Annotated in this window: 56 protein-coding genes (2 of these 56 only partly in view); 21 read left to right on the forward strand and 35 right to left on the reverse strand. The window is 73.4% G+C overall.

Annotated features, from left to right (window positions below; all coding sequences use genetic code 11):
- The 3 genes from smc to ndk form a co-directional block, all read right to left on the reverse strand.
- Nucleotides 1–1,061, reverse strand: the 5' end (the start) of a protein-coding gene (gene smc, locus QQX10_RS04370; RefSeq protein WP_301118462.1) for a chromosome segregation protein SMC. It extends 2,488 nt beyond the left edge of the window; the window shows 1,061 of its 3,549 coding nt (coding positions 1–1,061); it begins with the start codon at nt 1,059–1,061; the stop codon falls past the left edge of the window.
- A gap of 75 nt (nt 1,062–1,136) precedes the next feature.
- Complete coding sequence (locus QQX10_RS04375; RefSeq protein WP_301118463.1) at nt 1,137–1,730, reverse strand: TIGR00645 family protein; 594 nt, start codon at nt 1,728–1,730, stop codon at nt 1,137–1,139.
- 110 nt (nt 1,731–1,840) lie between these two features.
- Nucleotides 1,841–2,260: a nucleoside-diphosphate kinase gene (gene ndk, locus QQX10_RS04380; protein ID WP_301118464.1), complete on the reverse strand. Its 420-nt coding sequence runs from the start codon at nt 2,258–2,260 to the stop codon at nt 1,841–1,843.
- Between the two features lie 140 nt (nt 2,261–2,400).
- On the opposite strand from ndk, the gene QQX10_RS04385 reads away from it, so the two are divergent.
- A complete protein-coding gene (locus QQX10_RS04385; RefSeq protein WP_301118465.1) occupies nt 2,401–2,910 on the forward strand; it encodes an adenine phosphoribosyltransferase in 510 nt (169 codons plus the stop codon).
- Here the strand turns inward: QQX10_RS04385 and QQX10_RS04390 are convergent.
- The 4 genes from QQX10_RS04390 to QQX10_RS04405 are packed head-to-tail and all read right to left on the reverse strand — an operon-like array spanning nt 2,907 to nt 6,673.
- Complete coding sequence (locus tag QQX10_RS04390) at nt 2,907–3,353, reverse strand: hypothetical protein (RefSeq protein ID WP_301118466.1); 447 nt, start codon at nt 3,351–3,353, stop codon at nt 2,907–2,909. The genes QQX10_RS04385 and QQX10_RS04390 overlap by 4 nt on opposite strands.
- Nucleotides 3,350–3,784, reverse strand: a complete 435-nt coding sequence (locus tag QQX10_RS04395; protein WP_301118467.1) for a DUF4233 domain-containing protein — start codon at nt 3,782–3,784, stop codon at nt 3,350–3,352. The genes QQX10_RS04390 and QQX10_RS04395 overlap by 4 nt, the downstream gene beginning before the upstream one ends.
- The gene (locus QQX10_RS04400) at nt 3,781–5,178 is read right to left on the reverse strand and encodes a bifunctional folylpolyglutamate synthase/dihydrofolate synthase (protein WP_301118468.1); all 1,398 of its coding nucleotides are present in this window, start codon (nt 5,176–5,178) and stop codon (nt 3,781–3,783) included. The genes QQX10_RS04395 and QQX10_RS04400 overlap by 4 nt, the downstream gene beginning before the upstream one ends.
- 13 nt (nt 5,179–5,191) lie before the next feature.
- A complete protein-coding gene (locus QQX10_RS04405; protein ID WP_301118623.1) occupies nt 5,192–6,673 on the reverse strand; it encodes a bifunctional folylpolyglutamate synthase/dihydrofolate synthase in 1,482 nt (493 codons plus the stop codon).
- Between the two features lie 251 nt (nt 6,674–6,924).
- Between QQX10_RS04405 and QQX10_RS04410 the strand changes: the two genes are divergently transcribed.
- Complete coding sequence (locus tag QQX10_RS04410; protein WP_301118469.1) at nt 6,925–7,824, forward strand: aminotransferase class IV; 900 nt, start codon at nt 6,925–6,927, stop codon at nt 7,822–7,824.
- A gap of 19 nt (nt 7,825–7,843) precedes the next feature.
- Here QQX10_RS04410 and QQX10_RS04415 read toward each other — a convergent pair whose 3' ends face one another.
- Nucleotides 7,844–8,674 (reverse strand): sulfurtransferase, encoded by an 831-nt coding sequence (locus QQX10_RS04415; RefSeq protein ID WP_301118470.1) that lies wholly within the window; start codon nt 8,672–8,674, stop codon nt 7,844–7,846.
- A gap of 128 nt (nt 8,675–8,802) precedes the next feature.
- On the opposite strand from QQX10_RS04415, the gene QQX10_RS04420 reads away from it, so the two are divergent.
- Nucleotides 8,803–8,985, forward strand: a complete 183-nt coding sequence (locus tag QQX10_RS04420; protein WP_301118471.1) for a DUF2510 domain-containing protein — start codon at nt 8,803–8,805, stop codon at nt 8,983–8,985.
- A gap of 171 nt (nt 8,986–9,156) precedes the next feature.
- Here QQX10_RS04420 and ileS read toward each other — a convergent pair whose 3' ends face one another.
- The 10 genes from ileS to QQX10_RS04470 all read right to left on the reverse strand — a co-directional run bounded on the left by ileS (nt 9,157) and on the right by QQX10_RS04470 (nt 19,414).
- Nucleotides 9,157–12,393, reverse strand: a complete 3,237-nt coding sequence (ileS, locus tag QQX10_RS04425; RefSeq protein ID WP_301118472.1) for an isoleucine--tRNA ligase — start codon at nt 12,391–12,393, stop codon at nt 9,157–9,159.
- A 246-nt stretch (nt 12,394–12,639) separates the two neighbouring features.
- A complete protein-coding gene (locus tag QQX10_RS04430; protein WP_301118473.1) occupies nt 12,640–13,410 on the reverse strand; it encodes a hypothetical protein in 771 nt (256 codons plus the stop codon).
- The gene (locus QQX10_RS04435; RefSeq protein WP_301118474.1) at nt 13,407–13,955 is read right to left on the reverse strand and encodes a sigma-70 family RNA polymerase sigma factor; all 549 of its coding nucleotides are present in this window, start codon (nt 13,953–13,955) and stop codon (nt 13,407–13,409) included. The genes QQX10_RS04430 and QQX10_RS04435 overlap by 4 nt, the downstream gene beginning before the upstream one ends.
- A 34-nt stretch (nt 13,956–13,989) precedes the next feature.
- The gene (locus QQX10_RS04440; RefSeq protein ID WP_301118475.1) at nt 13,990–14,832 is read right to left on the reverse strand and encodes a hypothetical protein; all 843 of its coding nucleotides are present in this window, start codon (nt 14,830–14,832) and stop codon (nt 13,990–13,992) included.
- 89 nt (nt 14,833–14,921) lie between these two features.
- Nucleotides 14,922–15,737 (reverse strand): hypothetical protein, encoded by an 816-nt coding sequence (locus QQX10_RS04445; protein WP_301118476.1) that lies wholly within the window; start codon nt 15,735–15,737, stop codon nt 14,922–14,924.
- Complete coding sequence (locus tag QQX10_RS04450) at nt 15,724–16,518, reverse strand: hypothetical protein (RefSeq protein WP_301118477.1); 795 nt, start codon at nt 16,516–16,518, stop codon at nt 15,724–15,726. Before QQX10_RS04450 ends, QQX10_RS04445 begins: the two co-directional genes overlap by 14 nt.
- Entirely contained in the window at nt 16,515–17,063 is a 549-nt protein-coding gene (locus QQX10_RS04455) for a sigma-70 family RNA polymerase sigma factor (RefSeq protein WP_301118478.1), read from the reverse strand. The genes QQX10_RS04450 and QQX10_RS04455 overlap by 4 nt, the downstream gene beginning before the upstream one ends.
- 89 nt (nt 17,064–17,152) lie before the next feature.
- Entirely contained in the window at nt 17,153–18,010 is an 858-nt protein-coding gene (locus tag QQX10_RS04460) for a hypothetical protein (RefSeq protein ID WP_301118479.1), read from the reverse strand.
- 79 nt (nt 18,011–18,089) lie between these two features.
- A complete protein-coding gene (locus QQX10_RS04465; protein WP_301118480.1) occupies nt 18,090–18,899 on the reverse strand; it encodes a hypothetical protein in 810 nt (269 codons plus the stop codon).
- Complete coding sequence (locus QQX10_RS04470) at nt 18,896–19,414, reverse strand: sigma factor-like helix-turn-helix DNA-binding protein (RefSeq protein WP_301118481.1); 519 nt, start codon at nt 19,412–19,414, stop codon at nt 18,896–18,898. Before QQX10_RS04470 ends, QQX10_RS04465 begins: the two co-directional genes overlap by 4 nt.
- A 217-nt stretch (nt 19,415–19,631) precedes the next feature.
- Between QQX10_RS04470 and QQX10_RS04475 the strand changes: the two genes are divergently transcribed.
- The 5 genes from QQX10_RS04475 to QQX10_RS04495 all read left to right on the forward strand — a co-directional run bounded on the left by QQX10_RS04475 (nt 19,632) and on the right by QQX10_RS04495 (nt 25,196).
- A complete protein-coding gene (locus QQX10_RS04475) occupies nt 19,632–21,248 on the forward strand; it encodes an MFS transporter (RefSeq protein WP_301118482.1) in 1,617 nt (538 codons plus the stop codon).
- Nucleotides 21,249–21,423: 175 nt separating this feature from the next.
- The gene (locus QQX10_RS04480; protein ID WP_301118483.1) at nt 21,424–21,828 is read left to right on the forward strand and encodes a VOC family protein; all 405 of its coding nucleotides are present in this window, start codon (nt 21,424–21,426) and stop codon (nt 21,826–21,828) included.
- Nucleotides 21,829–21,844: 16 nt separating this feature from the next.
- Nucleotides 21,845–22,219 (forward strand): VOC family protein, encoded by a 375-nt coding sequence (locus QQX10_RS04485; RefSeq protein ID WP_301118484.1) that lies wholly within the window; start codon nt 21,845–21,847, stop codon nt 22,217–22,219.
- A gap of 18 nt (nt 22,220–22,237) precedes the next feature.
- The gene (locus QQX10_RS04490; protein ID WP_301118485.1) at nt 22,238–23,875 is read left to right on the forward strand and encodes a DUF885 domain-containing protein; all 1,638 of its coding nucleotides are present in this window, start codon (nt 22,238–22,240) and stop codon (nt 23,873–23,875) included.
- A 112-nt stretch (nt 23,876–23,987) separates the two neighbouring features.
- Nucleotides 23,988–25,196: a PQQ-dependent sugar dehydrogenase gene (locus QQX10_RS04495; RefSeq protein ID WP_301118486.1), complete on the forward strand. Its 1,209-nt coding sequence runs from the start codon at nt 23,988–23,990 to the stop codon at nt 25,194–25,196.
- A gap of 23 nt (nt 25,197–25,219) precedes the next feature.
- Here QQX10_RS04495 and QQX10_RS04500 read toward each other — a convergent pair whose 3' ends face one another.
- The 5 genes from QQX10_RS04500 to QQX10_RS04520 all read right to left on the reverse strand — a co-directional run bounded on the left by QQX10_RS04500 (nt 25,220) and on the right by QQX10_RS04520 (nt 29,347).
- Nucleotides 25,220–25,741 carry a hypothetical protein gene (locus tag QQX10_RS04500; protein ID WP_301118487.1) on the reverse strand — a complete coding sequence of 174 codons (522 nt, stop codon included), beginning with the start codon at nt 25,739–25,741 and terminating at the stop codon, nt 25,220–25,222.
- A 323-nt stretch (nt 25,742–26,064) separates the two neighbouring features.
- Nucleotides 26,065–26,682, reverse strand: a complete 618-nt coding sequence (locus QQX10_RS04505) for a DUF6318 family protein (protein ID WP_301118488.1) — start codon at nt 26,680–26,682, stop codon at nt 26,065–26,067.
- Between the two features lie 278 nt (nt 26,683–26,960).
- Nucleotides 26,961–27,434: a methyltransferase family protein gene (locus tag QQX10_RS04510; protein WP_301118489.1), complete on the reverse strand. Its 474-nt coding sequence runs from the start codon at nt 27,432–27,434 to the stop codon at nt 26,961–26,963.
- 9 nt (nt 27,435–27,443) lie between these two features.
- A complete protein-coding gene (locus QQX10_RS04515) occupies nt 27,444–28,520 on the reverse strand; it encodes a 1-acyl-sn-glycerol-3-phosphate acyltransferase (RefSeq protein WP_301118490.1) in 1,077 nt (358 codons plus the stop codon).
- Entirely contained in the window at nt 28,520–29,347 is an 828-nt protein-coding gene (locus QQX10_RS04520) for a patatin-like phospholipase family protein (RefSeq protein ID WP_301118491.1), read from the reverse strand. Before QQX10_RS04520 ends, QQX10_RS04515 begins: the two co-directional genes overlap by 1 nt.
- Nucleotides 29,348–29,418: 71 nt before the next feature.
- Between QQX10_RS04520 and QQX10_RS04525 the strand changes: the two genes are divergently transcribed.
- Nucleotides 29,419–31,125 carry a cytochrome c biogenesis protein DipZ gene (locus tag QQX10_RS04525; RefSeq protein ID WP_301118492.1) on the forward strand — a complete coding sequence of 569 codons (1,707 nt, stop codon included), beginning with the start codon at nt 29,419–29,421 and terminating at the stop codon, nt 31,123–31,125.
- Nucleotides 31,126–31,161: 36 nt separating this feature from the next.
- Here the strand turns inward: QQX10_RS04525 and QQX10_RS04530 are convergent, their stop codons facing one another.
- Complete coding sequence (locus tag QQX10_RS04530; RefSeq protein WP_301118493.1) at nt 31,162–31,848, reverse strand: hypothetical protein; 687 nt, start codon at nt 31,846–31,848, stop codon at nt 31,162–31,164.
- 131 nt (nt 31,849–31,979) lie between these two features.
- Here QQX10_RS04530 and QQX10_RS04535 point away from each other — a divergent pair, with 131 nt between their 5' ends.
- Genes QQX10_RS04535 through QQX10_RS04545 form a run of 3 tightly spaced genes read left to right on the forward strand, consistent with a single transcriptional unit; the run spans nt 31,980 to nt 33,644 of the window.
- On the forward strand, nt 31,980–32,273 hold the full coding sequence (locus tag QQX10_RS04535) for a hypothetical protein (RefSeq protein ID WP_301118494.1): 294 nt from the start codon (nt 31,980–31,982) through the stop codon (nt 32,271–32,273).
- Between the two features lies 1 nt (nt 32,274).
- Nucleotides 32,275–32,898 carry a sigma-70 family RNA polymerase sigma factor gene (locus QQX10_RS04540; protein ID WP_301118495.1) on the forward strand — a complete coding sequence of 208 codons (624 nt, stop codon included), beginning with the start codon at nt 32,275–32,277 and terminating at the stop codon, nt 32,896–32,898.
- Nucleotides 32,895–33,644, forward strand: a complete 750-nt coding sequence (locus QQX10_RS04545) for an anti-sigma factor (protein ID WP_301118496.1) — start codon at nt 32,895–32,897, stop codon at nt 33,642–33,644. Before QQX10_RS04540 ends, QQX10_RS04545 begins: the two co-directional genes overlap by 4 nt.
- Nucleotide 33,645: 1 nt before the next feature.
- Here QQX10_RS04545 and QQX10_RS04550 read toward each other — a convergent pair whose 3' ends face one another.
- Entirely contained in the window at nt 33,646–35,340 is a 1,695-nt protein-coding gene (locus QQX10_RS04550) for a cation:proton antiporter (protein ID WP_301118497.1), read from the reverse strand.
- A gap of 125 nt (nt 35,341–35,465) precedes the next feature.
- On the opposite strand from QQX10_RS04550, the gene QQX10_RS04555 reads away from it, so the two are divergent.
- Complete coding sequence (locus tag QQX10_RS04555) at nt 35,466–36,059, forward strand: dienelactone hydrolase family protein (protein WP_301118498.1); 594 nt, start codon at nt 35,466–35,468, stop codon at nt 36,057–36,059.
- 179 nt (nt 36,060–36,238) lie between these two features.
- Here the strand turns inward: QQX10_RS04555 and QQX10_RS04560 are convergent, their stop codons facing one another.
- Genes QQX10_RS04560 through QQX10_RS04570 form a run of 3 tightly spaced genes read right to left on the reverse strand, consistent with a single transcriptional unit; the run spans nt 36,239 to nt 38,048 of the window.
- Nucleotides 36,239–37,024, reverse strand: coding sequence for a DUF6226 family protein (locus QQX10_RS04560; protein ID WP_301118499.1), 786 nt, complete (start codon nt 37,022–37,024; stop codon nt 36,239–36,241).
- Nucleotides 37,025–37,043: 19 nt separating this feature from the next.
- On the reverse strand, nt 37,044–37,556 hold the full coding sequence (locus QQX10_RS04565; protein WP_301118500.1) for an aminoacyl-tRNA deacylase: 513 nt from the start codon (nt 37,554–37,556) through the stop codon (nt 37,044–37,046).
- 27 nt (nt 37,557–37,583) lie between these two features.
- A complete protein-coding gene (locus QQX10_RS04570) occupies nt 37,584–38,048 on the reverse strand; it encodes a hypothetical protein (protein ID WP_301118501.1) in 465 nt (154 codons plus the stop codon).
- A 162-nt stretch (nt 38,049–38,210) separates the two neighbouring features.
- Here QQX10_RS04570 and QQX10_RS04575 point away from each other — a divergent pair, with 162 nt between their 5' ends.
- On the forward strand, nt 38,211–39,587 hold the full coding sequence (locus QQX10_RS04575) for an MFS transporter (RefSeq protein ID WP_301118502.1): 1,377 nt from the start codon (nt 38,211–38,213) through the stop codon (nt 39,585–39,587).
- On the opposite strand, the gene QQX10_RS04580 is transcribed toward QQX10_RS04575, so the two are convergent.
- From QQX10_RS04580 to QQX10_RS04595, 4 genes are all read right to left on the reverse strand, one after another.
- The gene (locus QQX10_RS04580; protein WP_301118503.1) at nt 39,556–39,846 is read right to left on the reverse strand and encodes a hypothetical protein; all 291 of its coding nucleotides are present in this window, start codon (nt 39,844–39,846) and stop codon (nt 39,556–39,558) included. The two genes, QQX10_RS04575 and QQX10_RS04580, sit on opposite strands and share 32 nt — an antisense overlap.
- 213 nt (nt 39,847–40,059) lie before the next feature.
- On the reverse strand, nt 40,060–41,574 hold the full coding sequence (gene glpK, locus QQX10_RS04585; protein ID WP_301118504.1) for a glycerol kinase GlpK: 1,515 nt from the start codon (nt 41,572–41,574) through the stop codon (nt 40,060–40,062).
- Nucleotides 41,575–41,647: 73 nt separating this feature from the next.
- The gene (locus tag QQX10_RS04590) at nt 41,648–43,444 is read right to left on the reverse strand and encodes a glycerol-3-phosphate dehydrogenase/oxidase (RefSeq protein WP_301118505.1); all 1,797 of its coding nucleotides are present in this window, start codon (nt 43,442–43,444) and stop codon (nt 41,648–41,650) included.
- A 27-nt stretch (nt 43,445–43,471) separates the two neighbouring features.
- Nucleotides 43,472–43,699 carry a hypothetical protein gene (locus QQX10_RS04595; RefSeq protein ID WP_301118506.1) on the reverse strand — a complete coding sequence of 76 codons (228 nt, stop codon included), beginning with the start codon at nt 43,697–43,699 and terminating at the stop codon, nt 43,472–43,474.
- Between the two features lie 114 nt (nt 43,700–43,813).
- Between QQX10_RS04595 and QQX10_RS04600 the strand changes: the two genes are divergently transcribed.
- The 6 genes from QQX10_RS04600 to QQX10_RS04625 all read left to right on the forward strand — a co-directional run bounded on the left by QQX10_RS04600 (nt 43,814) and on the right by QQX10_RS04625 (nt 50,985).
- Complete coding sequence (locus tag QQX10_RS04600) at nt 43,814–44,122, forward strand: hypothetical protein (protein ID WP_301118507.1); 309 nt, start codon at nt 43,814–43,816, stop codon at nt 44,120–44,122.
- Nucleotides 44,123–44,197: 75 nt separating this feature from the next.
- Nucleotides 44,198–44,674, forward strand: a complete 477-nt coding sequence (locus tag QQX10_RS04605) for a CoA-binding protein (RefSeq protein WP_301118508.1) — start codon at nt 44,198–44,200, stop codon at nt 44,672–44,674.
- 39 nt (nt 44,675–44,713) lie between these two features.
- Nucleotides 44,714–45,916 carry an exonuclease SbcCD subunit D gene (locus QQX10_RS04610; protein WP_301118509.1) on the forward strand — a complete coding sequence of 401 codons (1,203 nt, stop codon included), beginning with the start codon at nt 44,714–44,716 and terminating at the stop codon, nt 45,914–45,916.
- Nucleotides 45,913–48,924: an AAA family ATPase gene (locus tag QQX10_RS04615; protein WP_301118510.1), complete on the forward strand. Its 3,012-nt coding sequence runs from the start codon at nt 45,913–45,915 to the stop codon at nt 48,922–48,924. Before QQX10_RS04610 ends, QQX10_RS04615 begins: the two co-directional genes overlap by 4 nt.
- Nucleotides 48,925–49,098: 174 nt before the next feature.
- Nucleotides 49,099–49,719 carry a hypothetical protein gene (locus tag QQX10_RS04620; RefSeq protein WP_301118511.1) on the forward strand — a complete coding sequence of 207 codons (621 nt, stop codon included), beginning with the start codon at nt 49,099–49,101 and terminating at the stop codon, nt 49,717–49,719.
- A gap of 159 nt (nt 49,720–49,878) precedes the next feature.
- Nucleotides 49,879–50,985: a class I SAM-dependent methyltransferase gene (locus QQX10_RS04625; protein WP_301118512.1), complete on the forward strand. Its 1,107-nt coding sequence runs from the start codon at nt 49,879–49,881 to the stop codon at nt 50,983–50,985.
- A 100-nt stretch (nt 50,986–51,085) separates the two neighbouring features.
- Here QQX10_RS04625 and QQX10_RS04630 read toward each other — a convergent pair whose 3' ends face one another.
- Complete coding sequence (locus QQX10_RS04630; RefSeq protein WP_301118513.1) at nt 51,086–52,777, reverse strand: HNH endonuclease signature motif containing protein; 1,692 nt, start codon at nt 52,775–52,777, stop codon at nt 51,086–51,088.
- 227 nt (nt 52,778–53,004) lie between these two features.
- Here QQX10_RS04630 and QQX10_RS04635 point away from each other — a divergent pair, with 227 nt between their 5' ends.
- Complete coding sequence (locus QQX10_RS04635; protein ID WP_301118514.1) at nt 53,005–53,469, forward strand: hypothetical protein; 465 nt, start codon at nt 53,005–53,007, stop codon at nt 53,467–53,469.
- A 30-nt stretch (nt 53,470–53,499) separates the two neighbouring features.
- Here QQX10_RS04635 and QQX10_RS04640 read toward each other — a convergent pair whose 3' ends face one another.
- Both QQX10_RS04640 and QQX10_RS04645 read right to left on the reverse strand, forming a co-directional pair.
- Complete coding sequence (locus QQX10_RS04640; RefSeq protein ID WP_301118515.1) at nt 53,500–54,213, reverse strand: energy-coupling factor ABC transporter permease; 714 nt, start codon at nt 54,211–54,213, stop codon at nt 53,500–53,502.
- 41 nt (nt 54,214–54,254) lie between these two features.
- A protein-coding gene (locus tag QQX10_RS04645; RefSeq protein WP_301118516.1) for a DUF6390 family protein crosses the window boundary here: on the reverse strand, nt 54,255–54,400 show its 3' end. It continues 703 nt past the right edge of the window; 146 of the gene's 849 nt are visible here — the last part of the coding sequence; its start codon lies off the right edge, out of view; it ends in the stop codon at nt 54,255–54,257.

Below are 54,400 nucleotides of genomic sequence, written 5' to 3' on the forward strand. Positions count from 1 at the left end.
AGCTCCTGCGCCGCGAGCGCGACCTCAGCGTCGAGCTCGGCGCGCGCCGCGCGGGCCCGCTCGAGCTGCTCGTCGAGGTCCACCAGGTCCGTCGGCGGCGCGGCGTCGACCTGCGTGCCGAGCATGCGGACACGCTCCTCCGCGAGCGTCGCGAGGTTGCGCAGCCGCTCGCGCTGGGCGCTGAGGCGGTAGTAGATGTCGTTGGCGCGGGTCAGCGCGGGCGCGGCCTCCGCGGAGGCCCGCTCGAGGTCCGCGAGCCTGCCGCGGGCCTCCGTCAGCGCCTTCTCCACGGCGGCGCGGCGCTCGAGCAGGGCCGACTCGTCGGCCTGGTCCTTCGCCATCGACCCCTGCAGGGTCGCGAGGTCGTCCGCGAGGAGGCGGCTGCGGGCGTCGCGCACGTCGATCTGGATGCGCTGCGCCTGCCGCGCGACCTCCGCCTGCTTCCCGAGCGGCCCCAGCTGTCGCCGGATCTCGCCCGTGAGGTCCTGCACGCGGGTGAGGTTCGCCTGCATCGAGTCGAGCTTGCGCAGCGCCTTCTCCTTGCGGCGGCGATGCTTGAGGATGCCGGCGGCCTCCTCGATGAAGTGGCGGCGGTCCTCGGGGGTCGCCCGCAGGACGGCGTCGAGCTGGCCCTGCCCGACGATCACGTGCATCTCGCGTCCCAGGCCCGAGTCCGAGAGCAGGTCCTGGATGTCGAGCAGTCGGCACGGCGAGCCGTTAATCGCATACTCGGAGCCGCCCGAGCGGAACAGGGTGCGGCTGATGGTGACCTCGGTGTAGTCGATCGGCAGCGCGCCGTCGGCGTTGTCGATCGTGAGCGAGACCTCGGCGCGGCCCAGCGGCGCACGGCCCGACGTGCCGGCGAAGATGACGTCCGCCATCTGGCCGCCGCGCAGCGTCTTCGCCCCCTGCTCGCCCATCACCCAGGCGAGCGCGTCCACCACGTTCGACTTGCCCGACCCGTTCGGGCCGACCACGCAGGTGACCCCCGGCTCGAACTCGAGGGTGGTCGCCGACGCGAAGGACTTGAAGCCTCGCAGCGTCAGCGTCTTGAGATGCATGGCGCCGAGTCTAGGGGAACCCTTGACCCGCTCAGGTGAGGCGCGTGGGACACGGCAGGAACCGCATCGTCCCTCCTACGGCGTGATGCGATCGAGCTCGGCGTCCTCGACGTCCGGGTGCGCGTCGTGAGCGGTCGCGAGCAGCACCTGGCGCTTCGCGCCCCAGTAGTCCATCACCGCGAACAGCAGGCCCGACAGCACGAATGTGAAGTGCAGGCCGATGCGCCACGCGATCGACGTGTAGTCGGCCTCACCGCCCTTGCTGTCGAGCGCGACGAAGTCCTTCAGCAGCAGGATCACGGAGATCGCGACCAGCGAGCCGATCAGCTTCATCTTGAGGCCCGAGAAGTCGACGTGGCCCATCCAGGACGGCCGGTCGGTGTTGCCCTCGGCGGCCTCCATCTTGGAGACGAAGTTCTCGTAGCCCGCGAAGATCACGATCACGATGAGGTTGCCCAGCAGCGCGATGTCGATCAGCGACAGGATCGCGACGGTGATCTCGTCCGCCTCGGACTCGAGGCTGAACTCGGCGATGAGGTGCCATAGCTCCATGAAGAACTTCACGAGCACCACGCCGAGCCCGGCCACGAGGCCGACGTACATCGGGGCGAGGAGCCAGCGGGTGGCGAAGAGGCCCTTCTCCAGGGCGTGCTCGAGCGGGTTGCTCATCGGGGGGACCTTCCGGGGAGGCGGCGCGCGGGCGCGCGGGGATGATGCAGATGCACCGGCTCGACGCGCGAAGGCGGCCGGTGGTGCCAGGGGTCGTGCGGCGGGGCGGGCTACAGCGCGGGGAACCAGATCCCGATCTCGCGGTCCGCGGACTCGGGCGAGTCCGAGCCGTGCACGATGTTCTGGATCACCGGCAGGTCCCACGTGCGTGCGAGGTCGCCGCGGATGGTGCCGGGGGCCGCCGTGGTCGGGTCCGTGGTGCCCGCGAGCGAGCGGAAACCCTCGATCACGCGCTCGCCCTCCGCGACCACCGCGAGCACGGGGCCCGACAGCATGAAGTCGACCAGGGGCGCGTAGAAGGGCTTGCCCACGTGCTCCGCGTAGTGCTCGGCGAGCAGCTCGGGGGTGGCGTGCTTGAGCTCGACGGCGACGAGCGTGTAGCCCTTCGCCTCGATGCGCCGCAGGACCTCCCCCGACAGCGCGCGCTTCACTCCGTCGGGCTTGACCAGGATCAGGGTGCGTTCCGTCATGGCGCGAGCCTACCGAAGGCCTGCCCCGCCACCGGTCGCTCCCCCACCGCCGCGCCCGTGAAGCGATTCGTGTCGTCTCCCGGCGCCGAGCCGGCCCCGGTGAAGGGATCCGTGCCACCGCGCCGTGACAGGATGGGCGCGTGATCACTCTCGAGGACTTCGACACGTATCCCGACTTCCCCGTCGAGGGGATCCTCTTCTACGACATCGCGCCCATCCTCGCGAGCCCCGAACGCTTCCGCGAGGCCTGCATCCAGCTGATGCCGCCGCGCGACGCACAGGTGGACATCGTCGCGGGCGTCGACGCGCGCGGGTTCATCTTCGCCCCTGTGGTCGCGCAGACGCTCGACGTGGGCATGGCGATGGTGCGCAAGGCCGGGAAGATGCCGGGCGTCGACCTGCTCGAGTCCTCGACGGAGATCGAGTACGGCTCGCGCGACCTCGCGGTCAGCGCCGGCTCGATCGAGGGTCGCCACGTGCTGGTGATCGACGACGTGCTCGCGACCGGCGGCACCGCCCGCGCGGTCGCGCAGATGCTGGAGCGCGGCGGGGCCGCCTCGGTGCGGTTCAGCTTCCTCATCGAGATCGGCGACCTGCCGGGGCGCGACGCCCTGGAGGGGTACGCGGTCACCTCGGTGGTCGTCGTCTAGCCTCGCCGCCGGGTCGCGAGCCGCGTCACCAGCAGCACGGCGGGCACGAGCGCGAGCGCGGCGAACGCGACCTCGTAGGCGATGAATCCCTGGCCGATCTCCGTCGGCACGGGGTCCTGCGCGCGCAGGTAGCTCGCGTGGATGGCGATGCCCGCCACCAGCACGGCGCCGAACAGGAGCGCCAGTCCGCCGAGGAGCCACGCCGGCAGCTGCCGGGTGTCGGGGTGCTCACGCACGTATCCGATCCATCGCGTCAGCGTGGACATCACCGCCCACCCGAGCAGCAGCAGCCCCGCGAACAGCAGCCCGTACACCGCGATCGACGGCCGGCCGAGGTCGCCGAGCGCGTTCAGCGACGCGTGCTCGAGCTGCCAGAAGATCAGCGTGAGCCCGAGCACCCCGGCGGCGAGGGCGCCGCCCACGCGCCACAGGAACCCGCTCACGCGATCTCCGCGCCGCTCTCCCCCGCGCCGGGCGAAGCAGCCGCGTCGCGCTCGGCGCGCTCGCGGTCGATCCTGCCGCCGAGCCGCAGGGCCATGATCCACAGCCCGAGGAAGATCACGCCGATGAGCGCGATGGCGGGCTCGACCAGCCCGGCCGCCAGCATCGGCGCCTGGAGCGCCCAGCCGAGCCACCGGCCCCAGCTCTTGCGCTGCTGCCCGGCCGCGTACCCGAGCGCGAGCACGAACGGGAGGCCGCAGCCCCACACGAGCCACGCGGGCGCGGCGACCTCTCCGGCGCGTCCGAGGCCCCAGAGGAGCAGGATCGCGAAGATCGCGGCGAAGGCCTGCAGCCCGAGGATCGCCTGCGTGAAGGTCAGCGTCGCCGGCCGCTGCGGACGCGGCATCGGGACGTTCTCCTGCGCCGCCGTCATCGGGCCCTCCCCACGCCCTTGCGGCGGTCGGCGCCGGTGAGGATCCGCGCGTCCGCCACCAGGGTGATGGACCCGACGACGAGGACGCCCGCGCCCAGGTCGTCGTCGCGCTCGGCGCGCTGGACGGCGGCATCGATCGCGTCCGGCAGCGACGAGGCCTCGGTCACGCGGTCCTCGCCGAAGACGTCGCGCGCGATGGCCGCGAGCTCGTCGACCGGGATCGCACGGGGGGAGGACGATGCGGTGATCACCACGTGGTCGAGGGCGGGCTCGAGCGCCCCGAGGACGCCCTCGGCGTCCTTGTCCCGCAGGATCCCGACCACGCCGACGAGCGTGGTGAAGGCGAAGGACTCCTCGACGGCGCCGACGAGCGCCTCCGCGCCGTGCGGGTTGTGGGCGGCGTCGACCAGGATCAGCGGGGAGGTCCGGACCGCCTCGAGACGGCCGGGCGACGTCACCGAGGCGAAGCCCGCCTCGACCGTCTCCCCCGCGAGAGAGGCCGGCTCGCCGCCGTCGGCGAGCAGCAGCTCGGTCGCCGCGAGGGCGAGGAGCGCGTTGTGCGCCTGGTACTCGCCGTAGAGGGGCACGAACAGCTCGGCGTACACGGCCGCCGGCGTGCGCAGCGTCACGAGCTGGCCGCCGACGCCCGGCTGACGGTCGACGACCTCGAGGGCCTCGCCCTCCCAGTAGCCGCGCGCGGCGTGCTCCTCGACGGCGTGGGCGAGGACCGGCGCGACGGACTCGGCCTGGGCCGCGATCACCGCCGCGGCGCCGTCCTTGATGATCCCGGACTTCTCCGCGGCGATGTCGACCAGCGAGTCGCCGAGCCACTCCTGGTGGTCGAGCCCCACCGGGGTCACCACCGCGACGTCGCCGTCGGCGACGTTGGTGGCGTCCCACACGCCGCCCATCCCGACCTCGACCACGGCGACGTCCACCGGCGCGTCCGCGAACGCGGCGAACGCGAGCACCACGAGCACCTCGAAGAAGCTCATGCGCGGCCCCCCGGCCTCGGCCGACCGGGCGTCGACCAGCGCGAGGATCGGCGCGATCTCCTGCCACAGGCGCACGAAGTCCTCGCGCGGGATCGGCTCGCCGTCGATCATGATCCGCTCGCGGACGGTCGTGAGGTGCGGCGACGTGAACAGGCCCGTGCGCAGGCCGTGCTCGCGCACCAGCGCCTCGGTCATGCGCGCGGTCGAGGTCTTGCCGTTCGTGCCGGTCAGGTGCACGACCTTGTAGGCGTGCTGCGGCGAACCGAGCAGGTCGCAGGCGTCGCGGACGCGGTCGAGGGTGGGCTCGAAGTCGTGCTCGGGATTGCGGGAGACGATGTGCGCGTAGATCTCGCGCTCGGCCTCCTCGAGGCTCAGGCCACCGAGGTCAAGGTCGGTCATGGGCTCCAGTGTGTCACGCAGCGACGTTGCCGGGCTCCCCCGCGTCCCCGGCGCCCACCGCATCGTCCGCACCACCGGCGGCGTCCGCGTGCTCCCCCGCGGCGGCCACCATCGCGGCGTCGACCGTGCGCGGGAGATGCGTCTCCTGCAGGTGCCGTCGCGCCTCGGCAACCAGGGTGATCGAGCCCGCGACCAGCACGCCGGCCTCGCCATCGGCATCCTCGGCGAGGCGGGTGGCGAGCTGGATCGCGTCGGGGACCGTGGCGGCGACGCGCACGCGGTGCTCGCCGAACACGACGCGCGCCCGCGCGGCGAGCACCTCGGCGTCCGCCGCGCGGTGGGAGCGGGTCTGCGTGATCACCACCTCGTCGATGATCCCGGACAGGCCCGTGAGGATGCCCTCCGCGTCCTTGTCGGCGAGCACCGCGACCACGCCGTAGGTCCGGTCGAAGGCGAAGGACTCGCGCAGGGTGTCGGCGAGGGCGGCGATGCCGTGCGGGTTGTGGGCGGCGTCCACGATCACGGTGGGCTCGGCGGACACCACCTCGAGGCGTCCCGGCGACGTGGCGCCGGCGAAGCCGCGGGCGACGGCGGGCGGGTGCAGCCCACGCGGCACGCCCGCGCCGAGGAAGGTCTCGCAGGCCGCGAGCGCGATGAGCGCGTTCTGGGCCTGGAACTCTCCGTGGAGCGGCACGAACACGTCGCGGTAGTTGCGCGCCGCGGTCCGCAGCGACACCACCTGACCGGAGGGCACCACGCGGCGCGACTCGACGGAGAGGTGGGCGCCCTCCCAGAACACGGAGGCGCCGCGGGCGGCGGCCGCGGCGACGATCACCTGCGACGCCTCGTCCCGCTGCAAGGCGCTCACCACGGTGGCACCGGGCTTGATGATCCCGGACTTCTCGTGCGCGATGCCCGGCAGCCCGCCCGTGAAGTACTTGTCGTGGTCCAGCGCCATGGGCGTGAGCACGGCGACGCGCCCGTCCGCCACGTTGGTCGCGTCGCGGAGCCCGCCGATGCCGACCTCCAGCACCAGCACGTCGACCTCGGCGTCGGCGTAGGCGACGAACCCGAGCACGGTGAGCACCTCGAAGAAGCTCATGCGCGGGCCGCCCCGGTGCTGCGACGCCTGGTCGACCGCGTGGATGACCGGCGCGACGCGCTGCCACAGGCGGATGAGGTCCTCCTGCGCGAGCGGCGCGCCGTCGATCATGATGCGTTCGCGCAGCGTGGTGAGGTGGGGCGACGTGTACAGGCCGGTGCGCAGCCCGTGGGCGCGCAGCAGGGACTCCATCATCCGGCTCGTGGAGGTCTTCCCGTTGGTGCCGGTGACGTGGATGATGTCGAGCTCGTGGTGCGGATCACCCAGCAGCGACAGCGCCTGGGTGACGCGCAGCAGCTTGGCCGCGTGGTCCGCCTCGGGAGAGCGGGAGAAGATGTGCGCGTCGATCTCGCGCTCGGCCTCGGCGAGGCTCAGTTCGGGGAAGACATCCATCGTCACGGCGTCAATTGTGCGGCACGTCGAGGGGTGCCGACGACACCCCGCGGGACATAGCGCTGTGATGTCCCTCATATGCCCGTCTATCAGGGACGATGCTGGGGTCGTGCACCGGCGTCTGGCGCCCCTGCGGCGCGTCTTGAGGGCGTGGGTGTCCCCGCCTGCGCGACAGGCGCGACCGCACTCCTTCGCACGCCCTCCCGAGGCGCGTTACCGTGGCAGGAGAGCCCTCGAACGAAGGAGATCACGTGCCCGTTCTCGTCCTCTGCGGAGCCCCGGTGGCGGGCATGCCTGGAGCCCCGTCGCGGATGGTCGACCCGACGACCCCGATCGCCTCCGCGACCGATCTGGGCCTGACGCGGGGCGACGGCGTCTTCGAGACCGTGGGGGTGCACGACGGTCGCATGCACGACCTCGAGCCTCACCTCGAGCGGCTCGCGCAGTCCGCGGCGATGCTGGACATGCCCAAGCCCGACCTCGGTGTCTTCCGCGAGGCCATCTCGTGGGCCGTGCGCGAGCTCCTCCACGGTCTCGACGAGGTGCCGGCGACCGCGCTGTGCAAGGTCGTCTACACCCGCGGGACGGAGACGGCGGCGGCCGAGATCCCCGGCGGGCGGCCGCTCGGGTTCGCCTATGCGGACGTGTTCCCCGACGTCAGCGCCGACCGCCACGAGGGGGTGCCGGTGATCACGCTGTCCCGCGGCTACCCCAAGGGCGTGGGCGCCCAGGCCCCATGGCTGCTCGCGGGCGCGAAGACCCTCTCCTACGCGATCAACATGGCGGCGCTGCGGCACGCCAAGGCGCGCGGTGCGAAGGACGTCATCCTCACCACCACGGACGGGTTCGTGCTCGAGGCGCCGCGGTCGACGGTGCTGGTGCGCCACGGCGGGATGGTCGTCACCCCGGCGATCGAGGCCGGCCTGCTCCACGGCACCGCGCAGAGGGCCGCGTTCGACGCCTTCGAGGACCGGGGATTCACCTGCGACTACCGCGACGTGACGGTCGAGCAGCTCACCTCGGCCGACGCCGTGTGGCTCACCGACTCGGTGCAGCTGCTGCGCCCCGTCCGCACCCTGGACGGCACGGAGCTCGCGGTGGATCAGGAGCTCACGGGCGCGGTCAACGCGCACATGCTCGCCGCGCACTGACGGGAGCGTCCGCCCCGGCTCACGGACCCGTGGCGGCGGGGCGGCGCGGATCGTTCGACCACTCCGACCACGAGCCCGGGTACAGGGACGCCCGGATGCCGGCGATCTCGAGCGCGGCGATCTGATGCGCGGCGGTCACCCCGGAGCCGCAGTACACGGCGACGCGGGTAGCGTCGTCCACCCCGAGCTGGGCGAACCGCTCGGCGAGGTCGCGCGCGGTCAGGAAGGTGCCATCGGCGGCCGAGTTCGCGGCGGTGGGCGCGTTGACGGCGCCCGCGATGTGCCCGGCGACCGGGTCCATCGGCTCGACCTCGCCACGGAACCTCTCCGACGCACGCGCGTCGAGCAGGATCCCGCGCCGGGGCCAGGCGGCGGCGCCGTCGGCGTCGGTCACGGGCATCCGGTCCCAGTCCAGCGCGATGTCGCCGGGCTCCACGGTCACCGCTCCCTCCTCGAGCGGGCCACCAGCGGCTGTCCAGGCGGCGAGCCCGCCGTCCAGGATGCGCACGTCGGCCACGCCCGCGTGCCGGAGCAGCCACCACGCCCGGGCCGCGCCGAAGGAGGGACCGTCGTCGTAGACCACCACCGCATCGTCCTGCCGCAGGCCCCACCGGCGGGCGGCCTGCTGGAACGCCTCGGCGGTCGGCAGCGGGTGACGGCCGCGGCGCGGATCCCCGATCGACGCGAGCTCGGTGTCCAGGTCGACGTAGACCGCGCCGGGGAGGTGCCCAGCGGCGTGGTCGTCGCGGCCGTCGGGCCGGGTGAGCGTCCACCGCACGTCGAGGAGGCGGGGCGGCTGCGGGTCCGCGAGCAGGGCGGCGAGCTCGGCGGCAGAGACGAGCACGGGCATCCGGTCCTCCGATCGTGGGCGCCTCACCATCCTGGCACCTCCGCCGGCGTGATCTCGGCCACATCCCCTCGGGGGCGCGTCACCCGTGCCGCTAGCGTGGGGCGCACCGACTGCTGGGGAGACATCAGATGGATCATGTGGGCACCATGAGGCCCGACGCGCCGGCACCTGCGAAGGACGCCGCCGCCGGCTGGTACCCCGACCCCACGCTGCCGGGTCAGCAGCGGTGCTGGGACGGCGCCGCGTGGACGCCGCGCACCCAGGTGACGGTCCCGGTCGAGCCGATCGCGCCGCTGCCCGCGGAGGGCTGAGCACCGCGCCCACGAGGCCCCCGGACCCCGCTCCCCCGGACACTGCGCACGGAGTTCAGCGCGACACGCCGAGGCCCGACCCCGATTCGGGATCGGGCCTCGGCGTGTCGGATCCGGATCCGTGCGGACTGTCCAGGGGTTCAGGGCGGGGCGGGGCGGACGGGCGGGCGCTCAGGCCTTCGCCACCGCGATCGCCTGCTCGCCTTCGACCACCGCGAGCTCGGCGGCGAGCGTCTCCCCCGCGATGAGCTCCCGATGCGCCTCGACGGCGGCGACCCGCTCGGCGGGGACCGTCAGCGTGAGCACGATCCGGTCGGCGACGTTCAGACCCGCGTTCTTGCGCTCGTCCTGGATGGCGCGCACCAGGTCGCGGGCGTAGCCCTCGGCCTCGAGCTCGGGCGTGATCGCGGTGTCGATGAGGACGAAGCCGCCGGCAGGGAGCACGGACGCGGCCTCCGCCGCATCGTCCGCACCCGAGCCGATCACGGTCGCGACCTCGTACTCCCCCTCCACCAGCGCGATGCCGCCGGACACGACCTCGCCGGCCGCCTCCGACCAGTCGCCGGTCTTCGAGCCCCGGATCGCGGCCTGCACGTCCTTGCCGATGCGCGGGCCGGCGGCGCGGGCGTTGACCGTGAGGCGACGCTCGACCGGGTGGTCCACCGTGAAGGCGTCCTCCGTGACGAAGGCGACGGACTTCACGTTGAGCTCGCTCGCGATGAGGTCCCCGTACGCCTCCAGCGCCTCCGGCGCGGACACCGCGACCTTGAGGAGCGAGAGCGGCTGACGCACGCGGATCTTCTCCTTCTTGCGCAGCGCGTGGGCGGTGGAGACCACCTCGCGCACCTGGTCCATGACGGCGCCGAGCGACGCGTCGTCCCAGGCAGCCGGCGCCGTCGGGTAGTCCGTGAGGTGCACGGAGCGCTCGCCGGTGAGGCCGCGGTAGATCTCCTCCGTGGCGAGCGGCAGCAGCGGCGCCGCGAGGCGGGACACCGTCACCAGCACGGTGAACAGCGTGTCGAACGCCGCCTGGTCCTCCTGCCAGAACCGGTCGCGCTGGGTGCGCACGTACCAGTTGGTCAGCAGCTCCATGAACTGGCGCAGCGACTCGGAGGCGCCGGGGACGTCGAAGACCTCCATCTGCGCGGTCACGGTCCGCACCAGCTCCGCGGTCTTGGCCAGCACGTACCGGTCCATCACGGGCAGCGACTCGACCGCCGCATCGTCCACCAGCCGGCCGCGCGCGCCCGCGCCGCCGTTCGCGGCGCCCGCGTAGAGCGTGAAGAAGTAGTACGTCGACCACAGCGGCAGCAGCACCTGGCGGACGCCCTCGCGGATGCCCTCCTCGGTGACGATGAGGTTGCCGCCGCGCAGGATGGGCGAGCTCATGAGGAACCAGCGCATCGCGTCCGAGCCGTCGCGGTGGAACACCTCGTTGACGTCCGGGTAGTTGCGCAGCGACTTCGACATCTTGCGGCCGTCGGAGCCGAGGACGATGCCGTGGCTCACGCAGGTCTTGAATGCCGGCCGGTCGAACAGCGCAGTGGCGAGCACGTGCATGACGTAGAACCAGCCGCGGGTCTGGCCGATGTACTCGACGATGAAGTCCGCCGGGTTGTGCCCGTCGAACCAGTCGCGGTTCTCGAACGGGTAGTGCACCTGCGCGAACGGCATCGAGCCCGAGTCGAACCACACGTCGAACACGTCGGGGATGCGGCGCATGGTCGCGTTCCCCGACGGGTCGTCGGGGTTGGGACGGGTGAGGTCGTCGATGAAGGGACGATGCAGGTTGGGCTCGCCCTTCGCGTCCAGCGGGAGGCGGCCGAAGTCCCGCTCCAGCTCCTCGAGCGAGCCGTACACGTCGGTGCGCGGGAAGGCCGGGTCGTCCGACACCCACACCGGGATGGGCGTGCCGAAGTAGCGGTTGCGGCTGATGGACCAGTCGCGCGCGCCCTCGAGCCACTTGCCGAACTGGCCGTGCTTGATGTGCTCGGGGACCCAGGTGATGTCCTCGTTGAGCTCGACCATGCGGTCGCGGAACTCCGTCACGCGCACGAACCACGAGCCCACCGCGCGGTAGATCAGCGGGTTGCGGCACCGCCAGCAGTGGGGATACGGGTGCTCGTAGGTCTCGTGGCGCAGGACGACCCCGGCCTCCTTGAGGTCCTTGATCACCGCCGGGTTCGTGTCGAACACCTGCTGGCCGGCGTACTCCGGGACCTCGGAGGTGAAGCGGCCCTTCGCGTCGATCGGGATGACGGGCTCGATGCCGGCCTCCTGGCAGACCGCCATGTCCTCCTCACCGAAGGCCGGGGCCAGGTGGACGATCCCGGTGCCGTCCTCGGTGGTCACGTAGTCCGCGGCGAGGATGCGGTGGGCGTTCGGCTGGCCGCGGAAGTGCGGGAACGGCGGCTCGTAGCCCAGGCCCGCGAGGTCCGCGCCGGTCAGCGTGACGAGGGTCTCGAAGCCCTCGCCGAGCTCGCGCCCGTAGTAAGCGAGTCGACTGACTGCGAGCACCATGGCCGTGCCCGCGAAGGCGCCCCCGGTCGGGCGCACCACGGCGTACTCGATCTCGGGACCGACGGCGGCGGCGAGGTTGCTCGGCAGCGTCCACGGCGTGGTGGTCCACACCGTGACGGCGGCGCCCGTGAGCGCCTCCTTCGCCTCCGCGGGCAGGGACGATGCGGCGACCGACTCCGCGGTCAGCGGCAGGAAGATCGCGAGGGTCGGGTCCTGCCGCGACTGGTAGACGTCGTCGTCCATGCGCAGCTCGTGGTTGGACAGCGGGGTCTCGTCGCGCCAGCAGTACGGGAGCACGCGGAAGCCCTCGTACGCGAGGCCCTTGTCGTACAGCGACTTGAAGGCCCAGATGACGGACTCCATGAAGGTCACGTCGAGCGTCTTGTAGTCGTTCTCGAAGTCGACCCAGCGCGCCTGGCGGGTGACGTACGCCTCCCACTCCTTGGTGTACTTCAGGACCGAGCTCTCGCAGGCCTCGTTGAAGGCGGCGATGCCCATCTCCTCGATCTGGGCCTTGTCGGTGATCCCGAGGATGCGCTCGGCCTCGAGCTCCGCGGGAAGCCCGTGCGTGTCCCAGCCGAAGCGGCGCTCGACGCGACGCCCGCGCATCGTCTCGAAGCGCGGGACCACGTCCTTCGCGTACCCGGTCAGGAGGTGGCCGTAGTGCGGCAGGCCGTTCGCGAAGGGAGGGCCGTCGTAGAAGACGAACTCGTTGTTGCCCGCCTCGGTGCGCGCGGGGCGGTTGTCGACCGACGCCTGGAAGGTCTGGTCGGCCTCCCAGTAGGCGAGCACGTCGGACTCGATCTCCGGGAAGTGCGGCGACGGGGCCACCTGGGCCGTGGGGTCGGTGGCGGTGCGGTGGAGCGGGTAGCGCGCGGCGTCGGTCATGCGTTCCTCGGGTGGTCCTGGCGTTCGACTCGTCTGCGAGGACGCCCCGTCCGTCAGGACGATGCGCGGTACCACCCCGCTTGCGGCCTCCCCGGGTGGGGCGGTCGCCGCTCATGGATCGCTGTGACGGGCTGCCCGTGCGGTTCTAGTGAGGCCCGGCCGAGGCCGGTCCCGTTCTTCCGCAAGCTCGCCGGTGATGGCCGGGTCGACGCTGTGCGCACCAGTGTACGGGAGGGCGCGCCGCGGTCATCCACTCGCCGCCGTGAACCACGCGATGATGATGTCGGCCGTGGTGGCCTCGCCGGCGCCCGGCTGCGCCGTGACCGCGAGCGCCTCGGATCCCTGGACGTGGACCCAGGTGCGCCACGACGTCCCGAAGCCGTCTCCGGCGCTCACGAGCACCCGGACCCCCTCGCCCGCGAGCGACTGGATGCCGACCTCCGCCGCGTCGACCCCGATCTCCCCGTCGGCCTCGCCGTCGCACGCGGACGCCGCTCGCGTGAGAGCGTCGAGGTACTCGCGGGCGGCGTCGGCCGAGTCGAAGTCCCGTGCGACGACCGCGGAGACGTTGCCCTCCCCGTGGGCGACGCCCCCGAGCGCGACCGGCACGCCTCCGAGGTCGGGGCGCCCGTCGAGGCGCGACGACGAGTCGAGCGCCACGCATCCCGACGCCTCCTCACGCGTCACCGCCACGGAGCCGAACAGGTCGGCCCCGGCACCGCCGACCAGTCCCCGTCCGGGCGGGTCCCACTCGCGCTCGTCGAGGGGCACGGCCGTGGCGCTCGCCGACTCCGCCGGCTCCACCGTGGAGCGCGGCTGCACCAGCGCGTGCGCGCCGACCGCGACCGCCGCCGCGACCGCGAGCGCCACTCCCGCCTCCGCGGCCCTGCGGATCCGGCGTCGCGGCACGATCGCCTTCTCGTACAGGGTGGTCTCGGACCCCGGGTGCGCGCGGTCGAAGCGCCGCGCCTCCTTGTCCAGCGAGTCGAGCATCATCGTCGTCAGGTCGTCGGTCATCGCGCTCGCCTCCTCGTCTCCACGGCGGTCAGATCCTCGTCGTCGTCACGGTCCCCGAAGCCGAACCCGCCGAGCGTCTCGCGCATCGCCGCCAGCGCGTCGTGCAGGTATCGCTTGACGGCGCCCTCGGACACGCCCATCCGGTCGGCCGTCTCGGCGGTGGTCAGCCCCTCGACGTGGCGGAGCACCACGCAGGCGCGCTGCCGGGGCGGGAGCCTCCGCAAGGCGACCACCACCGCATCGTGCTCGCCCGCGTGCTCGTCCGCGGGCGGGGCGTCCCTCTCGACCAGCAGCGGGAGCTTCGACCGCGCCATCGCCGCGTGGTCGCGGCGGTTGAGGAACTGCGTGAGGATGGTGCGCCGCACGTAGGCCTCGGCCTCGTTGACGTGGTCGAGGCGTCGCGCTCGCGAGAAGGTCCGGATGATCGCGTCGTGGACCAGGTCCTCCGCGGTGGGACGGTCGCCGGCGAGAAGGTAGGCGTATCCGACGAGCCGGCTGCGCCGCTCGCGGACCAGCGTGTCGAGCACGCCGTGCCACGCCCTCATCCCGCGCCTCCCGTGTCCCGCATCGTCCCGGCCGTCAGGCCGCGCCCATGTGATCCACGTACGCCTGGATCACTCGCGCCGCCTGCGCCTCCTCGTCCTCGACACCGACCACCTCGACCGAGATCGCGTACGGGCCGGCGACATGGACGTACGCGGTGCGCGGCTCGTACGTGGACCTGTGCTCGACCTCGCCGTCGGGGCCGTAGAACACGGACTCCTCGGCGCCGTGCCGAACGCGCACGATCGGCGCCGCGAGACCCGGCAGGTCGAGCTGGTCGACGGCGGTGATCACCCGCTCGTCGGCGGCGGTGGTGCCGTCCCACGAGCTGGTCACGGTGTAGGCCGTGCACTCGGACTCGAGCAGCGCAGCCGGCACGGTCGACGCGAGCTCCGGATCGCCGAAGACGCGCGTGAGGACGCTCGCCACCGTCAGATCCTCCTCGTCCTCCGGCGGCACCCCGTCGACGAAGAACGGTCCGACCGGGTTGATGAGGTCCTGCGCCGCCGCGCCGAGATCCGCGTCCGACCCGAGCTCCGCCGCCTGGTGGAACGCGGTGCACGACGCGGGCTCGACCACCGAGGTCGCGGAGCCGTAGAAGCCTTCCGCGGAGTCGACGGGGCTGAACTGCCCTGCGGGCACGGCGAGGCCCTCGAACGCCACGAGCGAGTCGAACGCTGCCAGATGGAGCTTCAGCGCGCCCCCGGACGTCGCGGTCGTCTCGCCGACGTCGCCGACGGACGCCTCAGCCGAGGGCGAGGCGTCGGACGGCTCCTCGGCGCCGCCGTCGCAGGCGGCCAGCAGCGGGAGCGCGCAGCAGGCCGCCCCGGCCACGACGGCCCGCCCCCACCGCGCTCGCGGGTGGTTCTCTCGGATCATGATGGCTCCCCTCCCCGGCGAGCGGATGCCCGCCATGGTCTGACAACAGACGGGTCCTCCCCGCGGTTGTGCCGCCGCGCACGCCGACCTCACCGCGCGCCCAGATGGTCCAGCAGCTGGTCGGCGACGGCGAGGCTGATCGCGTCAGGATCGGCGACATCGGTGGCGCCCAGGCAGAGCAGGTAGGGCCCGCGCGCGATGAGGTAGACGCGGTCGTCGACGGCGAGCGCCGGACCGGTCTCGCGCCACACACGCCCGTCGGGCAGCGTCAGCACCTCGGGCCCGACGCGGAGGCCGACCCCGAGGTCCGGCCCGGCGAGCGGGACCGTCTCGAGCACGGCCTCGGTCGCGATCAGGTGCGTGCCCTCCTCCGTCCCCGGGACGAAGGGGCGGACGCTGGCGATCGCAGCGCAGTCGGCGGCCGCCGCCAGGCGGACGATCTCCGCGGGCGCCTCCCGGTCGGCGAAGACGCGCAGGGCGATTGTGAGCGTGCTCACGCGCGAGCCGCCGCCGACCGCCTGCAGGTAGCCGAGCCGCGCATAGAGGTCGCCACGGCGGGCGGCGGAGTCCGACGCGGTCGCCAGGTCGAGGGCGCGCCGGAGCGCGACGCAGTCGCGGCTCCCGGTCGGCCGCTCCGCCCAGGACAGCTCGCCCACGTCCACCACGCCGGACGATGCGTCGGCTCGGTACGCGTACCCGGCGAGGATCGGCACGAAGCCGAGGACGCTCGCGCGCAGCTCCGGATCCCCGGCGGGCGTGGCGGGCGCCGCGGTCGCCGTCGGGGCCGCCGTGGAGGCGGGGCCGCCGGTCTCGGCGAGCACCAGCACGAGCCCGAGGGCGACGACGACCAACGCGGCCGCCGCGAGCCACGCCCGGGTGCGCCAGCCGGCGCTAGCCCACGGCACCTTCCACCCACGCCGCGATGACGTCGAGGGCGGCGACATCCGCGCCGGGCTCCGTGACGATCGCCACGGCATCCGCTCCGATCACATGCACGTCGAGACGCCAGACGGACTCGCCCGCCGGGAGCGTCGCCGTCACGGCCTCGCCCGGGAGCCCGGTCAGAGCGATGCGGGAGGCCCGGGCCTGCATCCCCTCCCCCTCGAGGTCCGTCACGCAACGGCCCGCGATCGATTCGAGGTCCCCGAGATAGGTCTGGGCGTCCTCAACGGACTCGAAGGAACGCAGCCGCACCCCGGTCGCCGCCCCGGACTCTCCGACGAAGGCTCCCAGGTTCTTCGCGGCGCCCACGCTCGCGTCGGTCCCGCCCGCCAGTGCGGCGAACGACTCGAGCGAGCCACAGGCCACCGAGTCGGCGGCGGCCGCTCCGACGGCCTCGGCGGCGGTCATCGCGGTCACCCCCGGCGAGATCACGACGTCGGCGACCGTCCATCCGGGCTCGCCCGCGACGGCGTCCGGATCGGACACGAGCGCCGCGGGCGTCGGGGTCGGCGTCTCGACGGCCGGATCCAGCGACGTGCCCGAGGGACCGAGCGCGAGGTAGCCGGCACCCGCGACCCCGACACCGACCAGCGCGACGGCGGCGACACCTGCGCGCCGGGCCGCGCGACGCGGGCGGATCGTGCGGACGTACGCGTCGGTGTCGCCGTCCCGGTGGGCCGCGTCGACGCGCGCGCGCTCCTCCTCGGCGACCGAGGTCAGCATGTCCTTCAGCTGCGTGCTCATCGACGGCCTCCCCTCGGCGCGACCACCCTGACGCCGGCGTCCTCCCGGTCGTCCGCGCCGTCCAGACCCCGAAGCTCCTCGCGCAGGACCGCGAGCGCGTCGTGCAGGTACCGCTTGACGGATCCGGTCGAGATGCCGAGCCGCTCCGCGGTCTCCTCCGTGCTCAGGTCCTCGAAGTGGCGGAGCACCACGCAGGCGCGCTGGCGCCTGGTCAGCAGGCCGAGCGCGCGCGTGACCTCGGCGTTCTCCCCGGCGGTCTGGTCCGCCGGCGGGGCGTCCCGCTCGACGAGCAGGTGCTGCTTAGCGCGCGCGACGGCACGCGAGCGCCGACCGTTGAGGAACTGCGTCGCGATGGTGCGGCGGACGTACGCCTCGGCGGCCCGCGGATCGTCCAGCCGCCGTGCCCGGGTGAAGGTGCGGATGATCGCGTCGTGCACCAGGTCCTCGGCCGTCGGGCGATCCCCCGCGAGCAGGTAGGCGTACCCGACGAGCGCGCCCCTGCGCTCGCGGATCATGGTGTCAAGCACGCCCTGCCACCGGTTCATGGTGAGTCCCCGTCCGGCCGCCTCCCCTGTCCTGGCCACGTCTCACTGCCTCCATGATGACCCGCGGAGGCATGATGCGCAGGGCGCGGTCACGGCTCGACCGCCCGGATGGCGTCGGCGAGCTCGGCGATGACCGCCGCCGCGACCTGGTCCTGTGCCAGCGCCTCGTGCACCTCGAAGCGCACCATCACCCGCCCGATCGCGACGTAGTACGTGGTCTCCGGAAGATCGATGACCTCGACGGAGCCGGCGGCCTCGTCGACCAGATCGACGATGTGCACATCGATCCGGGTCACCGGCGCGTCGACCCCGTCGAGGCCGATCCGCGCGATCACGACGTCCTCGACGTTCAGGGCACCGACGCTGCCCGACTCCGCGAACGCGGTGCATGCGTCGGCGCTCGCGGGGAGATCGGCCATGGCCGACGCCGACTCCGGGTCGTCGAGGATGCGTGCCCGCAGCGTCGACTCGTCGAAGCCCGACACCCCGTCGGCGATGGCGAAGAACGCTCCCGTGTGGACGGTCGGGTCGTCCGCGCGCGTGGTGCTGTCCTCGTTGGTCGCCCCGCCCAGCAGGTTCACCACCGGACCGCAGACGGCCGGGTCGACGGACCGGTGCTCGTAGGCCGTCCACTCGGACGCCAACGTGAACGCCTCCTCTCCGGCACGCAGGCCACGGAAGCCCAGCCCCTGCTCCTCGAGCAGCGCCTCGGACGGCTCGAAGGTCGCGAGCACCGCGATCAGGGCCTGGTCCTCGGCGGCCGCGCCGGGGTACTCCAGCGCCTCACCCTCCGCCGTCACCGTCGCAACCCCGGACGGCACCGGCGTCGCCTCGCCGCCGGACGATGCGGTGGCACCCACCGCGCCGCCCTCGCCCGCGCTGCACCCCGCCAAGGTCGCGAGCGCGGCGACGGACGCGATCACGGTCAGCAGCCTCGAGCTCGTCATCGGGCCCTCCCCTCGGCGGCGAGCGTCGTCGCCGCACCGACCAGAGAACACCGGGGACGCGGATCCGGTTGGGGGCGCCTCATCGGAGTCCTCCGGCCGCCCAGTCGCGCGTGATGCTCAGGGCGCGGTCCGCCGCGGTCGGGTCGGAGACCACGGCGATGGCGCTGGCCCCGTCGACGTAGACCTGGAGACGCCACGCGTCCTCGGTGAACGGCACCGGGATCGCGACGGCGACCCCGTCACCGGGGAGGCCCGCCGCGTCGACGCGGGCGACCGTCATGGCGACACCCCACCCGCCCATCTCGTCCGCGCAGCGGCGCGCGATCCGCCACAGCTCGCCGACGTACTCGGCGGCGATGCCGGCGGTCGCGAACGACCGCACGTGGACGTCGTTCGCCCCGCCTCCGCTGGAGACGAACGCACCCAGGTGCACCGGCGCGGTCCCGTCGGCACGGCCGACCAGCCGGCCGAAGGCCTCCAGGGCCCCGCACGCCACGGGCTCCTCGACCACCGGGCCGACGGAGTCCGCGAGGGGCGTCGCGGCCCCGCGGGGGTCGATCACGAGCCCGGCGACGGTCCACCCCGCCTCGCCGGCGACGGCCTCGGGATCCCCGACCGCGGAGGAGCCCGCAGAGGAGGAGGCGGCGACGGACGGCGCGGCGGGCGCGGTCGTGGCGCCCGTACCGGCCAGCCCGATCAGCGCGAGGCCCGGCACCGCGAGCGCGAGGAGCACGCCCAGCACGGCGACCGGCGCCAGGCGCCGCGCCCGGCGCAGGGGCGAGATCACCCGCGAGTAGAGGACGGCGTCGTCGGCGGGGTGCTCGAAGTCGAACGTGGCGCGCTCCTCGGCGACCACGGCGTCCATCAGCCTGCCGAGGTCCGGGTTCATGGCGCGCCTCGCAGGTCGCGCGAGAGCTCGGCGGCGAGCACCGTGTCCGCCTGGTCCAGCGCCCGGGCGACCGCGTCGGCGCCCATCCCGACCGTCCGTGCGATGTCCGCCGTGGACTTCCGATCGACGTCCCGGAGCACCACGCAGGCGCGCTGACGGCGGTCGAGCATCCACAGCGCCCCCGTGATCGCCGAGGCCGGGCCCTCCGTGGCCGTCCCTGCCGGCGGCTCGCCGTCCACCCCCCGCAGCCGCGACGTCGCGCGGGCGATCATCGGGCCGCGCCGCGCGCGCACGAAGCGGGCCATGATCTGACCCCGCACCGCGACCAGCGCCACCTCCGCGTCGTGCCACGCGCGAGGACGCGAGAAGGTGCGGATGATCGCCTCCCGAACCAGGTCCTGCGCGGCCCACCGCTCCCCGACCAGGAGCGACGCGTACCCGACGAGCTCGCCCCGCCGCGCGACCACCCCGGCCAGCGCATCGTCCCAGCCCCCGTGCCTCCGCATGCCGTCCATGGCCTCCCCCGACCCGCGCGCTCGACCGCGCTGCAGCCTCAACACCGTGGCGGCCGCGCCCGGTTGGGGCGCGCGCACGGCCGCGGCGGGAATCCTTGCGACCGGTGGCCCGTTGAGACAGGTGCACGGGAATCCCCCGTCGGGCGGCGAAGCCCTCCTACGCCGCGCGACCTGAGCGGCGTCCGAACCTGTTCCGCGACCTGCATGGGATCCACACGTGACCGACACCCGCACCCTCGAGCTCCCCCAGCTGGGCGAGATCCTCGACCGCTCCCCCGCACCCCCCGAGCGCTCCGCGCTGCCGCACGACCTCCACCACGAGCCCGAGCCCACCACGCTGGCGATCCCGGTGGTCGGCGGCGGCGAGGCCGTGGTGCTGGACGAGGCGCCGTCCGCGACCCGCACCACCGCCTCCCTCACCCTGACGCCGCGCCGCGCCGCCCTCGCGCTCACCGCGCTGGCCGCCGGGGCGTTCGTCACCGGCGCCAACGAGGCGTCCGTCGTGGCCCTGTCCCCCGCGATCGCGGCGGGCCTGGGCGTGCCCGTCGCGCAGGTCGGGCTCCTCGCGACGGCGTTCGCGCTGACGGTCGTGCTCGCCGCGATCCCGCTGACCGCGGTGACGGGGCGCCTCAGCCGCCGCCTCACGCTGGGCACGACCCTCGCCGTATGGACGACGGGCGTGGTGGTCGCGGCGACCGCCGGATCGTTCGCGCAGCTGGCCACCGGGCGCGTCATCTCCGCGGCCGCCCACGCGCTGTTCTGGGCGATCGTCGCCCCGACCGCCGCAAGCCTGTTCGCGCCGCACCTGCGCGGCAGATCCGTGACGCGCATCATGCTGGGCGCGGCCGCCGCGGGCGTGGTCGGCACGCCCGTGCTCACCGTCGCCGGGGACCGGCTGGGCTGGCAGGCGCCCTACTGGGGCCTCGCCGTGCTCGGAGCAGTCCTGGCGGTCGCGTTCGCGCTCCTGCTGCCGGGCCCTGCGCCGCGCGACGACGACGAGGACCCGGCCGACCGCCCCGCCCCGGTGCGAGGCGACCTGCCGTCCCGACCCGACTTCCTCCGCGTGCTCGCGGTCACCCTCACCGCCTCCGTGGCGATGACCACCACCTGGACGTACGTGGTGCCCTTCGTGACCGAGGTGTCCGGGATCCCGAGCGCCACGGTGCCGGTCATGCTCGCGCTCGGCGGGACCGTGGCCGTGGGCGCGACGCTGGCGGTGGGCCCGTTCCTCGCGCGCCACGCCGTACCCACCGTCGCGGTCGGGCTCGCCCTGCTGTCGGGCGCCTGGACGATGCTCGCGCTGGGCCAGGGGTGGTCGGGCCTGATGGCGCAGGTCCTGCAGGCCGCCGGCTGGGCGGTGCTGCTCTCGGCGCTGCTCAACTGGGCGATGCGGCACACGCCGTGGCCGACCGACATGGGGGCCTCGATCTACACGGTCACGATGAACTCCGGCGCGGCGCTCGGGCCGGTGGTGGGCTCGGTCCTCGCGGCGCGCTGGGGCCTCTGGCTGCTGCCGCTCGCGTCGCTCGTGCTGACGCTCGGCGCCGCCGCCATCACCGCGACCGCCGACAGGACGATGCTCCGCCGCCTCAGCGTCCCCGGCCAGCTGCGGCGCGCGCTCGCGGCGCGGCAGGCGGTGCGCGATCGCCGGCTGGAGTGGCAGCGACGGACCGCGGTGCGCGCGCATCGTCCGGTCGCGGCGGCCTTCGCCGCCGGCCAGGCGGCCGCCCGCGCGACCGAGCGCGGCACCGTGCGCGCCGCCTCGGCCGTGTCCGACCGGGCGGGTCGTGCGCTGCGCGGGCACGTCGCCGACCTGGACGCGCACCTCGGCTGAGCGCCCGCCGTGCGGCTCGGCGGAGTCGGGCGCACACTGGAGGTGTCCCCGGAGCGGCGGTTCGCCCGCCCACCGTCGGCGACGCCGCCGACGTCACACCTCGCAGCGGACGAGCGCGCGTGCGCCCCGCTGCCCCCCGGCACCAGGCCGGGACGCCTGACTGAGGAGCAGGATCATGCTCAAGGACAGCACCGCGTTCGGGAGCTTCTCCACGAACGACATCGATGCGGCAGAGATGTTCTACCGCGACACCCTCGGACTCGACGTGATGCGCTGGTCCGACGCCGGCATGGGCGAGATGCTGTGGCTCACGCTGCCCGGCGGCGGCCGCGAGTTCGTCTACGCCAAGGACGACCACATGCCCGCCAGCCACACCGTCCTCAACTTCGAGGTCGACGACTTCGAGGGCGAGGTCGCCTCGCTGCGCGGCAACGGCGTCGAGCCGGAGCACCTCGAGTGGACCGACGACGACGGCATCGCCCGCGACATCGAGGGCCGGATGCCCGCGACGTGCTGGTTCAAGGACCCCGCCGGCAACTGGATCTGCATGATGCAGCGGGTCCAGGCCATGCACCCCTGAGCGCCGGGAGCCGATCATGGACGCCACAGCAGTCGCCTGCTTCTCCACGGACTCGGTCGCGGATGCGAAGGAGTTCTACGCCGGCACGCTCGGCATCGACGTCTCGGAGCTCGCGACCGGGACGCTCGTGCTCAACCTCGCGGGCGGCAGCCACGTGTTCATCTACGAGAAGGAGGACCACGCGGCGTCGAACTACACCACGCTGATCCTCGCGGTCGCCGACGTGAGGGCGACCGTCCGCGACCTTGCGTCGAAGGGCGTCCAGATGGCACCCCTGCCCGGCACCGACGACGAGGGGGTCGCCCAGGACGAGGACATGCCGCCCACGGCCTGGTTCACGGACCCGGCGGGCAACTGGGTCGCGATCGGCGAGATGCCTGGCGTGGCCTGACCGGCTAGCGTCGGGGGGATGGACGCACTGACGCAGCTCGCCGACGAGTACTACGACTACGCGATGGGCCTCAGCCCCCTCGACCTCATGTGGGACGGGAGGCTGGAGCACCTCGCGGAGTGGAACGACGTGACGGTCGAGGGCCGCGCGCTCCAGCACGCACGGCTCATGGAGTTCGCGCGCGCCGCCGAGGCCATCGACGTGGGCGACGACCTGCAGGCGCTCGCGCTCAGGGACGTGGTCGCGTCCTCGGCGCGCGCGACCGCGCTCCACCTCGCGTGGGAGCCCGAGCTGCTGCACCTCAACCCGACCATGGGGGCCTGGGAGATGATCCTGGGCTTCATCGGGTCGTTCCCGCTCTCGACCGCGGAGCACGGCGAGGCCTATCTCGCGAAGCTCAGCGGCATGCCGGCGTTCCTCGACTCGCTCATGGACGTCGCCGAGGACGCCGCGGGCGTCGGCCGGGTCGCGCTTCGACGGCACCTGGAGACGACGGCGTCGGCGGTCGAGTCGTACCTCGCCGAGGCGCGCGAGGGCGAGGACGGGCTGCGGGCGCAGGCCGCGCCGACCTCGCTCGGGGACGATGCGCGGGCCGCCTGGGCGGGGGTGCGCGACGGGATCGTCGAGGAGCAGCTGCACCCCGCGTGCGCGCGTTTCGCCGAGCGGCTGCGGACCCTCGCGGAGCGGGGGCTGCCCGACGAGACCCCGGGCCTGGTCCACCTCGAGGGCGGACCCGCGGTCTACCGCGACAAGATGTACTCCCATCTGCTGATCGACATCACCCCCGAGGAGGTCCACCGGATCGGTCTCGCGCAGGTCGAGCGCCTCGAGGACGAGTACCGCGCGATCGCGGGACCGCTGCTCGGCACGGACAGCATCGAGGAGATCTACGCGCGGCTCCGGGACGACGACTCCCTGCGGTACACGGACGCCGACACGCTCGTCGCGGACGCCGAGCGGGCGCTCGCGAAGGCCAACGCCGCCGCGCCCGACTGGTTCGCGCACCTGCCGACGGCCGGCTGCACCGCGCACTCGACGCGGTTCGGCGCGATGGCCTACTACTCGCCGCCGGACCCCCGCACCGGCAAGGAGGGCCAGTTCTACTTCAAGACCTCCAACCCCCACGACTGGGCGACCTACGAGCTCGAGGCCATCACGTATCACGAGGCGGTCCCCGGGCATCACCTCCAGCTGGCGCTGCATGTCGAGAACGAGGCGCTGCACAAGGTCCAGCGCGAGATGTTCAACACGGCGTACGCGGAGGGGTGGGGCCTCTACACGGAGCGTCTGTCGGACGAGATGGGCCTGTACTCATCCGAGCTGTCGAGGATCGGGATGCTGTCCGCCGACTCGCTGCGGGCGTGCCGGCTCGTGGTGGACACGGGCATCCACGCCCTGGGCTGGAGCCGCGAGCAGGCGATCCAGTACGTCCTCGACCACTCGCCGATGGACCGCGCCCACATCGAGCAGGAGATCGACCGGTACATCGGTCTGCCCGGGCAGGCGCTCGCCTACATGATCGGCCGGCTCGAGATCCTGGCGATCCGCGCGGAGGCGCAGCAGCGCGAGGGCTACGACATCAGGGACTTCCACGATGCGGTGCTCGGGTACGGCGCCGTGCCGCTGCCCACGCTCCGCCGCATCGTGCTGGGCTGACATACCCCCGCCCGCATCGTCGCCGGTAGTCGGGCGCGCCGTTCTCGGCGCATATTCTTCGCGAAGTGTCAATTTTTACAAGGCCGTTCGGGACGCCTACCCTTGATGGGTCATGTTCACTCCCCTCCGCATCGTCGCGCTCTCGTGCGCCCTGCCCCTGACGCTCGCCGCATGCTCCGCCGGCAGCTCCAGCGATGCTTCCGCGAGCGCCGAGAGGATCGTCACCGGGACCAAGCCCGCGGCGGCTGAGAGCACCACGCCCGCGCCGACGATGATCGGCGGCCCGGCGGTGCTCGAGGTGGCGGAGCAGGTGACCGTCACGAACCAGCTCACCGCGCCGTGGGACATCGAGGTCACCGCGGACGGCTCGCTGCTGGTGAGCGAGCGGGACTCCGCGACCATCTCCCGGGTGCGCGCGGGAGTGCGGACCGCGCTCAACGGCCCCGGCGTCGAGGCGCTGCGCGGGATGGTGAACGCGGAGGGCGAGGGTGGCCTGCTCGGCCTGGCGATCTCGGCGGAGCACCCCGAGCATGTCTACGCGTACATCACGCGGGAGGACGACAACGCGATCGTCCGCCTCGACCTTCACGACGACCTGCTGGGGCTGCCCACGGTGGTCCTCGAGGGGATCCCCGCAGCGGCGAACCACGACGGCGGGCGCATCAAGTTCGGTCCCGACGGCTTCCTCTACGTGTCCACGGGCGACGCCGGCGAGCCCGAGCTCGCCGCCGCGAGCGACAACCTCTACGGCAAGATCCTGCGCGTGGTCGCGGACGGATCCGAGGCCGACGGCACCGCGGCCCCCGACAACCCGTTCGGGACGCGGGTGTGGTCGTACGGCCACCGGAACGTGGAGGGCTTCGGGTGGGTCGCCGACGGCCGGATGTACGCGTCCGAGCTCGGCGCCAATGCGGAGGACGAGCTCAACCTGATCGTCGCGGGCGGCAACTACGGCTGGCCCGAGCACGAGGGGATGTCGGGGGCCCCGGAGGGCACGTCCCCCGGTGACACCGTGGACGGCGTGACGTACCCCGTGGTGACGTGGACCACCTCGGAGGCGTCGCCGTCGGGCGTCGCTGTCACGTACGAGGGCATCTACGTCGCGGCGCTGCGCGGCGAGCAGATCTGGCGCATCCCGCTCACCGAGGACGGGATCGGCACGCCCCACACGCTGCTGAGCGATCTGGGGCGGATGCGCGACGTCGCGGTCGCGCCGAACGGCACGCTCTACGCGCTCACGAGCAACACCGACGGCCGCGGCGACGCCGCCGAGGGCGACGATCTGCTGGTGCGCCTCACGCTCGCCGAGCCCGAGGCCTGAGCCCAGCGCCACCGAGCGACGCGTCAGCTCGCGGCGCCCACCAGGTGGATGCGGGGGTGCAGGACGTCGAGGGTCGGCCCGGCGCTCGTGCTGGTGATCGTGGTGTCGAAGGGCTCCCACGTGCCGTCGCCGATCCGGTAGTGACCGGACCAGGTGGTGTCGAGCGCGATGGTCGCGACGGTGATGGTCGGTCCGTAGGCGTGACTGACGGTCGCGTCCGGGTACGGTCGGCCCGGGTCCTCCGTCGTGAGGGTCTCGCCGTCTCCCCAGCGCCAGGTGTACCGGGTCGGGGTGGCACGGATGGTGACGTCGGCGCCGAGCAGGACGGCGCCGTGGAGACGCGGCGCGTCCTCCGCGTAGGCGATCGTCGGGACGGCGGCGTACACCCAGCCGCCGTCGGGCTGGACGGCGACCTCGGACGGCTCGGGCCGCAGCTGCGTCCACTCGCGCTCGATGAGCGCGAGAAGGTCGCCCTCGCTCGGGCAGGTGTACCAGGAGACGAGGGTCCAGTCGCTCCAGGTGCCGTCGGCGAGCTGCTCGCGCATCCATAGAGGGAACGAGGGCGTCATACCGTCGGGACAGGCGACGTCAGGAGACAGGCCGGTCGCGCAGGTGTCACCGGCGCCGACGAGCCCGCCGCCGACGCACGGCGCGGACCGCAGGAACTCGCGTTCGGCCGCTTGCGAGTTCGCGCTCGTTTGGCCGCTACCAGTTGCAGCATCACGCACCCGTTCGAGTGTGTAGCCGCCATCCACGACATCCGGGAGGTCATGGGTGCCGTCCGGCGTGTCGGCCGCCATCGACGAGGTCGCCCCGAATACGAGGGCTGCCAAGACCGAAGCCACTACACAGCCCATCTTGAGCCAAGTCACAGCGCGAGTTCCTCTCCGACCACCGCTGCAACGATCCAGCCTCCAGCACCCCGCTGCATGACGAGCCCGAACTCGTAGCCCGAAACCGCACCCTGTAGATCAATCGCCTCCGCTTCATCCCAAACGACATATTCGGACACGCTCGCCGTCACCAAGACTGATGCAGTGTCAGCTTCGTCGAGCGCCGCACGCGTCTGCGACTCATCAACCGTGATGTCACCACCCTCGGCGACCCAGCCCTCGTCGCGGACCCGCTCGGCGTTGGCAAGAGCGTCGGCGCAGTAACCGCACCCCGGATCCGACAACGCCTCCCACACGCGCGTGTCACCCGTCTGGAACATCACCGAGTACTGCTCCAGGAAGAACTGCGCCGTGACCATCGCGCCGTAGAGGTCGTCGCGGTCGGCGCCCTCGGGCATCATCGCGAAGAGCTCGTCGTTGCTGAGCGCGGTCGGCGTGGGCGACGGCGTGGCGTCGGGAGACTCGACCACGACAGGCCCTCCCGACGGCGTGCGCGTCACGATCGGCGCCGGGTCCCCGACGCACCCCGCCAGCGTGAGCGCCAGCCCGATCACGATCGCGCCTGCGCCCGCTCCCCCCGAGACGAACCGCATGAATCACAACGTATCGGGCGAAACGCCCACGCGACACCCCCACTTCTCGGGTGTGGAGAACCACATCGGCGAGCAGCCGGACGAACCGCCCGGCGCAGCCCGGCGGGATGGCGATGCGCGAACGCTCCCGATTTCATGCGGGAGCACACGGCCGGGCGGGCGGGGCGCACCGGTGCCGGCCGGGCGTTCGTTCCCGCATGAATACGGGAGCGAGTCGCACCAAGGCACCCAGCGGCGCACTCGAACGGAGCGGCGCACCCGCACAGACAGGCGCTCGCTCAGGCCAGGCGACGCCGCCCCAGACCCGGCAGGAACTTGCCGGTCCGCGCCGCGTACTGGTCGTACCCCGGGTAGGCGCGCATCAGGAACGCCTCCTCGACCCGCGTCTTCGCCTCGAAGAACACCGCCAGCAGCGCCGTGAACGCCCAGGTCCAGGCATGCCCCGACCCCACGGCCAGCCCGATCGCGATGATGATGATCGCGCTGTACATCGGGTGCCTCACGAAGCTGTAGATCCCGCCCGCTGCGAGGCCCGCGCCGTTCGGCGTCGGCATCGGGGTCAGCGCACGCCCCAGGTCCTTGCCCGACCAGAACATCCCCAGCCCACCCAGCAGCACAAGGGTCGACCCGGCCCACCACGACCCGCCGAAGCCGGGCCCGTCGAGCAGCGCGGTGAGCCCGACGGCGAGGAAGATCACACCCTGCAACGCCACGAGCACCAGCGAGAGCAACCGTCCGGACCGTGCGTTCATCCCGACAGGCTAACCGGCCCGCTCGCCCGCCGCTTGCGCCCGCACCGAGACCTCGGGCTTCTGTCCAGCGATCCACCGGTCGACCGTCTCCCACCACGAGTAGAGCCACGCCTCACGCTCCTCGCGCCCGGCGGGGATCTCCGCCGGGTCCGTGGTCCACCCCTTGAGGACGATGCGCTTGTCCACCGGCAGCTCCCGCCACACGTCGGCGACGGTCGACAGCCGCTCCAGCCCAGTGTGCGCGACCACGACGACGGCGGCATCGGGCCGCGCCTCCATCGCGGCGAGCACCCCGCCGGGATGCGGCGGCATCACATGGGGCATCGCCTCGGCGCGGTCCGCGAGTCCGTCGCGCCCGGCCTCGCGCAGCGCCGCGATCCGGCGCGCACGCCGCTTCGGCGTCGCGTTCGCCCCCTCGGGGAAGATCAGCAGCGCCCCCTCCGGCCCGAGGTCGCCCGCGAGCGCGGCGATGGTCTCGGCACCCCCGGGATCGCCCGGCCTGCGGTGGCGACGCGGCGTGATGAAGCGCGTCGGGATGCGGTTGAGGAGCAGGTCGATCGCGGGGTCCCACTGCAGCGTGTCCTTGAGCACGATCGCCGGGTTGCGCTTGAAGCGGTTGAGCAGCGCGTCCACCATCACGAACGAGTCGCCCGGACCCGCGTGGCGGCAGACCACGATCAGCGGCCGACCGGGCGCGATCTGGTCGAGGTCGGCGTCCTCGAGGTCGACATCGAGCCGCAGCGTCCACCTCACCTGGGCGAAGAGCAGCCTCAGCATGGACGATGCGAGGGCGTAGTGATCGCGCTGCGAGGCCTCGCTCCGCATCCGTCGCCCGAACCCGTACTGCACCCACATGACCCCGAGCACCGCGACCGCGAACGCGTCCCACAGCAGGTAGAAGCCCGCGAGCCACAGCACGCGGGTGAGGCGCAGCCGTCCCGGCAGCGCCCAGGCGACGATCGCGAGGACCACGACCCCCAGCCACACCGCGACCGGCATCCAGACGAACGCCCCGATCACAAGCAGCGGCGCGATCAGCAGCCGCCGCACCCACACGGGCGGAAGCCGCCACCACGCCGACGCCATCAGACCAGCCCCGCCAGCACCAGGTACGCGCTGCTCGCCTCGCGCGCGGCCTCGATGCGCGCGTGGGTCCGCTCGAGGCTCCGGAACGCCCCGATCCGCTGATCGCCCTCCTGCGGCCCGCCGTACGGGAGCACGTGCAGGTCCACGTGAGCGGGCACGGCTGCGCGATCGCGCTGGAACCGGTGGCGCCGCGCCACCTCGAACGCGACCTTCGCCACGTCCGTCGGCTTCTCGGGCGCGGTGAGGGGCTCCTCGATCCGCCCCACCTGCAACACGAAGATCGTGGTCGCCCCACGCGCGACCGCCTCGCCCAGCGGGATGGAGTTCACGATCCCTCCGTCGATGAAGTGCTCGTCGCCGATCCTCATGGGCGGGAGCGCCGCCGGGACGGCCGACGAGGCGAGGACGGCGTCGACCACCGGGCCCGAGTCGAACCAGTGCTCGGCCGCCCTCTCGATGGAGGCGGCGCACACGGCGAGCGGCACGGCGAGGTCCTCGAAGCGCGTGCCGGCGCCGACCACCCCCTCGACGAGCGCGCGCAGCGGCGCCGGGTCGTTGAGGTGGGTCCGGTGCTTCGCGAGCCTCCGCGCCTGCCGGTACCAGGAGGTGCCGTAGATGGTCCCGGCGGTGGGCGACGCCCACGCCTTCTCGAGCCGCTCGACCACCGCGGGCGTCGGATCCTGCGCGACGGCCGCCCCGTTGATCGCGCCGATCGACGTGCCGACCACCAGGTCGGGGACGATGCCGGCGTCGAGCAGGGCGCGGAGCATCCCCACCTCGGTGGCGCCCCTCACACCACCGCCTCCCAGCACGAAAGCGACGGTCATAGCGCCAGCGTAGGGCCCTGATACGGTCGGCGACAGGGCGGCGCCCCCATCCCCCCGCATCGTCGCTCCGAATGGCAGGCATGTTCACGCTCGTGCTCGTCGGACTGATCTCCGGTGTCATCACCGCCATCAGCCCCTGCGTCCTGCCCGTCCTTCCCGCGATCCTCACCAGCTCGATCCAGGACGGGGCGGCGAGCCGCCGGCGCCCGCTCGTCGTGGTCGCGGGCCTGGTGCTCAGCTTCGCGGTCTTCACCCTGCTCGGCGGGATCCTGCTGTCGAGCCTGGGCCTGCCGGACGACCTGCTGCGGTGGACCGGGATCGTCGTGCTCGCCGTGGTGGGCCTGGGCCTGATGATCCCCCGCCTCGGGGAGCTCATCCAGCGGCCCTTCGAGCGCATCCGCCCGCTGCAGGCCGACCGCAACGGCAACGGCTTCGTGATGGGCCTCGGGCTCGGGCTGGTGTTCGTCCCCTGCGCCGGACCGATCCTCGCGTCGATCACGGTGCTCGCCGCCACCAACGGCGTCAGCTGGGGCCTCGTCGCGCTCACGCTCGCGTTCAGCGCGGGCATCGCGATCCCGCTGCTGGTCTTCGGGCTCGCGGGCCAGTCGATCTTCGGGCGCATCAAGGCGGTCCGGGAGCGCCTCCAGCTGATCCGCTCGATCTCCGGAGCGGTCCTGATCGCGACCGCGCTGGTGATCGCCACCAACGTCGCCGAGCCGCTCCAGCGGATCGTGCCCGGCTGGCTCGCCGGCATCCAGACCACCATCGAGGACAACGACGCCGTGCGCTCCGAGCTCGACACCCTCGCCGGACGTGAGGCCGTCGACACCTCCGTCACCGGCGACGCGCTCGGCTTCGACGCGTGCGAGGACGACCCGTCGGTGCTGCAGAACTGCGGCCCCGCCCGCGACCTGGTGGGCATCCAGGACTGGCTCAACACCGACGGCGAGGCCCTCGACCTCGACGAGCTGGCGCAGGAGGGCGAGGTGGTGCTCATCGACTTCTGGACCTACAGCTGCATCAACTGCCAGCGCACCTTCCCGTACCTGACCGCCTGGGACGAGAAGTACCGCGACGCGGGCCTCACGATCATCGGCGTCCACTCGCCCGAGTTCGCCTTCGAGAAGGTGGTGGACAACGTCGCCGACGCGACCGACCGCTACGGGATCGAGTACCCGGTCGCGATCGACAACGACTTCGAGACGTGGCGCGAGTGGGACCAGCGCTTCTGGCCCGCGCACTACCTGATCGACTCCACCGGCACGGTCCGCCAGGTGCACTACGGGGAGGGCGCGTACGAGCAGACCGAGCTGCTCATCCAGCAGCTGCTCGAGACCACACCCCAGATGGTCGAGGCCAACCCCGACGCGCACACCTCGGACCGGACCGCCGAGACGTACGTCGGCTACGCGCGCGGCCTGGGCGCCAACGCCAACGGCGACTTCCCGCGCGACGAGCCGCACGACTTCGGCGCGTCCTTCACCCCGGGCCCCGGCCAGGTGGCGCTCGGCGGGACGTGGACGGTCACGTCCGAGTACGCGGAGGCGGGGGACGATGCGACGCTCGACATGCAGTTCTACGCCGGGAGCGCGAACCTCGTGCTCGGCGGCGAGGGCACCGTGACGGTGACGCTCAAGGGCGATCCCGGCTACCGCAAGGTGATCGACGTGTCCGGCGCGCCGGACCTGCAGGTCCTGTGGGAGGGCGAGCCGGGGATCGACGTCCTCCACCTGGAGGTCTCGCCCGGCGTGGAGGCCTACGCCTTCACCTTCGGGTGATCCGCGGACCGGGCGGGTCGGGTCGGGCGCCTCGCCTCAGGCGGGGCGCACGGAGGTCAGCAGGACCTGCCACGACCCGGCCTCGAGGCCGCCCGGCGGCCGATGGTCGACCGCGGCCCACATCGACCCGTCGGCGCCGATCATGGTGGCGACCCGCCCCGTCTCGCCCCGCACCGCGATCGCGCTGTCCGCGTACGGGGAGTCGTAGGTGGCCCCGGTGAGCTCGTCGACGAACCCGATCCGGTCCAGGTACAGGCGGTACGCGGCGTCGAAGGCGTGCTCCAGCGGATCCGAGCCGCCGCTCCAGCGGCCGGCCTCGAGGATCTCGATGAGCCCGCCGTCGGCGGTCAGCACGCGCACCACGCCGTCCGCGTCGGCGGCGTCCACCGTCCAGCCCTCGGGGGTGTCGAAGGCGAACCCGCCGACGGTCCAGGACACCAGCGGGACGCCGTCCGCGTCCGCCTGGGTGGCGGGGCCGCCGGAGATCGCCACCGTCGCGCCGTCCGACCCCTGCAGCTCGAACGTCCCTCCGAGCGCCGAAGCGAACAGCACCATCGCCGCGAACACCACCATCATCGACACCACCGTGGCGCCGAACCGCCGAGAGGTCCGCGGCGCGGGCTCCGGCGCCGTCAGCGTGACGGCCGGAGCGGCGCCGGACTCGGCCCGCGTACGCCCGCGCTCGTTGTCCGCCATCATCTGGTCGTTGAACGTCCCGCCCACGCGATGCCCCCTCCGCGCCCCCACCAGGGATGTCGATGTCCGCAGTATGGCACCCATCCGCGGGCGGCGGGACGCCGAACCACCTGCGTCGGGCATCGTCCCCAACCCCGCCCGGCACCCAGGGAGGAACCATGAAGATCCGTGCACTGGCGGTCCCGATGCTCGTGCTGCTCGCCGGCTCGACCCTCGCCGCCTGCGGCGACACCGAGCCCGCGGCCGAGTCCTCGGACGACACGATGATGGAGGAGACCATGTCGCCCGACACCATGGAGTCCGAGGACGCCATGATGGACGACGAGGACGCGATGGAGGACGACTCCATGGAGGACGACTCGATGGAGGAGGACGACTCGATGATGGAGGAGTCCCACTCCGAGGACGCGATGATGGAGGACGAGGACGCGATGATGGAGGACGAGGGCTGACGTGCCCGAGCGGACGATGCGGAGGGTCGGGATGGGCGACGAGGACGCGGCGGGCGCCGCGGCGGCTCGTCCCGCCCCCGACCGCCTCGCGGGGCTCCTCGTGGCCGCGGGGCGGGGTGACGCGGACGCCTTCGAGGCCGTCTACGACGCCACCGCCGCCTCCGTGCACGGCCTGGCGCTGCGCATCGTCCGCGACCCGGAGATGGCCCAGGACGTCACCCAGGAGGTGATGGTGGAAGTGTGGCGCCAGGCGGCGCGCTACCGCCCGGACCTCGGTTCGCCGCGGACCTGGATCCTCACGATCGCCCACCGGCGCGCCGTCGACCGGGTCCGGGCCGAGCAGGCCCACTCCGACCGGCTGCAGCGCCACGCGCGCCCCGAGATCGACGTCCACGACCAGGACGCGCTGGTCGACACGATGTTCCGCCAGTGGCAGGCGACGCGGGTCCGGGCCGGGCTCGCCGGGCTGACCCCGCTGCAACGCGAGGCGCTCGAGCTGACGTACTACAAGGGCTACACCAACGCGCAGCTGGCGCAGGCGCTCGACATCCCGCTCGGGACGGCGAAGGCCCGCATCAGGGACGCGATCATCAGGCTGAGAGACATGTGGGAGGTGACGACATGAACGACAACGTGCACGGCCTGCTCGGCGCGTACGCCGTCGACGCCGTCACCGACGCCGAGCGCGCCGCGTTCGACGCCCACCTGCCCGGCTGCGAGGACTGCGCGGCCGAGCTCGCGGGGCTGCGCGACGTCGCCGCCGCCCTCGCGGACGCCGAGGCGGTCGCACCGCCGGCCGCGCTGCGGGCGCGGGTGCTCGAGGAGGTCTCCCGCACGGCCCAGCTTCCGCCGGACGATGCGGAGGTCGCCCCCGCCGACGACCTCGCCGCGGCGCGCGAGGCCAGGCACGCGCGGTCGGGTCACCGCTGGCCGCGGTTCGTGCTCGCGGCGGCCTCGGTCGCGGTGCTCGCCGGCGTCGGCGCATTCGCCGGGGTGGTGCTGACGGAGCGCAACGCCGAGCTCGCCATGGAGCAGGACGTGATGATGGTCGCGAGCGCGCCCGACGCGCATTCGATGGACCTGGACCTGGGCACCTCGCACCTGGTGGTGAGCGACCGCATGGCGTCCGTGGTGGCGATGGGAGAGGACTGCCCGAAGCCGCACGACGGCATGGAGTACCAGCTCTGGGTGGTGATGGAGGACGGCTCCAAGCACGCGGGACCGACGTTCATGCCGGAGTCGGACGGCAGCTTCATGACCATGCTGGACGACCAGTCGATGGACGGCGTCACGGGCTTCGTCGTCACCGAGGAGCCCATGGGGGGCTCGGACGAGCCCACCGGCGACATGGTCGCGGTGGTCGAGCTCTGAGTCAGTCGCCCTCGTCGGGCTCGTCGCGCCGGAGCTGCGTCGAGATCTGGTCGGCGTCGAGCACGCGCAGCGCGGCCCCGAGGGCGTGCGAGCCGTAGGTGCCGACCGCGCGGGTCGCGAGCAGGCGGCTGCGCTGCGCGGCGATGACCGCGAGCCGGAGCTCGAGGAACTGGTCGCCCAGGTCCTCGCCCTCGGACTCCTCGTCGGAGGCGTGGACCACGGCGCGGCGCACCGCGGCGATCACCTCCGGGTCGTAGGCGCCGCCCTTCGGCCGCGCCAGGTCCGGGGCGTCGAGCACGGTGGTGGCCTCCGCGAGCAGGAGGTCGCGCAGCGCCTGGCGCTCGCGCTCGTCGTGCTCGCTCTCCCCCGCCACCCCGACGGCCTTTGCGACCCACGGCAGGGATACGCCCTGGCCCAGCAGGGAGCCGGCGGCCACCACGAACGCGATCAGCACCAGCGTCGAGCGCAGCGGCGTGTCCGCGGGCAGCGTCTGGGCCGCGGCCAGGGTGATGGCGCCCCGCATGCCGGCCCACACCAGGACCGTGCCCTCCCGCCAGCGCAGGGGCCGGTTCTCCAGGTACCGGACGTCCGCGGAGTGCACCTCGAGGCGCCGGTTGACCTTCGCGAGCGCGCGCGTGTCGAGCCGGTCCCCGGCGCCCTCGGCCCGCTCCTTCGCCTGGTCGTGCCGGGCCTGCGCGCGCTCGACGCGGCGACGGGCGACCATCACCAGGGGCGCGATGTAGCCCGCGCGGATCGCGAGCGCGAGGGCGAGGGCGGCGAGGCCGAGCCCGGCGGCGAACCACAGCGAGCCGTGCGTCTCGATGACGTCCTCGACCAGCCCGATCAGCTCGAGCCCGAGGACCAGGAACACCGCGCCCTCGAGGATCAGCTCGGCGGTCTTCCAGTTCGCGCGTTCGGAGATCCGGTCCTCGGGACGCAGGAACCGCGGTGCGCGCACCCCGGTGACCAGTCCCGCGACCACCGCGGCGACCAGGCCCGAGGCGCCCAGGGCCTCCGCCGGGACCGCCGCGGCCCACGGGGCGACGAACGACAGGGCCGTGCTGGAGGCGGCTCCGGGCACCGCGCGCCGGAGGCGGATGTTCGCCTCGCCCGCGACCAGTCCGATCACGACGGCGAGCACCACCGCGGAGGAGAAGTCCCACAGCGCCTCGCCGAAGGTCATCCCCGCGCCGGCGGCCGCCACCGCGGTGCGCACCAGCACCAGCGCGGTGGCGTCGTTGAGCATCGACTCGCCCTCGAGCACGGTGACCACCCGCGGCGACACCCCGAGCTTCTTGATGATCTGCACGGCGACCGCGTCGGTGGGGCTCACCACGGCGCCGAGCGCGATCGCGAGCGGCAGCCCGATCTCCGGCAGGACCACCCAGAAGAACAGGCCCATCAGCACGGAGCTGAGGAGCACGAGCACGACCGACAGCCCCGAGATCGAGGCGAAGTCGCGACGGAACTCCATCGCGGGCAGCGACACGGCCGCCGAGTAGAGCAGGGGCGGGATGACGCCGAGCAGGATGATCTCGGGCTCCACCTCGAGGTGCGGGACGCCGGGGAGCAGGCTCACGCCGACGCCGAGAACCACCAGCAGCAGGGGTGCCGCGACCCTCACCCGGGGCGCGATCGCGTTGACCGCGACGATCGCGGCGACCGCCGCGACCACGATCGCCAGCGCCATCTCCATGTCCCGACCCCCGCCCGCGCGACCCTCGTCGCGTCCGGCCCCCAGCCAACCACCGGACCCTGGGAGTTCGCCAGGACCACGCCGTACGGGTCGCGCCGCGACCTCGACAGGGTAAGACTGAGGCTATGGCCGAGATCCTCATGTTCCACCACGCGATGGGGCTCACCGACGGCCTGGTCGCCTTCGCGGAGCGGTTGAGGGCGGCCGGGCACGTGGTCCACACCCCCGACCTGTATGCCGGCGCGACGTTCACCGATGCGGACGAGGGGGTGGCGTACGCGCAGTCGATCGGTCATGACGCGCTCGAGGAGGCCGCCCACCTGCTCGCGCGGCGCCACCGCGGCGCCGACGTGCTGATGGGGTTCTCGCTCGGGGCGATGCCGGCGCAGCTGCTCGCCCAGGACCGTCGGCGCATGCGGGCCTGCATGCTGGTGAGCGGGGCGCTCCCGCCGTCGGCCCTCGGCGGGGTGTGGCGGCACGAGGTCGCGCTGCAGATCCACGTCGCCGACCCCGACGAGTACGTCGAGCCCGACGAGATCGACGCGTTGCTCTACCACGCGCCTCACGCGCGGGTGTACCGGTACCCGAGCAAGGGTCACCTGTTCATGGACCCCTCGCTGCCCGAGTACGACGCCGACGCCGCCGACCGCTTCGAGGAGCGCGCGACCGGCTGGCTCGCGGACATCGACGAGCACCTGCTCTCGCGCCGCCCCGCCTGACGGCTGCGGTCGCGGCGGGCGCGGGCCCGGCGCATACTGGCGGGGTGCGCTCGCGCGCATGCGGCTGAGGTTCCGCCCGCTGTGGGGCGGAGATCCTGAGGGGCCGGGGTCGGGCGTGAGGAGGGGCACCCGACCCCGTCAGCCCCCTCCGGGGCGCGGGCGCGTCGCGATCGGCGCGATCAGGACGCCCGCAGGCGCCGCCTGATCCGCTCGATCGCCTGCTCGACGGCGGCCTCGTGGCCGGACCTCGCAGCCAGGCGCGACCGTCGCCGGGACTCGTCCACCGCGTCGTCCCACGTGCCCGCCGCATCGTCCCGTCGCGCCGGCCACGGCATCCAGCGCTCGCCGTGGCGCAGGCGCTGGCTCTGCTTGAGGGCGTCGACGCGCTCCTTGTCGGCCGCCTGGCGCGGGGTGCGCGACCAGCGGGCGCCCTGGTCGGCGCCGACGACGATCTCGATGCCCTCGGTCCAGCTGTACCGCTCCTGGTAGCGGCCCTTCGCCACCGCGAAGATCAGGTTCTCGAGCTCTTCGGCGGACGCCTCGAGGGACTCGTCGCAGGCGTCGCAGCCGCAGGCCGGCGCGCGCTCCAGACCCGCGGCGCCCATCGCGACCAGGACCGACGGGAAGCTCGTCTCGGCGATCACCAGCGGCGCGCAGAGCCCATGGCGCGGCACCACGGTCGTGGTGCGCACCACCCGCACCTGGCCGTGCTCGAAGTCGCGGATCGTGTCGGGGGCGTCGTCGGGCAGGCCCTCGGTCACCTCGACGTCGACGTCGTAGGTCGCCTCGAGGTGGTCGACCAGCGCGCGCGACACCGCGATGAGCGGCTCGAACCGCTCGGGGTGGCGGGTGCGGGAGTAGGTGCGCTCGGGCGGGCCGTCGATCCCCCATCGGTCGCCGTACGGGATCGGCTCGCCGGCGGCGTCGACGAAGACGGTCGCGGGCAGCTCCGGACGCACGTACACGGAGGTCAGGGTAGCCGCATCACGTGGTTCGCGGGGTGATCGGCTCGGTGACGTCGGCGACCGTCGCCTCGAGCGTGGCGACCAGGGCCGCCGGCTCCACGGTGGCGGCGACGCCGTGGGCGCCGCCCCCGATGGACACGGGTCCGGGCCGGTCGACCACGAGCGCGTCGGCGATGACCGGCCACGGCCGCCCCGTCGCCGGGTCGGGCTCCGCGCCGAACGGCGTGATGGTGCCGCGCTCGTAGCCGGTGACGTCGCGCGCCACGTCCTTGTCGGGCATGGACAGGCGGCTCACGCCGAGCAGCTCCCGCAGCTTGGGCCAGCTGATCTCCCGGTCGCCGGGCACCAGCACCATGAGGAAGTCGCCGTCGCCGCGCCGCACCACGAGCGTCTTGAGGATCTGCCACGGCTCGAGCCCGCGGGCGGCGGCGGCCTCCTCGAGGGAGCGCACGGGCCCGTGGACGGTGACGTCGTGGTCGATGCCGGACGCGGCGAGCGCGCGCGTGGCGGGGGTGTCGGGAGCGTCGGTCATGCGCGGTGAACGCCCGGCGGGACGCGGTTACTCCCCGATGTGGCGGATGCCGCGGGCATCCGGCCCGTGCGGACCCGCGAAGGCGAGCCGGGCGACGCCGCGCACGGCCGAGACGAACCACTCGGCGATCATCTCGTCGGCCTCGCCCTCGACCCCGGAGAAGGCGACCACGAGCCCGTGCCGGACGATCCCTCCCGGGTAGACGATGTCGCCAGCCGTGTACAGGTGCGGCTGGTCGGTCCGGAGCCGCGACGTGTCGACGCCGGTGCGCTCGGCCACCTTCGCCTTCGCGACCGCGTAGCCGTAGGTCTTGGTCTCCGTGTCGCCGATGCTGCCGGTCCACAGCACCGTGCCGTCGCGACGCGCGGGGTCCAGCACCACGAGGTCGCCCACGGCGCCGCGGATCACGCGGGTGTCCGCCGCGCGGAAGATCGCCGGCCGCACCAGGTCCCAGGCCTGGGCGCACAGCTCGGGGGTGAGTCCGGTGAACATCGACGTTCCTCCTCGGGGTCGGCTCCTCTCCCCCAACGTACTCCGCGCATCGTCCCTGCCGGGGACGGGACGATGCGGCGGCCGGGACCTCCGGCGTCCCCACCCTCGGGCGGCGCGTGGGAGCATGGGCGCAACGCCAGTCATCCTCGTGATCGGACCGCCGTGACCCCCACCGAACCGCGTGAGCCCGCGCGCGCCTCCGTCGACCCCGACGAGGCCCCGGAGCTGTTCACCGGAGCCGTCTCCTACCCCGTCGCGGGCGAGGTCGCCGTGGTGCCCGCGGAGGTCCCGGCGCGCGGCGAGGGGACCGCTCCCCCGGTGCCGCGCGGGCGCGCGCTCGCGGCCCTCCTGGTGCTCGCGCTGTCCGCGTTCGCCTTCGTCACGGCGGAGGTGCTGCCGCTCGGGCTCATGACGCCGATGGCCGAGGGGCTCGGGGTCGCGGAGTCCACCGTGGGACTCCTCATCACCGTGCAGGCGCTGGTGGTCGTGGTCGGGTCGGTGCCGCTCGCGTTCGCCGTGAAGCGGCTGCGTCCGCGGACGGCGCTGCTGATGGCGCTCACGGTCTTCGCCGGCGGCCTCGCCGTGTCCGCGACGGCGGACTCGTTCGGCCAGCTGGTCGCCGGGCGCGGCGTGTCCGCGCTGGCGCACGCGCTGTTCTGGGCGGTGGTCACGCCGGCCGCCGCCGGGATGTTCCCCCAGGCGGTGCGGGGGCGGATGGTGTCGCGGCTGCTGCTGGGAGGTTCGGGCGCCGGCGTGATCGGCCTGCCGGCCTCGACCTGGCTGGCGCAGCAGGTCGGCTGGCACGCTCCGTACTGGGTGCTGGTGGCGGCCGCGGTCGCCCTCCTCGCGGCGCTGGCGATCCTCATGCCCGGCTTCCGCGCCGAGGAGGGCACGGCGGCGCGCGGCGAGCTGCCGTCGCGCGCGATGTACGTCCGCGTGCTGGTGTCGATCGCGCTCGCGGTGGGCTCGATGGCGGTGACGTGGACCTTCATCTCGCCGTTCCTGGTCCGCGTGACGGGCTTCGGGCAGGCGACGGTGCCCGCGCTCCTCGCCCTCGGCGGCGTGGTGGGCACCATCACCACGGCGTTCGTGGGCCGATACCTGGACCGCTGGCCGGTGCGGTCCGCGGTCGTGGGACTCGCACTGCTGGTGAGCATGTTCGCCGGCCTCGCGGTGGCCGGATCGAACGTGCCGGCGACGCTCGCGCTGCTGGTGCTCCAGGGCTTCGCCTGGGCGGTGGCGGTGCCCGCGCACGTCAACTGGGCGATGCGTCACGCTCCCGGCCGCACCGACGTGCTGATGGCGGGCTACCAGTCCCTGTACAACGTGGGCAACATGCTGGGGCCGATCGCGGGCGGGGCGATCCTCGCGGCCTACGGGCCGGGCTGGCTGCCCGCCGCGAGCGTGGCGCTGTCGGGCGCCGCATTCCTGGTGGTGCTCACCGTGCGCCCCTGGGGGCTGCTCGAGCGGCTGCGCCGCGAGCGCCACCGGTCCGCCCGGGCGTCGGTCAGGACGCCGCGGCGATCACGGACGAGCTGAGCGTGGCGGGGGCCGTCGGGTCGATGCCGAACACGCCCTCGCTGAAGTCGGTGCCGGTCAGCACCGCGGTCGAGCCGACCGCGAAGATCGGGGTGACGTCCGACGCGTACCACTCGCTGAAGGAGACCACGCCGCGCTGGAACAGCCCGCTCACGGCGAAGGCCCACAGCAGCGCGATCATCGCGCCGCCCACCACCAGCTGGATCGCGACGTCGATCCACGCGATCCGGCGGAACCGCTCCGCGACGGCGCCGGTCAAGGAACGGGAAACTCCGGCATTCTGAGGCGCGAGCACACGACCGTGGCGCAGGGTCCAGGTCGGTGCCGAAATGTGCGGAACTGTCATGATTTACCCCCCTCTCATGGGACTCCCTTTTGCTGGCTGGTGCAACCGGAGCAGGGGGTCATCTATTCCAACTGTCAACAAAGACGTCGCAAACGAGGGAAACGTTGGGTCAAGCCCGGCGGGGTCTCACCGCACGTCGTCGTCGACCCAGTCCAGCGTGCGGGCGACCGCCTTGAGCCAGTTGCGGTGCAGCCGCGCCGCCTCCGCCGGGTCCATCGCCGGGCTCCACCGGCGGCCCTCGCGCCAGTTGTCCCGCAGGTCGTCGAGCGAGTCCCAGTACCCCACCGCGAGGCCGGCCGCGTAGGCCGCGCCGAGCGCGGTGGTCTCGGCGACCACGGGCCGGACCACGTCGACCTGGAGCACGTCGGCGAGGAGCTGCATGAGCAGCGCGTTCGAGGTCATGCCCCCATCGACGTTGAGGGCGCGCATGGGCACCCCAGCGTCGGCCTCGCCCGCGACCACCACATCCTTGGTCTGGAACGCGGTCGCCTCGAGCACGGCGCGTGCGAGGTGGGCCTTGGTGACGTACTGCGTGAGCCCGACCACGGCACCCCGGGCGTCGGGACGCCAGTACGGGGCGAACAGCCCGGAGAACGCGGGCACGAAGTACGCGCCGCCGTTGTCGGGCACGCTCGCCGCCAGCTCCTCGATCTCCTCGGCGGAGCGGATGGACCCGAGGTTGTCGCGCAGCCACTGCACCAGGGCACCGGTCACGGCGATCGACCCCTCGAGCGCGTACTGGGCCGGCGCGTCGCCGATCCGGTAGGCGAGCGTGGTGATGAGCCCGTGCTCGCTGCGCACGCGGGTCTCGCCCGTGTGGACCAGCAGGAAGGTGCCGGTGCCGTACGTGCCCTTCGACTCACCAGGCTCGAAGGCGACCTGCCCGAACATCGCGGCGTGCTGGTCGCCCAGGATCCCCGCGATGGGCACGTCGCGCAGCAGCGACTGGCCGCCGACCACGCCGTAGACCTCGGAGCTCGAGCGGATCTCCGGCAGCATCGCCCGCGGGATCCCGAACACCTCGAGCATCTCCTCCGACCAGTCGAGCGTGTCGAGGTCCATCAGCATGGTGCGGGACGCGTTGGTCACGTCCGTGACGTGGAGGCCGCCGTCGGGCCCACCCGTCAGGCGCCACACCACCCAGGTGTCCGGGGTGCCGAACGCGAGCTCGCCCGCCTCCGCCCGCTCCCGCACGCCCGGCACGTTGTCGAGGATCCACGCGATCTTGGTCGCCGAGAAGTAGGTCGCGAGCGGCAGTCCGGTGATCTCACGGAAGCGGTCGACCCCGCCGTCGGCGGCGAGCGCGTCGACCATGGGCTGGGTGCGGGTGTCCTGCCACACGATCGCGTTCGCGACCGGCTCGCCGGTGGCGCGGTCCCAGACCATGGTGGTCTCGCGCTGGTTGGTGATGCCGACCGCCGCGAGATCGAGGCGCGTGATGTCCGCCTGCGCGAGCGCCTCCGCGATGCAGCGGCGGGTGTTGCGCCAGATCTCCTCGGGGTCGTGCTCGATCCATCCGGCCTGCGGCAGGATCTGCCGATGCTCGAGCTGGCCGCGGGACACGATCTCGCCGGCGTGGTCGAACACGATCGCACGCGTCGACGTGGTGCCCTGGTCGATCGCGATGACGTAGCGGGTCACGGGACCTCCTTGCCTGGTAGAACCACGCTACCCGGGCGGGAGGGACGATGCGCGGCGCGCCGTCGCGCGGGCGTCACCGCGAGCGGCGCGGTCCCGCCCCGGCGCGCCCGCGCGCGACCTCCACGCCGTGCGTCTCGCGCAGGATCGCGCGCACGGCGTCGACCTCCGCGCGACGGCGGCGCCGGGTCCAGCCGAGCTCCTCGCCCACCACGTCCGCGAGGTCGTCGAGGAGCGCCTCCGTGACGCGCCCCTCGAACGCGAGGGTGGTGCGGCGCAGGACCACGTCGGTGAGCCGTGCGACCCGCTCGTGACGGGCGATCCAGGCGATCTCGCCGCGCGTGACGTCGGGGGCGTCCGCGAGCCGCGCGCCCGGGTCGGCTCCCCACAGGCGTGCCCACATTCCGCCGGGCACCGACTCGGCCGCCGCGACCTCGACGGCGCGCGTGCCGTAGCGGTCGAGCAGGGTGCGGGCGCGGTCGAGCGGGACGCCCGGCAGGTGCTCGTCGATCCACCCGTCCCGCGCATCGTCCACGGGGAAGCCGGCGCCGCCGCCGATCGGCAGCCCGCGCGTGGAGACGCGTCGCGTCTCGCCGAGCAGGCCGAGCACCCGGTCCGCCGCCCGCTCCCCCAGGGCCCGCATGGTGGTCCACTTGCCGCCGACGATCGTCACCAGCGGCACCTCGGTGCCGGGCAGCGTCCCGTCCTCGAGCCGGTAGTCGCGCGGGATCTCGCCCGGGGTGGCCGCATCCGCGCGCGGAAGCGGCCGGATCCCGGCGTAGCGGAAGACGATGTCCGCGCTTCCCACGGGGATGTCGGGGAACACGTGGGCGACCAGGTCGAGGAAGTAGTCGACCTCCTCCTCGGTGCAGCGGGCGGGCTCTCGCGGGTCGGCGGGCAGGTCGCTGGTGCCGACGATCACGCGGCCGTGCTGCGGGTAGACCAGGACGATCCGGCCGTCCTCGTTCTCGAAGAAGATCTCCCGGCCCGCGCAGGCCGCGAGCAGCGCGGGGTTGTCCAGCACCAGGTGCGAGCCCTTGGTGCCGCCGAGCCACGCGGTGTGCTCGCCGAGGGCCTCCTGGGTGAGGTCCACCCAGGGACCGGTCGCGTTCACCACGACGCGCGCCGCGACCGGCACGCGCATGCCGGTGAGGAGGTCCTCGACGGCCACGTCGCCGCCGTCCATCCCGACCGCGCCGGCGTAGGTCGCCACCCGGGCGCGCGGGTTCGCGGCGAGAGCGTCGAGGGCCATCTCGAGGACCAGCCGTTCGGGCGCCCGTACGCAGGCGTCGTAGTAGGTGGCGGTCCAGCGGGTCGCGGGGTGGAGGTCGGGCAGCTCGCGGCGAGTCTGCTCGCGGCCGGCGAGGCGATGCCGCGGGACGCCCGTGCCGTCGGCCGCCCGCCCGGCGTGGGAGTAGGAGTCGTACAGACGCAGGCCCAGCTCGATGAGGGCGACGCCGCGCGGGGCGCGGCGCGCGGGGCCGTGGCCGGTGAGGAAGCGGCGAGGGGCGCCGGCGAGGCCCGCCCACGTGGTGCGGATCGGGACCGTCGTCGGCAGGGGCCGGACGTGGTGGGGGGCGGTGGCGAGCAGGTCGTTGCGCTCGGCGACGGCCTCGCGGACCAGCCGGAACTCGCCGTTCTCCAGGTAGCGGAGTCCGCCGTGGATCATCCGGGAGCTCGCCGCGGAGGTCGCGGCGGCGAGGTCGCCGCGGTCGATCAGGGTGACGTCGACGCCCTGCAGGGCGAGGTCGCGGAAGGTCGCGACGCCGTTGACGCCGCCGCCGATGATCAGGACGTCGCAGGAGGGACGGTCGCGCAGGGACGCGACGGCCGGGCGGGGCCCGGTCGCTGCCCGCGTTCGGCGTGCGCTCACGCGACCATCGTCACCCGGCTCGCGCGCCTAGCGCAACGACGGCTCGCGGTCACGGTCGCGCACCGCGGCGAGGATCACGGACCGTACGGCGTAGGCCCACAGCGGCACCACGGCCGCGATCGCGAGCTGGGTCGCGATCTCGCTGGGGCCGTGGAAGGGCGCGATGCGGATGAACAGGTCGAGCACGACGCCGAACACGACGGCGACGACGGTGATCGCGGCCACCGCGATCGTGGTGCGGAGGGCGACGGACATGAAGGCTCCTGGAGCGGCGGGCGGGACTGCGGCCAGCCTTCCATGACGCCGTCATCGCCGGTATCCCCATTTGTGGGGAATGCGGGAGAGTGCGGGCGGCGCTACCGTCAGCCCATGGCGAACCCGTCGGCGGACTCCGCGCGCGACTTCTCGGACTACCGGATCTGGATGTGGGTGTGGTGTGCGGCGGCGACCGTCGCCACCGCCGTCGCTTTCGGCGTCCTGTTCCCCTATCAGACCGTCGACAGGACCACCGGGGAGCCCCTCGAGCCCGGCTACGGCTGGCCGGCGTTCATGGGCGGCCTCGTCATCGGGGCCATCGCGTGCATCCCGGTGATGATCGGCGTCCACACGCTGTTCCGCATCCAGCACAACACGGCTCTGGCCGCCGACCGGCTGCGTGTGCGAGAGCCGCGCGACTGACCACCGGTTGCCGCCGGCAGCCCGTCGCGCGACCATGGAAGACGGGTCCCCGCTCGACAATCCAAGGAGCGCGCCATGACCAGCATCAAGGACGCCGCGGACCACTTCCTCGCCCACCACCGCATCGCCGTCACGGGTGTCTCCTCGCATCCCGAGGGACACGGCTCGAACGCGGTGTACCAGCGCCTCAAGGAGAAGGGCTACGAGGCCTTCGCGATCAACCCGAACTCCCCCACGGTCGAGGGCGACACCGCCTACCCGACGCTGTCCGCGGTCCCGGGCGGGGTCGAGGCCGTCGTGATCGGCACCCGTCCCGCGCATGCGCTGGGCACGGTCAAGGAGGCCGCCGAGCTCGGGATCTCCGAGGTGTGGATGCACCGGGCCTTCGGCTCGGGATCCGTGGACAAGGACGCCGTGACGTGGGGGCGCGAGCACGGGATGACGGTGATCGACGGGGGGTGCCCGCTCATGTTCGGCGACACGGCGGACGGCGCGCACCAGACGATGTGCCGCATGCTCACCTGGACCCGCAAGGTGCCCAAGGAGGTCTAACCCCTACTGCCTGTCCCCCGGTGCCGCTAGGTTCGAGGCATGAGGGCACTGCACACGTCCGATTGGCACATCGGACGCACGTTTCACGGTCATTCGACGGACGATCACCTCGCGCAGGTGCTCGCCGCGATCGCCCAGGCGGTGAGGGACCACCACGTCGACGTGGTGATCGTCGCTGGCGACGTCTTCGACTCCTCGACCCCGAAGGCCGAGGCGTTCACCATGCTCAACAGCGCGGTGCGCGCGATCCGGTCGGCGGGCGCGCAGGTGGTGCTCACGTCGGGCAACCACGACGGCCCGGCGCGGCTGGGACACCTCGCGGAGTTCGCGGCCTTCGGCGGCGTCCACGTCCTGGCGGACCTGAGGCGTCTCGCGGTCCCGGTCGCCGTGCCCGACGCGCACGGCGAGGTGCTCGTCTACGGCATCCCGTACGTGCACCCGGAGTTCCTCCGCGGCGCCTTCGAGGACTTCGACGGCCGCACCCACGAGGCGGCGCTGAGCTTCGCGATGGACCTCATCCGGGACGATGCGCGGGCACGGGTCGGCGAGGGCGCCCGGTACGTCGTGGCATCGCACTGCTTCGCCTCGGGCGAGGCGGGCGGCGGCGGCCGGGAGGTGCACGAGACCACCGAGTCCACGGGACGCTCCGAGGAGCGCGACATCACGCGGGGCGGCCTCGACATCGTGCCGCCGGGCGTGTTCCAGGGCCCGGCGTACACGGCGCTGGGCCACATCCACTCGCGCGCGACGCTCCGCGAGGACCTGCGGTACTCGGGCGCGCCGCTCAGGTTCAGCTTCGGCGAGCTGAGCTCAGCCAAGGGGGCGTGGCTGGTCGACATCGGGGCGGCGGGGCTCGAGGGCGTCGAGTGGCTCGAGCTGCCGACCCCGCGGCGCGCGGTCCGGCTCACCGGCACTCTCGATCACCTGCTGTCCCCCGGCGTCCATGAGGAGGACCGGGACGCCTGGGTCGACATCGTGCTCACCGACGACCTGCGCCCCCGCGACGCCATGCGCCGCGCCCAGGAGAAGTTCCCGCACGCGGTGACACTCGCGCATCGTCCCTCCACGGTCGCCGCCCACGCCCGGGAGACCTACGCGGACCGCACCCGCGGCAAGTCGGACGCGGAGCTCATCGAGGCGTTCCTCGGCTTCACGCGCAACGGTCACGGGGCGTCTCCCGAGGAGCAGGAGCTGCTCGCGGACAGCCTGCAGGCCCTCGATGCGAAGGAGGCGACGCGATGAAGGCGCTGCGCCTCGAGATCGAGGGATTCGGACCGTACCTCGCACGCCAGACGGTCGATTTCCGCGCGTTCGACGCGGAGGGGCTGTTCGTCATCTCCGGCAAGACCGGCGCCGGCAAGTCGACCATCCTCGACGCGATCACCTTCGCCCTCTACGGCGACGTGCCGCGCTACACCGGCACGGAGAAGTCCATCCGCAGCCACTTCTGCGGCGAGGAGGACCCGACCGAGGTGGTGCTCGATTTCGAGGTCGGCACCGAGACGTATCGGATCCGCCGCAGCCCCGACTACGAGCGGGTCAAGCAGCGCGGCGAGGGCACCACGGTGCAGCCTGCGGAGGCGCAGCTGTGGGTCCGTCGCGGCGACGACTGGGAGGCGCTCGCGATGAAGCCGCGCGAGGCCGGCCAGGAGATCGCGCGCATCATGCAGCTCACGCCGGAGCAGTTCCTCCAGGTGATCCTGCTCGCGCAGGGACGGTTCGCGGAGTTCCTGCAGGCCGGCACGGACAGCCGGCTGCGGCTGCTGCGGTCGCTGTTCGGCACGCAGCGGTTCGAGGAGCTGACCGCGCACCTGCGGGACATCGCGCGGCAGCGGGCGCGGGCGCTCGAGGCGGCCGACGCGGAGCTCGAGGTGCTGGTCTCGGGCGCGGTGGCGGTGGCGGCCGCGGCGTCGCCTGAGGAGATCGCCGCGCCGGCACCGGCGGAGCGCGAGGCGTGGTTCGCCGCGACCGTCGAGTCGCTCACGGGCCTGGCCGCGCGGCTCGCGGGGGCGGCGACGTCCGCCGCGGAGGGGGCAGACGCGGCCAAGTCGACGCTGACGGAGGCGCGCGGGGTCGAGGCGCAGCGACGCCGCCTCACGGACGCACGGGACAAGGTCGGGGCGCTCGAGGCGCGGTCCGAGGTGCACGCGGAGGACCGGTCCCGGCTGGATCGCGCACGCCGGGCGGCGCCGGTGTCCTCCGCGATGGAGGCGTCGCAGGGCGCCGAGGCACGGCTCGCGTCGGCGACGGAGCGTCGGGACGCGGCGCTGGTGTCGCTGCGGTCGGCGGAGGTGGCGGGCCTGGCGTGGCCCGCGGCGTCGGGCGATCTTTCGCAGGCGTCAGTCGAGGCCCTGCGGGCGCGGACGTCCGAGCTCGCGTCGGAGCGCGGCTCGCTCGCGGAGGCGCTGGAGGCCGAGGGCAGGCTCGCGTCGCTGGAGCAGGCGCGCGAGCAGGCCGAAGGCGGCCTGGAGGCGGCGCAGGAGGCACGGTCGCATGCCCAGGAGCAGCTGGCGGCGCTGCCGGCGCGGGAGCAGGCGCTGCGCACCGAGCTCGACGGGGCCACCGCGGCGGCAGCCAGGCTCGCGGACCTCGAGGATGCGGTCGCGCGCGAGGAGAAGGCGGCGACGGCGCACGAGCGCATCGACGCCGCCCAGGCGACGCTGCAGGCGGCGCGGGAGCAGGAGGCGACGGCCTCGGCGCGGCGGCTCGGGGCGGTCGACCGGCACGACGCGCTCCTGCGGCTGCGGCTCAAGTCGCAGGCCGCCGTGCTGGCGGGGGCGCTCGAGGAGGGCAAGCCGTGCGCGGTGTGCGGCTCGACGTCGCACCCCTACCCGGCGCAGCCCACGGACGCGCACGTCACGGACGAGGCGGTCGAGGAGGCACGGGCCTTCGCGGACCGGATCGTCAAGGAGTTCGAGGAGTTCCAGGACAGGGCCGCGGCGGCGGCCACGGCGCTCGAGGTCGCGCAGGCGGAGGCCGGCGGACGGTCGCGCGAGGAGGTCACGGCGGCGCTCACGGCCGCGGTCGAGGCGCGCGACGGGGCCAAGGCCGCGGCGGGTCGCAAGTCGGCGCTGGAGTCCGAGCTCGAGGCGCTCGGCGCGGAGCGGGAGCGGCTGGGCCGGTTGATCGAGGAGCGCGGCGCGGCGGTCGAGGCCGCCCAGGCGCGGGCCACCCAGGCGGCCGCGGCGGTGGCGGCGGCGGGCGAGACGATCGCGCGCGGGCGGGGCGAGCACGCGTCGGTCGCGGCGCGGGCGGCCGCGCTGGAGTCGGCGCGCGGCCTGGTCGACGCCGTGGCCGGGGCGTCGGAGGCGCTCGGTTCGTCGCGCGCGTCCGCCGAGGAGGCGCGCGGGGCGGTGGAACGGGCGGCCGCGGCGACGGGGCTGGGCGACCTCGAGGCGGTGCGGGCGGCGCTGCTCCCCCGACCCGAGATGGACGCGCTCGCGGCGCGCATCGAGCAGCACGAGGCGGACCTCAGCGGGGCGCGTGCCGTGGTCGCGGAGCTCGAGTCGGTGCCGTTGCCGGAGGAGGTCGCGGACCTGGTCGCGCTCGAGGCGGCCGCCGCGGAGGCGGACGCGGGCGCGAAGGAGGCGGCCCGCGCATCGTCCGACGCCGCGTCGGCGGTGGGCCAGTTCACCCGGCTCGCGGAGAACCACGCGGTGAAGGCGGCGTCCACGGCGGAGGCGCGCGAGCGGCACCAGGCGGTCGACACCCTCGCCAACACCCTCGAGGGCAAGGAGCCCAACGAGCGGCGGATGCGGCTCGAGAGCTTCGTGCTCGCGGCGCGGCTGGAGGAGATCGTGGCGGCGGCGAACGCTCGGCTCACCACCATGTCGAGCGGCCAGTACCTGCTCGAGTACGACGACAGCGCGCAGTTCCGGAACAAGCAGACCGGCCTCGAGCTCACCATCGCGGACGCGCACACGGGCCGGTCGCGGTCGACGCGGTCGTTGTCGGGCGGCGAGACGTTCCTCGCCTCGCTCGCGCTGGCGCTCGGGCTCGCGGAGACGGTGACGTCGGCGGCGGGCGGCATCCAGCTCGACACGATCTTCATCGACGAGGGCTTCGGCTCGCTCGACGAGGACACCCTCGAGGTCGCCATGTCGACGCTCGACGACCTGCGTGACGCGGGCCGCACGGTCGGCCTCATCTCCCACGTGGAGACCATGAAGGAGGCCATCCCGGCAAAGCTCGAGGTGGTCAAGTCGGGCGACGGATCCAGCTCGGTGGCGGTGGTGCTCGGCGACGGGTGAGGATGCCCGCGCCCGGCCCGGTTGGCCCTGCCCACCGCAGCCCCGGCGCGCCTCGCCCCGCCCTGCCGCCGGAGAGGCCTCGGCGTAGCCTGGAGATGAACACAGGACGCTGAACGATGCCCGTTCGCCCGTGCACCCGGACACCTCCGGAGGGGCAGTGGACGGAGGTGCGTCATGTCTGCGCGCACGGTGGCGGCGTGGGCCGCCATGGCCGTGATCGGGGCGGCAGGAGCGGCGGGATGCAGCACGGTCGCCGACGAGCTCGAGAGCGATCTCGCCGCGATGACGAGCGAACGGGATGCGCTGGCGAGCCAGGTCGAGCAGCTGCAGGCCGAGCATGCGGCGGCCGCGGCGCGATACGACGCCGCTGACGCGACTCGGGCCGGCTTCGAGTCGACGCTTGACGACGACTCCCGGTACGCGGACCCGGAGGCCATGATCGAGGACCTGTCGACGTACTGGACCGCGACGGCGATCCTCGACGACATCTACATCGGCCCCCAGCCGATCGCCGACGGACTCATGTACGACCTCTTCGAGACGGGCGGATCCCAGCTCGACCTCCGGCAGAGCTGGATCGATCCCGATGGCTCCACGAGCGGGGCGGTCTGGCTGTGGCACGGCCGCAACATCTTCGACAACCCGTTCGAGCTGGTGATGGTGACGGTCACGACGTACGACGACGAGGGCCTGATCACGGACTTCTACCGGTCGTACCCCTACGACCAGGACTTCTTCCACGAGGCCCTGCGCGGCGAGGGTACGCCGACCGACGCCACCGGCACGGCCTGGTAGCCGAGACCCGAGGGCGGTCCGCGGGCCGCGGCCCGTGGCCCGTGGCCCGCGGCCCGCGGACGAGCCGCGGCGCCGCCCTCGCTCACCCTGCACGACCGCGCCCGTGATGCGACCCTGGAGAGACGCGGGCAGCCGCGCCCGCGGCAAGGAGTCCCCACCATGTCGCTCGACGTTCCCTCACCGCACGCCTCCGCTCCCGCCGATGCCTGGGCCGAGCATGTGTTCTCGGCAGCGCTCGGCGCGATCGACATCCTCGCGATCCACCTGGGCGACCGACTGGGCTGGTACCGCGCCCTCGCCTCGGACGGGCCGCTCACCGCGGACGACCTCGCCCGGCTCACCGGCACCCATCCGCGCTACGCCCGCGAGTGGCTGGAGCAGCAGGCGACCTCGGGACTGATCGTCGCGATCGACGACGGGCCGATGCGCTTCGCCCTTCCCGCCGGTGCCGCCGAGGCGCTCACCGACACCCGCTCGCTCGCGTACATCGCGCCGCTCGCACGGATGCTCGCGGGGGCGGCCGCGCAGATGCCGGCGTTGCTCGACGCCTACCGGACGGGCCGCGGGGTGAGCTGGGAGCAGCTGGGCGACGATGCACGCTGGTCCCAGGCCGACATGAACCGCCCCTGGTTCGAGCAGATGCTCGGCGAGGCGATCGAGGGGGTGCCCGAGATCCACGACGTGCTCGAGCGGGAGGACGCGCGGATCGTCGACGTGGCGTGTGGGGCGGGGTGGTCGACGATCGCCCTCGCGCACGCCTACCCGGGGGCGACGATCGTCGGGGTCGACATCGACGCCCCGTCGATCGAGATGGCCCGGGTCAACGCGGCCGAGGCGGGGGTGGCGGGCCGGGTGGAGTTCGTCGCGATGGATTCGGCGGAGCTCACCGAGAACTACCGTGCCTCTTTCGACGGCGCCTTCATCTTCGAGGCGCTGCACGACATGCCCCGGCCCGTGGAGGTGCTCGACGCGATCCGCGCGTGCGTGAAGTCGGACGGCGTGGTCGTGGTCATGGACGAAGGGGTCGGCGACGCCCCTGTGTCCGTCGGCGACGAGGTCGAGAGGCTCATGTACGGCTTCAGCCTCTTCGTGTGCCTGCCGGACGGGATGTCGTCGCAGCCGTCGGCGGGGACGGGGACGGTGATGCGACCCTCCGTGCTCGCGAGCTACGCGCGGGAGGCGGGATTCTCGAGCGTCTCGGTGCTGCCGATCGACGGCTTTTCGTTCTTCCGTTTCTACCGGCTGCACCTGCGCGACGCCGCGTAGCCCCCCGCACCCTCGCCTTCGTCCCGCGCTGGCCTATCCGTGCTGGCCGCACGCATGCCTGTGCGGCGCTCACCCGGGGGGCGGCGCCGTCGGGGCGGGGTCATTGGTCGGGGGGTCGGGGCGGCTTGGTGGGCTCGGCGGGCTCGGTGGGCTCGGCGGGCTCGGTGGGGTGGGTGGGCTGGGTGGGGTGGGTGGGGTGGGTGGGCTGTGGCGTGTGGCTGCGGGGCGCGTGGAAGCGTGCGCGGCCGCCGAGCCTGGGGGTGCGGGTGGGGTCGATGGTGGCGGGCGGGGTGAAGTGGACGGAGGTGGGGGTGGCGTGGATGTCCCAGTGTTGGGTGTGGATGGTGTGGTGGCAGTGGCGGCAGAGCAGGATGCCGTTGGCGAGGTCGGTCGGGCCGGTGTCGCGTCCCCACCAGCGGATGTGGTGGACCTCGGTCCAGGCCGGCGGTGCTCCGCAGAACGCGCAGCCGCCGTCGCGTTCGGTCAGGGCGAGGCGTTGGGCTTTGGTGAACAGGCGCCGGGCCCTGCCCCAGTCGAGGACCTCGCCGTGGGTGCCGAGGACGGCGGGGATGATGTCCGCGTCGGCGGCCATGCGGCGCAGCGTCGCGGGATCCAGCGGTATGGGGGATCCGTCGAGGTCGGCGTGTCCGACCCGGTCGCGTAGGGAGGCTTCGTCGATGCGGACGACCATGGTCACCGACGCGAGCGGCAGGTCCGTCGCGGTGCAGGCCAGGCCGTGGCGGGCCAGACGGGCGAGGGCGTCGGCGCGCATCTGGTCGGTGGTGCGGGTGTCGGCTCCGATGGCGTCTTGGCTGCGGCGCATGTCGTCGCCGACGAGGGCGTCGAGTGCGGTGCGGATCGGTGCGGCGGTCTCGGGGTCGAGCTGTCCGGTGATGACGGTCATGCCGGCACGGTTGTCGTAGATCCGCAGCATGCGGGAGGTGCGCATGCGGGTCAGCTCGCGTTCGTGGCCGTCGGGGTCGAGGCGTGCACGCCACTGGCGGATGATCCGGGCCAGGCGGTCTGCGGCCAACCCGTGGGCCTTGCCCACCAGGACCTCCTCGGCATCGGACAGGACCTGCGGGTCCACGACCCCGTCGAGCGCGTCGAGCATCACGGTGATCTGCGAGGCCGCCTCAACCGACAGGTCCCCTGCCGCCAGTGCCGCCGCCACATACGGATGCCGCGGCGGCGGCGGCGTGGGGTTCGGTGTCGGGTTGGGGGTCGACTCGTCAGGGTCAGGCTCACCGTCGCCATCAGGGTCACCACCACCATCAGGGTCGGGGTCGCCATCAGGGTCGGGGTTGGGGGCGCCGTCGGGGTCGGGGTTGGGGGCGCCGTCGGGGTCGGGGTTGGGGGCGCCGTCGGGGTGGGGGTTGGGGGTGTCGGTGTCACCGTTGTCGAGCTCGTCGATTGCGGCGGCGTTCTCGGCGTCCTCGAGGAGGCGACCGACGCCAAGGAGCCGGAACGCCTCAGCGCGGGTCGACCCGCGTCGGGCGGCCATCAGGTCTGCCGTGGAGCGGTGTCCGCACCTGCGTGCGAGCCCTCCTGCGGGGGCGTCCTCGGAGCGGCGCTCGATGCCGCGGCCCAGGCGTGCCACGACCAGGTCGACCTCCCGACCTACCGTGCTCGCCTCGTCGAACTGAGCCAGGAGCGCGTCCGCCTGGCAGTCATCAGCCAGCGCGGCGAGCTCCCGCATCTGCGTCAGCGCCGCCGACGCCCGCGCGCAGGCCGCCGCGAACTCCCCCGAGGTGTCCCCCGGGAGCTCGTCGAACAGTCCGGCCGTGTCCATGACCCCATCACACCAGAGCCCTCTGACATCGGGATCCGATCATCCACCCTGGTAGACATGTGAATTCGGGCCCGCCCACCTCAGCCTGTGGACGTCAGTCGGAACGGGGAGCGCCTTCGACTCGCGGCGTGGCCGCGCGGCCGGAAGGCGCGGAATCCAAGCACTCCTCGCCGTGTGCCCACCTCCAGCCCTACCGGCCCGATAGCGTGGACCCGAGGAGGCCGACGATGTCCCACCCCGAGGTGCCGGAGGCGCCGCACACGGGCGCACCACCCACGGGCGCACCACATGAAGGCGCACCACATGAAGGCGCACCGCCCACGGGCGCCCCGCGCCCGGCGACCGCGCCCGCTCCGCGCCTCGCCGGCTCCCACGCCCGCCGTCAGCTGAGCCTCGCCTACTCGATCAACATGGCCTACTTCCTGTGGTTCTGGGTCGCGCTCGCGCTGGGCTACTGGGTGTTCTCGTGGTTCGGCAGGGTCCCGGGCGAGGACACCCTGCGCGAGGCCGGCCCGCTCGGCTGGGTGGCGATCCTGGCGGGCGGGATGGTGCTGGGCGCGCCGAGCTGGATCGGCATGCGCTACGCCCGCCGCGCAAGGCGCGCCGGCGTCGGCGTCCGTGCCACGCGCGCGCTCGCCTTCAACATCGCCCTCGCCGGCGCGGCGATCCTCATCATCGGCCTCGGTTCGTAGGCCGGCGCTGGGTCGCCGCGGAGCGGCCGCTCACCCCAGCGTGTCGAGGTCCCCGTCCAGCACGTGCACCTGCCGCGCCACGGCGGCCCGCGCGAGCGCCCGCGCCCGCGAGCGACGCCACGCCAGCCCGACCGCCACCACCGCGCCCGTCAGCGCTCCCTCGAGCAGCGCCCACAGCAGGTGATGCGGGATCAGCACCTCGAGCGCCGCGCCGGACACCGCCACCGCGGCACCGCCCATGGCGAGGACCCCGACCAGCACCACCGACGAGGCGAGAACGCTCGCCCCTGCCGCCAGCGCCGCGGCACCGACGCGCCAGGCATCGGAGATCGACCCCACAGACCCGGTCCCGGCCACCAGCCGCAGCACGCCGCGATAGACGGCCCACCCGACCAGCACACCGACCACGCCCATCACGACCACGTTCGCGCCCAGCGCCAGGACTCCCCCGTCAGCGAGCACCAGCGCCTCCAGCGCCAGCACCGCCGCCATCACCACCAGCCCCAGCCACGGCCCCAGCGCGATCGCGAGCAGCGCCCCGCCCACCAGGTGGGCGGTGTGCGCACCGTACACCGGCACGTCCACCAGATGCGCGGCCAGGACGGCGCCAGCCCCGACCAGCGCCGACGCGACCCGCGGGCTCCCACGCCGCAGGCTCCAGCCGGCGGCGCCGACCGCCCCCACCGCCGCGACCCCCGTCACCGTCAAAGCCACGGGATCGAGCACTCCATCAGGGATATGCATGATCGCCCCCTCTCACCGAACCACCGAAACACCGAACAACCTCAGGACAGCACCGCGGCGGGCGCCGAGTACGCACAGCTGTTGACCGCCGCGATCTCCCGCGCGGTCGTGTTCCGCAGCCGGGTCAGCCGCATGGGGCCGATCCAGTCGCAGATCCAGTCCCAGTGCAGCGTCACGTAGCCGCCGG

It is taken from the genome of Demequina lignilytica, from assembly GCF_030418305.1.
In the GTDB taxonomy this organism is placed as follows: domain Bacteria; phylum Actinomycetota; class Actinomycetes; order Actinomycetales; family Demequinaceae; genus Demequina; species Demequina lignilytica.

What these genes read in the sequence shown, in the direction of transcription:
- QQX10_RS04495 (WP_301118486.1), top strand. Translation starts at nt 23,988, where the DNA reads ATGTTCACTCCCCTCCGCATCGTCGCGCTCTCGTGCGCCCTGCCCCTG.
- QQX10_RS04625 (WP_301118512.1), top strand. Translation starts at nt 49,879, where the DNA reads ATGTCGCTCGACGTTCCCTCACCGCACGCCTCCGCTCCCGCCGATGCC.
- QQX10_RS04440 (WP_301118475.1), bottom strand. Translation starts at nt 14,832, where the DNA reads ATGATCCGAGAGAACCACCCGCGAGCGCGGTGGGGGCGGGCCGTCGTG.
- ileS (WP_301118472.1), bottom strand. Translation starts at nt 12,393, where the DNA reads ATGACCGACGCCGCGCGCTACCCGCTCCACCGCACCGCCACCGACCCC.
- QQX10_RS04415 (WP_301118470.1), bottom strand. Translation starts at nt 8,674, where the DNA reads ATGCCCGTGCTCGTCTCTGCCGCCGAGCTCGCCGCCCTGCTCGCGGAC.
- ndk (WP_301118464.1), bottom strand. Translation starts at nt 2,260, where the DNA reads ATGACGGAACGCACCCTGATCCTGGTCAAGCCCGACGGAGTGAAGCGC.
- QQX10_RS04375 (WP_301118463.1), bottom strand. Translation starts at nt 1,730, where the DNA reads ATGAGCAACCCGCTCGAGCACGCCCTGGAGAAGGGCCTCTTCGCCACC.
- QQX10_RS04515 (WP_301118490.1), bottom strand. Translation starts at nt 28,520, where the DNA reads ATGGCGTCGGCGTGGTGGCGGCTTCCGCCCGTGTGGGTGCGGCGGCTG.
- QQX10_RS04605 (WP_301118508.1), top strand. Translation starts at nt 44,198, where the DNA reads ATGACCAGCATCAAGGACGCCGCGGACCACTTCCTCGCCCACCACCGC.
- QQX10_RS04435 (WP_301118474.1), bottom strand. Translation starts at nt 13,955, where the DNA reads ATGAGGGCGTGGCACGGCGTGCTCGACACGCTGGTCCGCGAGCGGCGC.
- QQX10_RS04555 (WP_301118498.1), top strand. Translation starts at nt 35,466, where the DNA reads ATGGCCGAGATCCTCATGTTCCACCACGCGATGGGGCTCACCGACGGC.
- QQX10_RS04565 (WP_301118500.1), bottom strand. Translation starts at nt 37,556, where the DNA reads ATGACCGACGCTCCCGACACCCCCGCCACGCGCGCGCTCGCCGCGTCC.
- QQX10_RS04570 (WP_301118501.1), bottom strand. Translation starts at nt 38,048, where the DNA reads ATGTTCACCGGACTCACCCCCGAGCTGTGCGCCCAGGCCTGGGACCTG.
- QQX10_RS04600 (WP_301118507.1), top strand. Translation starts at nt 43,814, where the DNA reads ATGGCGAACCCGTCGGCGGACTCCGCGCGCGACTTCTCGGACTACCGG.
- QQX10_RS04520 (WP_301118491.1), bottom strand. Translation starts at nt 29,347, where the DNA reads ATGACCGTCGCTTTCGTGCTGGGAGGCGGTGGTGTGAGGGGCGCCACC.
- QQX10_RS04635 (WP_301118514.1), top strand. Translation starts at nt 53,005, where the DNA reads ATGTCCCACCCCGAGGTGCCGGAGGCGCCGCACACGGGCGCACCACCC.
- QQX10_RS04630 (WP_301118513.1), bottom strand. Translation starts at nt 52,777, where the DNA reads ATGGACACGGCCGGACTGTTCGACGAGCTCCCGGGGGACACCTCGGGG.
- QQX10_RS04405 (WP_301118623.1), bottom strand. Translation starts at nt 6,673, where the DNA reads ATGGATGTCTTCCCCGAACTGAGCCTCGCCGAGGCCGAGCGCGAGATC.
- QQX10_RS04505 (WP_301118488.1), bottom strand. Translation starts at nt 26,682, where the DNA reads ATGCGGTTCGTCTCGGGGGGAGCGGGCGCAGGCGCGATCGTGATCGGG.
- QQX10_RS04595 (WP_301118506.1), bottom strand. Translation starts at nt 43,699, where the DNA reads ATGTCCGTCGCCCTCCGCACCACGATCGCGGTGGCCGCGATCACCGTC.
- QQX10_RS04455 (WP_301118478.1), bottom strand. Translation starts at nt 17,063, where the DNA reads ATGAACCGGTGGCAGGGCGTGCTTGACACCATGATCCGCGAGCGCAGG.
- QQX10_RS04640 (WP_301118515.1), bottom strand. Translation starts at nt 54,213, where the DNA reads ATGCATATCCCTGATGGAGTGCTCGATCCCGTGGCTTTGACGGTGACG.
- QQX10_RS04395 (WP_301118467.1), bottom strand. Translation starts at nt 3,784, where the DNA reads ATGACGGCGGCGCAGGAGAACGTCCCGATGCCGCGTCCGCAGCGGCCG.
- QQX10_RS04470 (WP_301118481.1), bottom strand. Translation starts at nt 19,414, where the DNA reads ATGGACGGCATGCGGAGGCACGGGGGCTGGGACGATGCGCTGGCCGGG.
- QQX10_RS04500 (WP_301118487.1), bottom strand. Translation starts at nt 25,741, where the DNA reads ATGCGCGAGCAGCTCGCCGACGGCACCTGGAGCGACTGGACCCTCGTC.
- QQX10_RS04510 (WP_301118489.1), bottom strand. Translation starts at nt 27,434, where the DNA reads ATGAACGCACGGTCCGGACGGTTGCTCTCGCTGGTGCTCGTGGCGTTG.
- QQX10_RS04450 (WP_301118477.1), bottom strand. Translation starts at nt 16,518, where the DNA reads ATGAGCACGCAGCTGAAGGACATGCTGACCTCGGTCGCCGAGGAGGAG.
- QQX10_RS04535 (WP_301118494.1), top strand. Translation starts at nt 31,980, where the DNA reads ATGAAGATCCGTGCACTGGCGGTCCCGATGCTCGTGCTGCTCGCCGGC.
- QQX10_RS04480 (WP_301118483.1), top strand. Translation starts at nt 21,424, where the DNA reads ATGCTCAAGGACAGCACCGCGTTCGGGAGCTTCTCCACGAACGACATC.
- QQX10_RS04525 (WP_301118492.1), top strand. Translation starts at nt 29,419, where the DNA reads ATGGCAGGCATGTTCACGCTCGTGCTCGTCGGACTGATCTCCGGTGTC.
- QQX10_RS04420 (WP_301118471.1), top strand. Translation starts at nt 8,803, where the DNA reads ATGGATCATGTGGGCACCATGAGGCCCGACGCGCCGGCACCTGCGAAG.
- QQX10_RS04400 (WP_301118468.1), bottom strand. Translation starts at nt 5,178, where the DNA reads ATGACCGACCTTGACCTCGGTGGCCTGAGCCTCGAGGAGGCCGAGCGC.
- QQX10_RS04620 (WP_301118511.1), top strand. Translation starts at nt 49,099, where the DNA reads ATGTCTGCGCGCACGGTGGCGGCGTGGGCCGCCATGGCCGTGATCGGG.
- QQX10_RS04550 (WP_301118497.1), bottom strand. Translation starts at nt 35,340, where the DNA reads ATGGAGATGGCGCTGGCGATCGTGGTCGCGGCGGTCGCCGCGATCGTC.
- QQX10_RS04615 (WP_301118510.1), top strand. Translation starts at nt 45,913, where the DNA reads ATGAAGGCGCTGCGCCTCGAGATCGAGGGATTCGGACCGTACCTCGCA.
- QQX10_RS04490 (WP_301118485.1), top strand. Translation starts at nt 22,238, where the DNA reads ATGGACGCACTGACGCAGCTCGCCGACGAGTACTACGACTACGCGATG.
- QQX10_RS04545 (WP_301118496.1), top strand. Translation starts at nt 32,895, where the DNA reads ATGAACGACAACGTGCACGGCCTGCTCGGCGCGTACGCCGTCGACGCC.
- QQX10_RS04460 (WP_301118479.1), bottom strand. Translation starts at nt 18,010, where the DNA reads ATGACGAGCTCGAGGCTGCTGACCGTGATCGCGTCCGTCGCCGCGCTC.
- QQX10_RS04485 (WP_301118484.1), top strand. Translation starts at nt 21,845, where the DNA reads ATGGACGCCACAGCAGTCGCCTGCTTCTCCACGGACTCGGTCGCGGAT.
- QQX10_RS04430 (WP_301118473.1), bottom strand. Translation starts at nt 13,410, where the DNA reads ATGACCGACGACCTGACGACGATGATGCTCGACTCGCTGGACAAGGAG.
- QQX10_RS04465 (WP_301118480.1), bottom strand. Translation starts at nt 18,899, where the DNA reads ATGAACCCGGACCTCGGCAGGCTGATGGACGCCGTGGTCGCCGAGGAG.
- QQX10_RS04610 (WP_301118509.1), top strand. Translation starts at nt 44,714, where the DNA reads ATGAGGGCACTGCACACGTCCGATTGGCACATCGGACGCACGTTTCAC.